The sequence below is a fragment of the Pseudomonas sp. NPDC088429 genome, assembly GCF_044753305.1.
Taxonomy (GTDB): Bacteria; Pseudomonadota; Gammaproteobacteria; order Pseudomonadales; family Pseudomonadaceae; genus Aquipseudomonas; species Aquipseudomonas rustica.
Window position 1 is genome coordinate 1 of the sequence record NZ_JBIVMX010000039.1, and the last position, 49,356, is coordinate 49,356.

A 49,356-nucleotide genomic window follows, 5' to 3' on the forward strand; every position below is an offset into this window, starting at 1 on the left:
CGCGACGCAGTTCGATCACGACGCGCATACCGTCCTTGTCGGACTCGTCGCGCAGTTCGGTGATGCCTTCCAGCTTCTTCTCTTTAACCAGCTCGGCGATCTTCTCGATCAGACGCGCCTTGTTCAACTGGTAAGGGAGTTCGGTAATAACGATCTGCTGACGGCCACCGACCTTGTCGATGTCTTCAATGATCGAGCGGGCGCGCATGTAAATACGCCCGCGACCGGTGCGGTAGGCTTCGATGATACCGGCGCGACCGTTGATGATCGCGGCGGTCGGGAAGTCCGGACCGGGGATGTATTGCATCAGTTCATCGACGGTCAGCTCAGGGTTGTCGATGAGCGCCAGGCAACCGTCGATGACTTCACCGAGGTTGTGCGGCGGGATGTTGGTCGCCATGCCCACGGCGATACCGCTGGAGCCGTTGACCAGCAGGTTGGGGATACGGGTCGGCATGACCGCCGGGATCATTTCGGTGCCGTCGTAGTTCGGCACCCAGTCCACGGTTTCTTTGTGCAGGTCAGCCAGCAGCTCGTGCGCCAGCTTGGTCATGCGCACTTCGGTGTATCGCATCGCCGCAGCGTTGTCGCCGTCGACCGAACCGAAGTTGCCCTGACCGTCTACCAGCAGGTAGCGCAGGGAGAAAGGCTGGGCCATACGAACGATGGTGTAGTACACCGCAGTATCACCGTGCGGGTGATACTTACCGATCACGTCGCCGACAACACGGGCAGATTTCTTGTACGGCTTGTTGTAGTCGTTACCCAGCTCGCTCATCGCGAACAGTACGCGACGGTGCACGGGCTTGAGGCCATCGCGCGCATCCGGCAGTGCACGGCCGACGATTACGCTCATCGCGTAGTCGAGGTAGGACTGCTTCAGCTCGTCTTCGATATTGACCGGGAGGATTTCTTTGGCCAGTTCGCCCATGAGAAGCCTGATTCCTTTTTCTGGTGAAACTTCGTCATATCCATATGGGACCAACGAAGCTCGTCGGGGCCGGCCGAGTGCCATGCGCCGACTTACGACAAATCAACATTGGAGCGTGGATTTGCGCAGTAAAGACAGCTTCGTGAAGCTGCCTCGGAAAACGCCGGATGTTATCACAAAGGCCGCCACGCACCTATCCCCCAGATGCGCATGGAGCATAGTTAGTTGACCGGTGACAGGCTTAACGGGGACGAGAGAGGCTTAGAGCTTCTTTGAATGCAGAAATGGGGCTCGGTTTAACGATGTTTATTGACTTTTTGGGGTGCGCACACCTGTAGGAGCTGCCGAAGGCTGCGATCTTTTGACTTTGTCTTCTAAAAACAAAGTCAAAAGATCGCAGCCTTCGGCAGCTCCTACATTGAGTGTCACCGCATCAATGCAGGCGTTTGCGGCACATCAACTGGGCCATTTTCGCGGTATCCGGGCGCTCGACGATGCCTTTCTCGGTGACGATCGCGTCGATCAGATCCGCCGGCGTCACGTCAAACACCGGGTTGAACGCTTCAACGTCGGCACCGACGCGCTTGCCGCCGACTTCCAGCAACTCGGCGCCATCGCGCTCTTCGATCGGGATGTCGTCGCCGCTGGCAAGGTTCATGTCGATGGTCGAACTCGGCGCCACCACCATGAAACGCACGCCGTGGTGCATGGCGTTGACCGCCAGTTGATAGGTGCCGATCTTGTTCGCCACGTCACCATTGGCAGTGATGCGGTCGGCGCCCACGATCACCCAGGTCACACCTTTGGTTTTCATGATGTGTGCAGCAGCGGAGTCGGCGTTCAGGGTCACCGGAATGCCTTCGTTGGCCAGTTCCCACGCGGTCAAACGCGAGCCTTGCAGCCACGGACGGGTTTCGTCGGCGTAAACGCGCTCGACCATGCCTTCAATAAAGGCTGCGCGAATCACACCCAGCGCGGTACCGAAACCGCCTGTGGCCAGCGCGCCAGTGTTGCAATGGGTCAGAATCGCCTGAGCATTGCCCTGATGCTTGCGGATCAGGTCGACGCCGAGCTGCGCCATCGTCAGGTTGGCTTCACGGTCGCTTTCATGAATAGCGATCGCCTCGGCTTCCAGCGCCGCCAACGGATCGGCGTTTTCTCTCACGCGATCCAGGCGATCGTGCATACGGCCGAGCGCCCAGAACAAATTGACCGCAGTCGGACGGGAATCAGCCAGCAAGGCGAAATCCTCTTCCAGCGCCGCGTACCAGTCGCCACCTTCAGCGATCCGCGCACGCGCGGCGAGCACGATGCCATAGGCCGCACTGATGCCGATGGCCGGCGCGCCACGCACCACCATCGAGCGAATCGCCTCGGCCACGCCGGCGGCGCTGGTGTAGGCAATCCACGTTTCTTCAAACGGCAAAATACGCTGATCCAGCAGGTGCAGCGCGCCGTCTCGCCAATCGATGGCCTTCACTTTCTCCGCAGCCAACAGTCGATCGCGCATCCCACACCCCGCACTCATGAACAAAAGCCGCCGATTATAGCGATCCCCCCGCGAAGACGCTCGGGTATACTTCGCCATCCTTTACAAAAGCACTGGAACCGACCCTCGATGCCGAAACCTGCCATTGCGCTCGACTTATTATTGCTGCCGACCTGGCTGGTACCCGTCGAACCCGCAGGCGTTGTGCTCAAGGAGCATGGCCTGGGCATCCGCGACGGTCGCATCGTGTTTATCGGCCCGCGCGCCGAAGCATTGAAGTGTAACGCCAGCGAAGTCCGCGAATTGCCGGATGTACTGCTCGCCCCCGGCCTGATCAATGCGCACGGCCACGCGGCGATGACGTTGTTCCGCGGCCTGGCCGATGATCTGCCGCTGATGACCTGGCTGGAAAACCACATCTGGCCGGCCGAAGCGAAATGGGTCGATGAAGATTTCGTCCGCGACGGCACCGATCTGGCCATCGCCGAGCAGATCAAGGGTGGCATCACTTGCTTCTCGGACATGTACTTCTTCCCGAAAGTCGCCAGCGAGCGCGTGCACAACAGCGGCATTCGCGCGCAAATCGCCATTCCAATCCTCGATTTCCCGATCCCGGGCGCGAGCAGTGCCGATGAAGCCATTCGTCAGGGCGTCGAATTGTTCGGCGACTTGAAGCATCACGAACGCATCAAGATCACCTTCGGCCCTCATGCACCGTACACCGTCGGCGACGAGAATCTGGAAAAAATCCGCGTGATTGCCGAGGAGCTCGATGCATCGATTCATATGCATGTGCACGAAACCGCGTTCGAAGTTCAGCAGTCATTGGAGAAGCTCGGCGAACGCCCGCTCGCCCGCCTCGGCCGCCTAGGCTTGCTCGGCCCGCGTTTCCAGGCCGTGCACATGACCCAGATCAGCGATGACGACCTGGCGTTGCTGGTAGAAAGCAACACCAGCGTGATCCATTGCCCGGAATCCAACCTCAAACTGGCCAGCGGCTTCTGCCCGGTCGAGCGTTTGTGGCAGGCTGGGGTGAACGTTGCGGTCGGCACCGATGGCGCAGCGAGCAACAATGATCTCGATTTGCTCGGTGAAACCCGCACTGCTGCGCTGTTGGCGAAAGCCGTCGCCGGTTCGGCCACCGCGCTCGACGCCCATCGTGCGCTGCGCATGGCCACGCTGAATGGCGCGCGGGCACTGGGGATCGAAGCGCAAGTGGGTTCGCTGGAAATCGGCAAAGCCGCCGACATCGTCGCTTTCGATCTGTCCGGCCTGGCCCAGCAACCGGTGTATGACCCGGTGTCGCAGCTTATATACGCCACCGGCCGCGACTGCGTGAAACATCTGTGGGTCGCCGGCAAACAACTGCTCGACGACCGCCGCCTGACGCGACTGGACGAAGCACAACTGGGCGCCACCGCCCGGGCCTGGGGCCAGCGCATCAGCGGCCACAAAGAATCGTAAAAACCCCGGAACACAAACCGGGGCTACAACCTTTTTCAAGTTTTAGAGGATTTAACATGAGCAACGTCGACCACGCCGAAATCGCCAAATTCGAAGCCCTGGCCCATCGCTGGTGGGATCGTGAAAGCGAATTCAAACCGCTGCACGACATTAACCCGCTGCGCGTCAACTGGATCGACGAGCGGGTCAATCTGGCCGGCAAGAAAGTCCTCGACGTCGGTTGCGGCGGCGGCATCCTCAGCGAAGCCATGGCCCAACGTGGCGCCACCGTGATGGGCATCGACATGGGCGAAGCGCCGCTAGCGGTCGCGCAACTGCATCAGCTGGAATCCGGCGTCAACGTCGAATACCGCCAGATCACTGCCGAAGACCTCGCTGAAGAAATGCCTGAGCAGTTCGACGTAGTGACCTGCCTTGAAATGCTCGAGCACGTGCCGGATCCATCCTCGGTGATCCGTGCCTGCTTCCGCATGGTCAAACCGGGCGGCCAGGTGTTCTTCTCGACCATCAACCGTAATCCGAAGGCGTACTTGTTCGCCATCGTCGGCGCTGAATACATCATGAAGTTGCTGCCGCGCGGCACCCACGACTTCAAGAAATTCATCCGCCCGTCCGAGCTCGGCGCCTGGAGCCGCATGGCCGGCCTGACCGTGAAGGACATCATCGGACTGACCTACAACCCGCTGACCAAACACTACAAACTGGCCAGCGACGTTGACGTCAACTACATGATCCAGACCCTGCGCGAGGAGTAAGCCGATGGCCATCAGAGCGGTTCTCTTCGACATGGACGGCACCCTGCTCGACACGGCGCCGGACTTCATCGCCATCTGCCAGGCAATGCGCGCCGATCGCGGCCTGCCGCCGATCAACGACAAGCACATTCGCGACGAGATTTCCGGCGGCGCCAAAGCCATGGTCGCGGTGACGTTCTCGATGGATCCGGAATCGCCGGGCTTCGAGGAATTGCGCCTTGAGTTCCTTGAGCGCTATCTGGTCGGCTGCGCCGTACACAGCAAGCTGTTCGACGGCATGGGCGAACTGCTCGCCGACATCGAAAAGGCCAACCTGATCTGGGGCGTGGTGACCAACAAGCCGCTGCGCTTTGCTGAACCGATCATGCAGCAGTTGGGGCTGGCCGAACGTTCGGCGCTACTGATCTGCCCGGATCACGTGAAAAACAGCAAGCCGGATCCGGAGCCATTGATCCTCGCGTGCAAGATGCTTGATCTGGATCCATCGACGGTTTTGTTTGTGGGCGATGATCTGCGCGACATCGAATCGGGGCGCGACGCCGGCACGAAAACCGCGGCGGTGACGTTTGGCTACATCCACCCGGACGACAACCCGCGGCATTGGGGCGCGGACGTGGTGGTGGATCATCCGTCGGAGTTGCGCAAGGTGCTCGATAGCGCGCTCTGCAGCTGCTGATCAAGGTCAAAAGATCGCAGCCTGCGGCAGCTCCTACAGATATTTACTGCCCTGTAGGAGCTGCCGCAGGCTGCGATCTTTTAGCTATTAATGGATTGTGAGGTTTTTATGTTTGATTACTCCGCTCGTCCCGAATTGCTCAAGGATCGGGTCATTCTGGTCACCGGTGCCGGGCGTGGCATTGGCGCGGCTGCGGCGAAAACCTACGCCGCTCACGGCGCGACCGTGCTGCTGCTGGGCAAGACCGAAGCCAATCTGACGCAGATCTACGACGAGATCGAAGCGGCGGGCCATCCGCAGCCGGCAGTGATTCCGTTCAACCTCGAAACCGCCCTGCCCCATCAATACGATGAACTGGCAGCGATGATCGAAGCTGAATTCGGCCACCTCGACGGTCTGCTGCACAACGCCTCGATCATCGGCCCGCGCACGCCGATCGAGCAGTTGTCCGGCGAGAATTTCATGCGCGTCATGCAGATCAACGTCAACGCCATGTTCATGCTGACCAGCACCCTGCTGCCGCTGCTCAAGCTGTCGCAGGATGCTTCTGTTGTCTTTACCTCCAGCAGCGTCGGTCGTAAGGGCCGCGCCTATTGGGGCGCTTATGGCGTGTCGAAGTTTGCCACCGAAGGTTTGATGCAAACCCTTGCCGACGAACTCGAAACCGTGGCGCCGGTGCGCTCCAACAGCATCAACCCCGGCGCCACTCGCACCAGCATGCGTGCTCAGGCGTATCCGGGGGAAAACCCGCTGAACAACCCGACGCCAGAGGAGATCATGCCGGTCTATCTGTATCTGATGGGCCCGGACAGCACCGGCATCAACGGCCAGGCTTTCAACGCTCAGTAGTGCCATACGTCGGCTTTGTTGCCGCGGCGGATTCCCGTCGCGGCCAACATTTGCCGCTCGCGGCCGTCACAATTTAGTCAATTATCCAGCGCGAACTTTCCCCGCAAGCTCGCAAGCCATTGAATAAAAACGGTTTTAACAAATATGAACCGAATGGCACGACTTTCGCTCTAATTTTCCTCAAAGCAAGCCGCGTGAAGGCAATGGGGCGAGGCCGATTTCGATAGCTTACTAATCGTCATCAGGCAGACTAAACTTACGCCAAACGTCCTACGGGACTGATGGATCAGTATGACGCGCAGCCCATAGCCGCTCTCACCCAGCCTGTAAGACAGACTTACTGCTAAGGGTTCACGCCATATGAAATCACCCTCCCAGACCAATGCAATTGACTTCGACAGCGCCAAATTGCAACGCCTGGGCTTCGGTCAACTGCCTCCCTTGCTGGAGCGACCGACCAGTCTTGCGCAGCTGCGCCAGCAACTGAGCCTGCAACTGCAAACCAGTCTTGAACCGCAGCGTATCCTCGGGCTGTTTTTCCGTGAGGTTCAACGCCTCGTGCCGCTGGACGCCTTGAGCTACGTGCATCAGGGCAGCGACCTGCGGCTGGAGTTCGGCGCTCGCGGTCACCATTCGGTCAGCTACAGCTTGAGCCACGAAGGCGAGCACATGGGCGAACTGGTGTTCCGCCGCAATCAGCGTTTCAACGAACAGGATCAGGGCAACCTCGAATCACTGCTGTCGTCGCTGCTGTATCCGATGCGCAACGCCCTGCTCTACCGCGCCGCGACGCAAAGTGCTCTGCGAGATCCGCTGACCGGCGCCGGCAACCGCATTGCCATGGAGCAGACCCTGCAACGCGAGATCGACATGTCGCGCCGGCACGGGCAGCCACTGTCTGTGTTGATGCTGGATATCGACCACTTCAAACGCGTCAACGACAGCCATGGGCACAGCGCCGGTGATGACGTGCTCAAAGCCGTGGCGGCGTCGATCAAGGGTCAGTTGCGCAACGTCGACATGGTCTTTCGTTATGGCGGTGAAGAGTTTTTGATTCTGCTGTCGAACACCAGCCGCGAGGCGGCGGCGATGGTTGGCGAGCGACTGCGTTATGCAGCGCAGGCTGCCGAGTATTACGCGGATGGCCAGTTGATCGAGTTGACGGTGAGTCTGGGCTGCTCGACGCTGCTGCCGGGGGAATCGGCGGAGAGCCTGTTGCGCCGCGCGGACAGTGCGCTGTATGTGGCCAAGCGCGAAGGTCGTAACCGCTTGGCAATGGCGGGTTAAGCCCTCCGGACACCCCCAAATCAAATGTAGGAGCGAGCCTGCTCGCGATGCGATCTGACATTCAACAATGATGTTGACTGACAGTCCGCAATCGCGAGCAGGCTCACTCCTACATTTTTTTACGCGGTGTTAGCCGGAATCAGCTCTCGACTACCGCCCTGCGCTCACGGCTTACAAGCAATCGCTCGGACGTTTCCAGTTGCATGCACCGTTCGAGGAACAGGTACATATAGTCGTAGCTCTTGCACACCGCCTGACGCAGCTCGGTCTGCAAGGCCTTGCTCGGGTTCATCCCCGCCAGCGTGCAGATGATCTCCAGCGCTTCCCATGGATGCGCATCATCGTACTGCGCATGCATCTTCAGCCACTTCATCGCGCGCTTGCGATCCTCTTCCGGGAACGCGGCGGCGTAAACGCCCGTGGAGCACACCACCGCTGACCACTCACCCGTTGCGCCTTCAATTGCATAGTTAGTGGCGGCAATGGCCACGATCAGCGAATCGGCGGAACTGGTGTGCCAGCACCAATGACTCAAGGCATGCAATTCCGGCGGCACTTGTTGTGCTTGCAGGTCTTCGAGACTGACACCGTGCGCGCGACTCCAGTGCACCCAATAATCGGCGTGGTTGAGTTCGACGCGGATATTGCGCATCAACCAGCGCCGCGCCATGTCTTCACCCGGATGCCGGGCGAACTTGGTTTTGGTCAGGTTCTGCGCCATGTACAACGCGAACTGCTCAACTACCGGCCAGCCCCCGACAAGGTACTGACGCATGGTTTTTGCGCTGAGCTTGTTATCACGCATGCGCAGATACAACTCATGTTCGACAACCCGGCGCTTGCTCTCGCTGCAATCCTCAATGAGCTGTTGTGCCCAGGCAGGATAACTTGCAGCTTCCATGAGTGGTCCGGTTCGGTTGAATGTGTCGATCACTGTTCGGCTCCTTTTGATTTGTGATTATAAGGATCGGCAAGAGATTTCAACGGAACGTGCCAGGCGCTTTGAATAACAGCGGCTGCGGTCTGGCGGGCCGACTTTGCAAACTGTCACAGGTAAACAACTGCGGACGCTCAATAACGTAACCCTGAGCGTAATCAACTCCGATCTCAAGCAAGGCTTGTTCGATCTGGGTTGTTTCAACAAATTCGGCAATTGTCTGCTTACCCATGACATGCCCGATGTGATTGATCACTTCGACCATTGCGCGGTTAATCGGGTCGTCCAGCATATCCTTTACGAAACTCCCGTCGATCTTCAGGAAGTCTACAGGTAAATGTTTCAAGTAAGCGAATGAAGACATTCCGGCACAAAAGTCATCCAGCGAAAAGTAACAACCTAAGCCTTTGAGTTCATTAATAAAACGTATTGCACTGCCTAAATTTGAAATAGCACTGGTTTCTGTAATTTCAAAACAAATCATTTCAGGCGGGATGGCATAGTTAACAAACTGTTCCCGCAGGAAGTGCAAAAACGCGTCATCTCCTATAGTAATGCCTGACAGATTAATCGCACACATCGCCAACGGGCCTTCATGTTCTTCTGCAATACATTGAGCAATAACCTTAAATACGTTTTGCACAACCCAACGATCTAACTGACTCATCAATCCATAACGTTCAGCGGCCGGAATGAAACTGTCCGGAAGAATCATCCGGCCGGATTCATCATGCAGGCGCAGCAAAATTTCGATGTGCGCGCGGCCATCCTGAATGCCGCCCAGCGGGGCGATTTCCTGGGCGTACAGGCAGAAACGGTTTTCCTCCAGTGCCATGTGCAAGCGTTGCACCCAGGCCATCTCGCCGAAGCGCAGGGACAGCTCGGAATCGTCGGCGTGATAGACCTGCACCCGATTGCGGCCCTTTTCCTTGGCCATGTAGCAGGCCATGTCGGCGGCGCGCAGCGACGCTTCGAGGGTGGTCGGCGTCTGACCGACATGCACCAGGCCGATACTGACGGTGGTCAGAAATGGACGGCCTTTCCACACGAAATGCAGGTTCTGCACGGTCTGGCGCAGGCTGTCGGCAATCTTCTCCGCTGCTTCCAGCGCGCAGTTCTCCAGCAAGATCCCGAACTCATCACCACCCAGCCGCGCCAGGGTGTCGCCCTCGCGCAGGCCTGATTGCAGCAACGCGCAGATATGCCGCAACAACTCATCGCCCGCCGCGTGACCGCAGGTGTCGTTGACCAGTTTGAACTGGTCGAGATCGAGGAACATCAGCGCATGTCGCCCGCCCTGCCGCGAGAGATTGTGCAGGGCTTGCTCCAGGCGATATTCGAACTCGCGGCGGTTGGCCAGCCCGGTCAGCGCATCGTGGGTTGCCTGCCACGACAGATTGGCGATGTACTGCCGCTCCTGGGTCATGTCGTGCAACACCAGCACCGTGCCGCTGACTTTGCCGGCATTGCGGATTGGCGCGCCGACCAGCGTCACCGACACCGTGCTGCCGTCGAGTCGCTGAATCAGTTTGGAGTGTTCGCTGCCACCACTGAGCTGGCCGCTGAGAATGTGTTCGATCAGCGTCAGCCCTTCGGCCTGCGCGTTGTCATCGAGCAAATTGAACAAGGCCGCCAACGGCAAGCCGGCAGCCTGCTCGGCTTTCCAGTGGGTCAGGGCCTCGGCAGCCGGGTTCATATAGTCGATAGCGCCGTCGACATCCGTTGTGATCACGCCGTCGCCAATCGAATGCAGCGTGACATGCGCACGATCTTTTTCCAGTTGCAGGGCTTCGGCAAACGCGTGGCGTTGTTTGAGCAACTTGCGGGTGCGCAACAGCGCCAGCACGATCAACCCCAGCGCGGTGGCGAGGTTGGTGAACAGCAACAGCCGCAGAATCACCCGCGAGCCTTCACCCAAGGCATCACTGAACGCTTTGGCCGCCGGCGTCACGCCGTCGTTGATATCAAAAATCTGCGCTTTCCAGAGGCGAACATCAGCATCGGACGCGGTGTTCTCGGTGATGCTGTGGTGCATCTCGCGAGCCACGTTATCCAGCTCCACCAGATAGGCATCGCCCACCGTCCAGCGGTCGATCGCCCTTTCCAGATAACTGAAATGACGAAAATTGAGGTACAGCCAGATCAGGCTGGAGACGTCATCCGGATGGTTGCCACCCTTGAGAATGCCTTCACGCGCGGATTCCAGATCCGGTGGCTGACGATCCAGGGCGACGCGCAATTGATGACCGCCCTGCGGCACGGCAATGGCGTCCTGATACTTGAGGAAGATCGCCTCGTCACGGCTGTCGGCGTACAGGTTGAGGTAATAAATAGCGTCTTTCTGACCTTTCGACCACAGGCTCTCGCCCGCCACGTAACCACGCACGGCCGACAGGACATAAAGACTCACACCGCCCAATAACGCCTGAAACAACACGACGGCAATGAAAGGCCAGACGATGCCCAACAAACGTGGCGTTCCGAGCGTCCGCTTTTGCTTCATGGGATCCCTTGTATGGCACTGCCTGATCATCCCTTCCGATCAGACCACCTTCCTAGACTAGGAGGCGATCCCGGTTAGGGCAAGCGGCGGATCAGCCTCAGTGCAGTACGGCGGCGCAGGTATATATATGTACCGCCACGGCAACCTCGATACCCGATTTACTCAGCACTTCAGGTTTCCCCTTCTGTGGGAGGAACCCTTCGCAAGGAGTGCGACATGACATTAACCTCTTTAGCTGCACCCGACACGGCAGAATCGATCGCCAGACAGGCGCTGGGGCTGGATGGCGCCGTGAATATCGATGCGTTGATTGCCCGCCCGACCGCCCGCGATTACAAACGTCACAAAGCACATTTACGTGGGAGATCCGCGCTCGCGCAGTCACTGACCATCGATGCATACAACGCGCAACGGATGGATGAGCGAATCTACGACACCGTCAAAGACTTCATGAAGTCGAGTCCGCAATTGATCCGCCGTTTGGCCAGCGACGTGATGTATCGCGCATCCAGTGACGACGTACGCGCAACCCCCTCGGTGTTTCTCCAGCGAATACTCGACTCTGCCCCCTCACAGGATCTGACCGACCGCCTGCTGAAGACACTCAAGTGGTATGGCGCGCTACCGGGCGAAAAGACGGCCCCGTCGGTGCGCTATCAACTGCTCTGCAAAGCCATCTGCCTTTACCTGCACAAGCCAATGGCCGATGAGCCACAGGTGCTCGCCGGTTTCGACTGGCAAGCACCCGCCCACTGGGGCAAGAGTTACCAGACTTTGCACGATGACTTTGAACAGCACCTGCAACGCAGCCTTCGTGCGGCCGACTGCAAAGAGGCGATCATCCTGGCGCGGATCTCCCGGAACCGACTCTCCGGGGATTTTGCAGTCAGCGATGTGCCGTCCGAGTTGCGTTATAAAAGCTCGGTGGTGTGGGTCAACTTCATGCATGGCGTACTGCTTGCCGAGGCGTTGGAGCTGAATCGCGCCCACCCGCTGTCTTTTCAGACAATGGTGAATTTGCCTTTGCAACACAGTGACGGCGCTGCTCCCGAACAACTTGAACTCATCGCCAGATTACGGCTTGGCCCCGCACTGGAATGGGCGGTGTGCATGGGATTTGTTGAGTCGCGAGATGCCCAAGATTACAGCGAGGAAGACATCGAACGAGCGATGACGGCGCTGGAGGTTCACAGCGCAAGTTTGAACACGGCCGTGATGACGCTGGAAGAACCCACTCCTGAAAGGCTGAAGATGGCCAGACAGATCAAAAACGACCAGTTCGGCCCCTATGCACTGGAGTCCGTCGGCCCCAGATTTTTCCCCCTTGAGCCACCTGCGTCGTTGTCTTTCAAGGATATGCCGACGGTGAAGCTAACCAGCTACGCCTTTCTCGACCTCTACGCTGACGACCAGTTTGAAAACGAAAAGAGATGGGGCGTTACCGAGGCCGATGGCAAGACGCGCACGAGCACAACGTTTCGAATCGACAAGAACCGACGCTGCCATCTCGAGCGCAAAGATGCTGCGGGGGATTACCGACCCTATTTTTCCGGGGGGGTCATTCCCAATGGCAAGTCATTGCCGAATATCAACACAGCATTCGAATCCGCCTTCGACCGCTATCTGACGACCGCCACCAAGGCCTATCAAACCCTGATCGCCAGCCTGCTGACTTCCCTGCCCCTCGTTGAACGCATAGCCATTTCACAGGGCGATGTCGAGGTGTTGCGTCTACGAATACCGATCAAACAGGATGGACAATCCACAGACACAAAGGCCAGAAAGGGCTTCCTGCTCAAGGTAAGCAAGGACGACGAGATCAGTTACTACGAAGTCATTCCCAGCGCAGGCCTTATTTGTTTACGACCCGGTTTGAGATTTTCCACCGTCGCGGGCGTCCGCACCGAATTTCCTTTGCACGCGATCATCCCCAACCAAACCTATTCGCCCGAACACAACCTCAGCACTTCGCTGTTGATCGACGACAAAGCGCATTTCCATGGATCGACACCTGCGCAACGCGCTTATTGCATCGGGTATTTCGATCGCGTAGCGCATCTACCGTCAGCGGACGCAGTCCCATCAGGCAGTCAACCGGCAGCGCTGATGGCGCGCCTGAATGAAGTCGCCAATTACATCGCTTCGAAGTTTCTCTACGTCGATGAACAGCAGATGCGCATCGATGCCCGGGGCATGAGCGCTTTCGACATCCTCAGGGCCGAAGGCGAGAGCCGCCGGGAAACACTAGTAGCAGTGGTCAAAGGATTCGTGCCTTTCTGGGGCAGCCTTGATGATCTGCTGGCAGACAATGCTGACAGCAAGGTACTGGGCGGCGTCGGGCTGCTATTGGATCTGGCCTCGTTTCTTTGCCCTATCGGCAAGTTCATGTCAGGGTCAATTCGTTTGATCAAGGCTGCATCTGGCACGGCGCGCATGACCGTCAAAGCCAGCCTGCCGGCCTTTTCGACGCTGACTCGCAAGCTGTTGCTGTCTTCGGTGAAAAACCTCAACCCGCTGGATGGCATTCCGTCGCTACTCAAAGGTGTCGGAAAAGGCCTGCTCGTCGCCGGTCACGCGGGCGTAGCGGGCATCAGAACGCTGAGCGACGTTGCGAACTTCCGACTGTTTCGCAACCTGCCGCAAGCAATCGATGCCGGCCAATGGAAAGCGCTGAACCCAAACGACCAATTGGCCACGATCAATGGCATTGACGACGTGCTCGTGCGCCATACCCGGTCAACGGATTCAAAACGACTGCATCTGGTCGACCCTGCAACGTCATTGCCCTACGGCCCACGCTTGCATAACAACCGACAGCTCATCCTCGGCAGATCGACTTTCAAGGCGTTGCCGCCGACCGAAAACCACGCGCTGGCAGTCTTACCGGAGCACGCCCGCGTCCGGGAAATATTCGAGACTGATGGGCGCACCACGCTGTTGGTCGATGACATCCCATACCGTCTCGACGGCGACCAACTGCGCCGCGCCGATTTGATTGATGACCAACCGATGTACAAAGCGTTGCCTTGCCGGGTCAAGCGCGCCGGGGACGAATTCTGCAAAACGCGTTATGTCACCCGTGAACCGGCACCCACCCCGGCCGTTGGCAGTTTTGACCTGAGCAAGGGCTGGGCACCGTGGTTTGGGGACAGCATTTACACGCCAGCGATTGCCGCGCAATCACTGCGACTGAAGCCCCTGAAAGTAAATACTCAGCACCCGGCGACACTGGTATTTCAAAAAGGCATTTACGCAAGAATCAATGTAGAGATCCCCTTTGGAGCGCGGAATCGGATTGATACCTACGAAACCGGGGCAATCGTCGTGCCTGCCATCGACGGTTCAAAGCATTACGTATTCACTCGACTGGGCGCCGGAAATTTCTTTTTCGCCGATCTCCCTTCCGGGCAAAGTCTTTCCACTCCACTGACCTTGCGCAACGCTGACGCCTTGCCAATGGATCTCAGAGACGAACTGACGACGGTCTACACCGGCTCGCTGAATGCCAACAACATGGCACGGATCTACGGCATCGCAGCCGTGGAGCGGGCATTGAACGCGATGGAAGAAATCGCCATTCCAATTGGCGGTCTCACCCACCCGCCCGATTCGTTGCGACTGATCAAAGTCGACACCAGCCCGGGGGAAGCGGTTCTTTTCGACCATTCCACACGAATGATTGTCAGGCATTCCAGCGACGGTGCCGCGACCTGGTCACTGTCCCGAGCAGCATCGGACTATATTCGACAGACCACGGCACGGGTGTTCAATGCATTGTTCGAGAAATCCGTGATCACCGTTGATTCAACCCCGGGCGGAGCGAAAGCGCTGAAGATCGACAACACCATGCAGCAACTGCAACACCTGATCAGCCAGCGCAACGGGAAAAAATTGCACAGCCCGCGGAACATCGCGTTCGCTGAAATCAGCACGCAAAACGGCACCCGGGAAGTGTATGTCAGCGTTTCCGGGCAACAAGGCGACACAGCCTTTCTGCCTCTGTTTGCGCGCCATCAAAACTCCGCTCAAGTAACGCTTGGTGACACGACATACATCAACATTGATCATGCGAGCAGGTTCTCTGCGACCTCGCTCAGCGTCTCTGACTCCGGAAAGATCCGCGCGATTCCGCACACTATCGACAACATTGAGACCTATTCGCCCGCCCTGACCGCGCGGCCGACCTCACTGGATACCGAGAGCAAGCTCATCCGCGTGATCCGCAGCAAATACCCCGATCCGCAAACGCTGGACTCAATAACGATCGCCACGACAATGGCACCGTGCGATTCCTGCGCGGTGGTGATGAAGCAGTTTGGTTATGAAGGCGGGCCGGAGGCGATGAACGTGCTCTGGAAGTAAGCACTCAGTGGCGCTGCAAATGCCCATAGAGCTTGGCGTACAAACCACCATCGGCGATCAATTGTTGATGGTCGCCGTCTTCAGCCACTTGCCCGCCGTCGAACACCAGCACGCGATCGGCCTGCTTCACCGCTGACAAACGGTGGGCAATGATCAGCGTGGTGCGACCGTTGAGAAAGCGCGCCATGGCCTGATGCAGGTTGTATTCGGTGGCGGCATCGAGGGCCGAGGTGGCTTCGTCGAGGATCACCACTTTTGGCTCGGCGAGGATCATCCGCGCAATCGCCAAACGTTGGCGCTGACCACCGGAGAGGCGCACGCCGGAGCGGCCGACGATGCTGTCGAGGCCATCCGGCAAGGCGCGGATGGTTGCTTCGAGCTGGGCGATTTCCAGCGCCTGCCAACAGGCTTCGTCGTCGCGCGTGCGGCCCATGGTCAGGTTGGCGCGCACGGTGTCGTTGAACAGCGCCGGGTGTTGCAACACGACCGCGACGTTCTCGCGAACGGTGTCGAGGCCGATTTCCTGCTGGGTCGAACCGCCGAAACGGATGGTGCCGGACAGCGGCGTGTACAGCCCCAGCAGCAATTGCACGAGAGTACTTTTGCCGCCGCCACTGGCACCGACAATCGCGACCTTCTCACCGGGGGCAATCGACAGATCGAGCTGATCGAGCACCAGTTCATCGCCGTAACCGAAGCTCAACCCTTGCACCTGAATACCGACGGTGTCGCGACCCTTGAACGGATCGACGCCGCCGGGATACTGCGGTTCATCGGCGCGCGCCAGCAACTCGTTGATCCGCGTCAGCGCACCGCCCGCCGCATAGTAGGCGTACTGCAGGTTGAGCAGCTGTTCGACCGGGCCGATCATGAACCACAGGTAACTGAACACCGCGAGCATCTGGCCGATCGACAGGTCGGAAAACAGCACGGTGAGCATCGCCGCCGCACGGAAAATATCGATACCGAACTGAAACAACAAACCACTGGCGCGGTTGGAGGCGTCGGTTTTCCATTGCGAGTTGACCGCGTAATTGCGCACTTCCTGCGCGCGCAGGCCGAGCCTGCCGAGGAAGAATCCCTGCCGGTTGCCGGCGCGAATTTCCTGAATCGCATCGAGGGTTTCACTCAGCGCCTGAGTGAAGCGCGCGGTGCTGTCGTTCTCGAGTTTCTTCAGGTGTTTGACGCGTTTGCCCAACTGCACCGTGGCGTAAATCACCAGCGGGTTGAACAGCAAAATCAGCAGCGCCAGCTTCCAGTGCATCCACATGAGGATGCTCGCGGTGCCGACCAGGGTCAGCATCGCCACGAGGAAACGACTGAGGGTTTCGCCGACGAATTTGTCGAGGGTATCGAGATCGGTGACCAGGTGCGTGGTCACCGTGCCGCTGCCCAGACTTTCGTATTCGCCGAGGGAAATCCGCTTGAGCCGCTCGATCAGGCGCACGCGGATGCGGTAAACGATGTCCTTGGCCAGTCGCGCAAACAGCCGCGACTGCAACACGCCAAAACACAGCGAGCTGCAACGCAGAGTCAGCGTCACCACCAGCATCAGGCCGATGTAGCCTGCCGCTTGCTGCCACATGCTGGGCAACACGTGGTTCATGACTTTCAGTGCCGCATCGCCGTGGCCGAGCAAGACTTCATCGACCAGCAACGGCAGCAGCAGCGGAATCGGCACGCTGCACAGCGTCGCCAGAACAGCCACGCCGTTAGCGATCCACAGGGATTTTTTGTGTGTGAGAGCCAATCGCCGGACTTCTGCCCAGCTCAGCCGGTCGACACGCTTTACGGCTGGCGTGTCATCGGCCGGATCATGCACAGGCAGCGCGCTCCAGCCAGCGGCCGAGCAACGGCGACAGTTCGCTGAGCGGTTGATAGCCATTGGTCAGTAGCGCCAGTTGACCGTTACGCTCGGCGAGCAAGGTCGGGAACCCGGCGATGCCGAGATCCTGCACCCAATTGAAATCGGCCAAAGTGGCTTCGTGCTGATCGGCACGGTCGAAGAGCGCAGCAAATTCGATACGCGGCACGCCGGCCTGCTCGGCCAGTTCCACCAGCACGCTGGCTTGGGTGACATCACGACCTTCAGCGTAAAACGCGTGCTGGATCAGTCCGACCAGTGTCCACGCGCAATCCGGGGCCAGGCTGCGCGCGGTGACGATCGCGCGACAGGCCGGCTCTGTGTCGTAGACAAAACCGTCGGGCAACGCGCCGTCGAACCTGAACGGCTGGCCAGTAGCTTCGGTGACCGCTTGCCAGTGCTCAAGAATGTAGCGCCGCGTGGTCGGCTCCAACGCCGAGCCGCTGCCGGTGCGCAAACCGCCGACCACCAGATGCAGCTCGACCCCGGCTGCCTGCGCCTGCTCCACCAATGCCTTGGCCACTGGAGCAAAACCCCAGCACCACGAACACATCGGGTCCATCACATAGAGCAGGCGTGCAGACATGATTAAGCCTCGGTGGATGCTTGCTTATAGTTGTAGCCGATCGGGTGCGGCTGGTTGCGCGCCTTGGCCAGTTCGATCTGCTTCTGCCGGTCGATGGCGCTGCGGCGGGTCTTCTCGCTCAGCTTGTCCCAGCAATGCGGGCAACTGATGCCGGCGACGTAATGCTCGCTGGCGCGATCTTCAACGCTGACCGGTGTGCGGCAGGCATGACATTGATCGTAGTCGCCTTCGCTGAGGTCGTGGCGCACGGTCACGCGGTTGTCGAACACGAAGCAGTCACCCTGCCACTTGGTTTCTTCCTGCGGCACCTCTTCGAGGTACTTCAGAATGCCACCCTTGAGGTGGTAAACCTCTTCGTAGCCCTCGCTGAGCATGTAGCTCGAGGCTTTCTCGCAGCGAATGCCGCCGGTGCAGAACATCGCGACTTTCTTGTGCACGGCCGGGTTGAAGTGTTCTTTGATGTAGTCAGGGAATTCGCGAAAACTGGTGGTTTTCGGATCAATGGCGCCTTTGAAGGTGCCGATCGACACTTCGTAATCGTTGCGCGTATCGATCAACAGCACTTCCGGGTCGCTGATCAACGCGTTCCAGTCTTGCGGATCAACGTAGGTGCCGACCTTTTTGTTCGGGTCGACGCCTTCGACACCGAGGGTGACGATCTCTTTCTTCAGTTTGACTTTGGTGCGATAGAACGGCTGCTCGTCGCAGTACGACTCTTTGTGATCGATGTCGATCATGCGTGGGTCGTTCTTGAGCCAGGCGAGCAGGCCGTCGATGCCTTCGCGAGTGCCGGACACCGTGCCGTTGATGCCTTCTTCGGCGATCAGCAGGGTGCCTTTGATCTGGTTGTCGACCATCGCTTGCAGCAGGGGCTCGCGCAGGTTGACGTAATCTTCGAGGGTGACGAACTTATACAGTGCCGCCACGACAATCGGTTGTGTCATGGGTATTTCTCCAGGTGGCTACCCTCGCAAAGGGTGAACCGGATTCAAAAAAAAACGCGCCGGGTGAGCGGCGCGTTGCGGATTCTAGCAAAAAAGCAGCTTCAAGCGGCGAGCTTCAAGCGGCAAGCCAAAAGCGATTTGCTTCAACTTGCCGCTTGAGGCTCAAAGCTCGCAGCTGCTTCTAGTGCTTTCCTCCGGCACAGGTCGGCGATGCCGGAGCGGCGCCGGTCTCTGCCCATTCTTGCGGGGTGTAGGTGTGCAGCGCCAACGCATGGAACTCGCCCATCAGCTCGCCGAGCGTGCCGTAGACTTTCTGGTGGCGCTTGACCCGATTCAGGCCTTCGAACTGCGCGCTGACCACCACTGCCTTGAAGTGGGTCTGCAACCCGCGACTGTGCATGTGGCTTTCATCCAGCACTTGCAGATGCTCAGGCTGTAACAGGCCCAGCGTAGATTCGATGCGTTGTTGCATGCTCATCACGAACTCCGCTTACGGCTTTTTCTTGGCCGGAGCAGCGCCTTTCGGGGCCAGCTCGTTGGTCATGTCTTCCAGCAGCTTGTTGACTACCGGTACCGCGCTTTCCAGTTTGGCCTGGGTCATCTGGGCCGATTGCTGAGTCAGCTGCGGCATTTTTTCCAGGACTTTTTTACCCAGTGGCGACTGGTAGAACGCGACCAGGTCTTTCAGCTCGGATTCGCTGAAGTTGGTGGTGTACAGCTTGACCATGTCCGGCTTCAGCTTGTTCCAGCCAATGGCCTGATCCAGCGCGGCGTTGGCCTTGGCCTGATAGGTTTCCAGCACGGCTTTTTTAGCTTCAGGGGCTTTGGTCTGCTCAAAGCGCTGAGCGAACATTTGCTGCACTTGCATGTACACCGGAGTGCCCAGTTTGTCAGCGTGTGCCAGGGTCAGGAAAGCTTCGGCACTGGCGTTGTGGCTGGCGGTATCGGCAAGCACCTGGCCGCTGGCGCAAACCAGTGCAACCGCGGTACAGATGGCACGAAGACGAGTCATCGAGTTTCCTTTTAAGCAAAGCGAGGTAAAACCCCAAGGGCGACCATTCTGCGCCTAAAAATCGCTGCGGCTCAACCCCCCAAGCCTTGCCGCGCTTGATTGGCGGGGTTTTACCGGTCAACAATCGATTCGATGGAACCACCCGGGCCGAACCCGGCCTAAACTGCGCAAACAGACCAACAGGAGTGTGCACGATGAGCCGTATCGAAACCGACAGCCTGGGCCAGATCGACGTCCCGGACGATGCTTACTGGGGGGCTCAGACGCAACGCTCGCTGATCAACTTCGCCATCGGTCAGGAACGCATGCCGCTGCCGGTACTGCACGCCCTGGCCCTGATCAAGAAAGCCGCGGCACGGGTCAACGACCGCAACGGCGACCTGCCCGCCGACATCGCCCGCCTGATCGAACAGGCCGCCGACGAAGTCCTCGACGGCCAGCATGACGACCAGTTCCCGCTCGTCGTTTGGCAGACCGGCAGCGGCACCCAGAGCAACATGAACGTCAACGAGGTGATCGCCGGTCGCGCCAACGAACTGGCCGGCAATCCGCGCGGCGGCAAGACGCCGGTGCACCCGAACGATCACGTCAACCGCTCGCAAAGCTCCAACGACTGTTTCCCCACCGCCATGAGCATCGCCACCGCGCAAGCCGTGCAGGAACAACTGCTGCCGGCGATTGCCGAGCTGTCCGGAGGCCTCGCCGAACTCGCCGCGCGGCACATGAAACTGGTGAAAACCGGGCGCACGCACATGATGGACGCGACACCGATCACCTTCGGTCAGGAATTGTCCGGTTTTATCGCGCAGCTGGATTACGCCGAACGGGCGATCCGCGCCGCGCTGCCAGCGGTGTGTGAACTGGCACAGGGCGGCACAGCCGTCGGCACCGGGCTGAACTCGCCGCACGGTTTCGGTGAAGCGATTGCTGCCGAACTGGCAGCGCTGTCGGGCCTACCCTTCGTCACCGCGCCAAACAAGTTTGCCGCCCTCGCCGGCCACGAACCGCTGACCAGCCTCTCCGGCGCGCTGAAAACCCTCGCCGTGGCGCTGATGAAAATCGCCAACGACCTGCGCCTGCTCGGCTCCGGCCCACGCGCCGGTTTTGCCGAAGTGCGTCTACCCGCGAACGAACCGGGCAGCTCGATCATGCCGGGCAAGGTCAACCCGACGCAGTGCGAGGCACTGTCGATGCTGGCCTGTCAGGTGCTGGGCAACGACGTGACGATCGGCATCGCCGCCAGTCAGGGTCACTTGCAGTTGAACGTGTACAAACCGGTGATCATCCACAATCTGCTGCAATCGATTCGCCTGCTCGGCGACGGCTGCAGCAACTTCCAGCAGCACTGCATTGCCGGGCTGGAGCCGGATGCGGAAGTCATGGCACGGCATCTGGAGCGTGGGTTGATGCTGGTGACGGCGCTTAACCCGCACATTGGTTATGACAAGTCGGCGGAAATCGCCAAGAAGGCTTACAGCGAGGGGCTGACGTTGCGCGAGGCGGCGTTGGCGTTGGGCTATCTGACCGATGAAGAGTTTGATGCGTGGGTGCGGCCGGAGAATATGATTGAGGCTGGGGCCAAGGGCTAAAAACAAAAGATCGCAGCCTGCGGCAGCTCCTACATTGGAATGCGTTCTCTGTAGGAGCTGCCGCAGGCTGCGATCTTTTGATCTTCAGGCCATACGCATCCGCCGCGCCCTGAGCCCGGCAATCAACGATGGCCCCAACGCCACCAGCGCCGACCCCAACACCACCAACACCGCCCCGCCATAACCAAGCCCATTGATCTGCTCGGCATGCACGTACTCCGGCCAGATCCCCGCCGCAATCGCCACCGCGCCAAACGTTACCAACGGCGTAATCGCCAGCGTTGCACTGACCCGCGACGCCTCCCAGTGCGCCAGCGCTTCGGCAAACGCGCCATAGGCAATCAACGTATTCATGCAGCACGCCAGCAGCAACCAACCCTGCAACGGACTCAACTCCAGCGCTTCGAGCGGGTGCACCCACGGCGTCAGCAACAACGCGCAGAACAGGTAGATCACCATCATCACCTGCAACGAATTCCACACTGTCAGCAATTGCTTCTGGCCCAGCGCGTAAAACGTCCAGACCGTCGACGCCAACAACACCAACAACACGCCGGCGGTGTAATCCGACAGCGAGGTCAGCAACTCAGCCAGACGCTGATTAAAGAACAGCACAAAACCGACCAGCAGCACCAACAATCCAATGCCCTGGCCAATGCTGAAACGCTCCTTGAACACAAACAGACTGGCGATCAGCAACATGATCGGCCCCATCTGCACCACCAGTTGCGCGGTGCCGGGGCTGAGCAGGTTGAGGCCCATCAGATACAGCACGTAGTTGCCGACCAGGCCAAGTACCGCCATCAGCACCAGCCAGCCACCCTTGGGCCCCAGCACTTTGCGGCTCGGCAGGCGTTTGACCGCGGCCAGATAAATGAACAGGCAACTGCCGGACACCATCAAGCGAAACCAGGTCACCGTGACGGGATCCATCACCAGCAACACCTGTTTGAGTTTGATCGGCAGGATGCCCCACAGAAACGCGGTCAGCAGCGCCAGGAACAAGCCGTAAACCCAGCGACCGGATGAAATGTGCATGCGAACCCCAAAAGCCTGCTGACGAGTGCGCTCATTCTAGGCGTGCCGCCGGGCGCGACACAGGGACAGTTGGGGCCAGGACGTGAATGAAACTGTGCAGGTCGCAGCATTAAATTGACGCGCTGCCGTTGATCGGCTGACCGCGCGGGTTAAGTGCTTCAGGCATAAGCTGATTGGATCCCGTCCAGCGCCTCAGCCAAGGAGACCGATCATGTTAGGCATGCGCGCCCAAGACAACGCCCCCGCCACGCACTTTCGCAGCGACCGCGTGTGCCGGGTCAATGGCGAACTGTATTTCAGCACTCGGGAAAACACCCTTGAAGGGCCGTTTGAGAGTGCTGAGCAGATTGAGAAGGAAATTCAGGCTTATATTGCGCGGATGCAGGGGCTGGATTCCAACCGGATATCCGGCTGATGCCATCGCGAGCAGGCTCACTCCTACAGGGGAATGCATTCCAATTGTAGGAGTGAGCCTGCTCGCGATAGCGGTCGATCAATCAACAAATCTTTCAGGGTTCAGCGCACCGCCTCAAACAACCCCGTAGCGCCCATCCCGCCGCCCACGCACATCGTCACAATCCCGTAACGCAAATTACGCCGCTGCAACTCCCGCACCAGATGCCCGACCTGCCGCGACCCGGTCATGCCGAACGGGTGGCCAATCGAAATCGAGCCACCGTTGACGTTGTACTTGTCGTTATCGATCTCCAGCCGATCACGGCTGTACAGGCACTGCGAAGCGAACGCCTCATTGAGTTCCCACAGATCAATGTCCGCCACCTGCAAACCTTTCGCCTTGAGCAGTTTCGGCACCGAGAACACCGGGCCGATGCCCATCTCGTCCGGCTCGCAACCGGCCACGGTAAACCCACGGAAAAACGCTTTCGGCTTCAGCCCCAATTCCAGGGCTTTTTCCAGACTCATCACCAGAGTCATCGACGCGCCATCCGACAATTGCGACGAGTTGCCCGCCGTCACCGAACCGTCTTCAGCGAACACCGGTTTCAACCCGGCGAGGCTTTCATAAGTGGTGTCCGGGCGGTTGCAGTCATCGCGATCAACCACGCCGTCGAGAATTTGCACTTCGCCAGTGTTCTTGTCTTCAACGCGATATTTCACCGACATCGGCACGATTTCATCGTTGAACAGTCCGGCCGCCTGCGCCTGAGCGGTGCGGATCTGGCTCTGCAACGAATAGCGATCCTGCGCTTCACGGCTGACGCCATAACGTCGCGCAACCACTTCGGCAGTCTGGCCCATCGTGTAATAGATGCCCGGCGACTGTTGCTTGAGCAGCGGGTTGATCAGGTGATCGGTGTTGACGCTTTTCATCGTCAGGCTGATCGACTCGACACCGCCGGCGACGATGATGTCGCTGCAACCCGAGGCGATCTGGTTGGCGGCAATCGCAATCGCTTGCAAGCCCGACGAGCAGAAACGGTTGAGGGTCATGCCGGCGGTGCCGGTGCCCAGACGCGAAAGCACCGCGACGTTGCGGCCGATGTTGTAGCCCTGCGCGCCTTCGTTGGAGCCGGCGCCGACGATGCAATCCTCGACGCTGGCCGGGTCGATGTCATTGCGCGTCAGCAGCGCGTTGACGCAGTGCGCCGCCATGTCATCGGGGCGGGTCTGGTTGAACTTGCCGCGAAAGGATTTGGCCAGGCCAGTCCGCACGCTGTCGACGATCACCACTTCACGCATGGCATACCTCATTGTTGTTGTCGGTTGAGAGTGAACCGAGCATAAGTCCACCCCATTGCCGACCGCGACAATCATTCACCCCGCGTATGCGTGTCCATCGGTTCAGTCCTTGTGCTTTTTCGCGTGCTTGTCGGATTTCTCGAACGCGTCTTCGAGTGCGCGGTTGATCGTGCGCAGCACTTTCACTCGCGCCCAGCGCTTGTCGTTGGCCTCGACCAGCGTCCACGGCGCGATTTCGGAACTGGTGCGATCGACCATATCGCCGACGGCGGCGCGGTAGTCGTCCCACTTGTCGCGGTTGCGCCAGTCGTCCTCGGTGATCTTGAAGCGCTTGAACGGGATCTCTTCGCGCTCCTGGAAGCGCTCCATCTGCGTGTCTTTGTCGATGGCCAGCCAGAACTTGACGACGATCACCCCGGCGTCGGCCAGCTGCTCCTCGAAGTCATTGATCTCGCCATACGCACGCAGCCAGTCCGCCGGTGTGCAGAAACCTTCAATGCGCTCCACCAGCACTCGGCCGTACCACGAACGGTCGAACACGGTGAATTTGCCGCGCGCCGGAATATGTCGCCAGAAACGCCAGAGGTACGGTTGCGCACGCTCCTCTTCGGTCGGCGCGGCAATCGGCACGATGTTATATTGGCGCGGATCCAGCGCCGCCGCGACCCGACGGATCGCCCCGCCCTTGCCCGCCGCATCGTTGCCTTCGAACACCGCGACCAGTGCATGGCGACGCATGCGTTTGTCGCGCATCAGCCCGGACAGGCGCGCCTGTTCGGTGATCAGTTGCTCTTCGTAATCTTTCTTGTCCAGACGCTGGGTCAGGTCGAGGCTGTCGAGCAGGTTCAGATGATCAACGGGTGTGCCCAGCGGCGCGGCGCTGACATCGTGGGGATGCACGTCCGGGCGTTTCAGCGCACTTTGCAAACCTTCAAGGAGAATCTTGCCGACGGCCAGACTGCGGTAGTTCGCATCCATGCCTTCGATCACATGCCACGGCGCGTAATCGCGACTGGTGCGGCGCAGCACGCGCTCGCCGTATTTGACGAATTTGTCGTAGGTCTCCGATTGCTGCCAGTCGAGCGGGCTGATGCGCCAGCTGTGCAACGGATCGTCGGCCAACGCTTTGAGTCGCGCTTTCATCTGCTTCTTCGACAGGTGAAACCAGAATTTGAAGATCAGCGCGCCTTCATCGCAGAGCATCTTTTCCAGACGCTCGGCGCCAGCGATCGCTTGATCCAGACGTGGATCCTTGAACAAACCGTGGACTCGCCCCTGGAGCATCTGGCTGTACCAGTTGCCAAAGAAAATCCCCATCCGCCCCTTGGCCGGGAGCATCCGCCAGTAACGCCAGGCCGGTGGCCGCGAGAGTTCTTCGTCGCTCTGTTGGTCGAAAGTGCGCACCTCGATCAGGCGCGGATCCATCCACTCGTTGAGCAACTTGACTGTCTCGCCCTTGCCCGCGCCTTCGATGCCGTTGATCAAAATGATCACCGGGAAACGCTTTTGTTGCTGCAACTCGAACTGGGCTTCCAGCAGCGCTTCACGCAATGCCGGGACGGCGGCCTCGTAGGTGTCTTTGTCGATGGCGTGACCGATTTCAGCGGATTCAAACATTGGATGGCTCCTTCCAGGGTTCAGCAAGACTAGCGGATGATGACAACCTCTGAACAGATCGCAGCCTGCGGCAGCTCCTACACTGGAATGCAATCCACCCTGTAGGAGCTGCCGCAGGCTGCGATCTTTTGACATTTTCCATGGCCCCCTGGATCAGACCTTGCCATGGATCAAGCACCCCTCGCCCGATCGGCTAGAATGGCCGCCTTGACGTTGCCGAGCCTGCCATGAAACCCGTATTGCCCCACGCCCAACTCGATTGGGATGAACAGGGACGCCCGCGTTCGCGAGTGTTTGATGACGTGTATTTTTCCGACAAGTCCGGTCTGGATGAAACCCGTTATGTGTTCCTCGAACAAAACCGCCTGGCCGAGCGTTTTGCTGCGCTGCCGGCAAGCGGTCGCCTGGTTATCGGCGAAACCGGTTTTGGCACCGGGCTGAATTTTCTCTGCGCCTGGCAGTTGTTCGCACAACACGCCGTGGCCGGGGCGCGGTTGCATTTTGTCAGCGTCGAAAAATACCCGTTGAGCCCGGCCGATCTGCAACGGGCATTGGCCTTGTGGCCAGAACTCAAACCGTTGGCCGATCAATTACTCAAGCATTACGTAGCCATCCATCAAGGCTTTCAGCGCATCACTCTGGCCGACGGTCGCGTGACGCTGACCCTGTTGATCGGCGATGCACTGGAGCAATTGCCGCAACTCGATGCGCAGATCGATGCATGGTTTCTCGACGGCTTCGCTCCGGCGAAAAACCCCGACATGTGGACCGCCGAACTGTTCGTCGAACTGGCGCGACTGGCGGCACCCGGCTCGACCATCAGCACCTTCACCAGTACCGGTTGGGTGCGCCGTTTGCTCAACGCCGCCGGCTTCAAAATGAAACGCACGCCGGGCATTGGCCATAAGTGGGAAATTCTGCGTGGCGAGTTCCTCGGTTGGCCGTCAGACGTTGCGCCACCCGCCCCGGAAAAACCGTGGTTCGCCCGCCCTGCCCCAGTGACAGGCGAACGTCGTGCACTGGTAATCGGCGCCGGTCTCGCTGGATGCGCCACGGCTTCAAGCCTCGCCGCACGCGGTTGGCAAGTCAGTCTGCTGGAGCGCCACGATGGCGTGGCGCAAGAAGCCTCGGGCAATCCGCAGGGCGTGCTGTATCTGAAGCTCTCCGCCCACGGCACCGCGTTATCGCAATTGATCGTCAGCGGTTTCGGCTACACCCGTCGCTTGCTGGAAACCCTGCAACGCGGCACCGATTGGGACGATTGCGGCGTGCTGCAACTGGCGTTCAATGCCAAGGAAGCCGAGCGCCACGCACAATTGGCCGCAGCCTTCCCCGAAGATTTACTGCAATGGCTCGATCAACCCGAAGCGCAACACCGCGCCGGCATCGATCTGGATCACGGCGGTTTGTACTATCCCGAGGGCGGCTGGGTGCATCCACCGGCGCTGTGTCAGGCGCAAGCCGCGCAGCCGAACATCGAACTGCTCAGCCATCGTGACGTACTGGAACTGCGCAAAGTCGACGATCAGTGGCAAGCCTTCGACGGTGACCGCTTACTGGCCAGCGCACCGGTCGTGGTGCTGGCCGGCGCCGCCGAGATCAAACGTTTTGCGCAAAGTGCCGAGCTGCCGCTCAAACGCATTCGCGGGCAAATCACTCGCCTTGCCGAGACCGCAGAAAGCCAGGCCCTGACTACCGTGGTTTGCGCCGAAGGCTACGTCGCCCCGGCACGTTTGGGCGAACATACCCTCGGTGCGAGCTTCGATTTCAACAGCGACGACCTGACCCCGACCATCGCCGAACACGAAGGCAATCTGGCGATGCTCGAAGAAATCTCCAGCAACCTCGTGTCGCGTCTGCACATCAGCGAACAGCCTGTCGAAAACCTCCAGGGCCGCGCTGCCTTCCGCTGCACCAGCCCCGACTATTTGCCGATCGTCGGCCCCCTCGCCGACCGCGAAGCGTTCGATCAGGCATACGCCACGTTAGCCAAAGATGCCCGCCAGGTTCCGGACGTGGCCTGCCCGTGGCTTGACGGGCTCTACGTCAACAGCGGCCACGGTTCTCGCGGCCTGATCACCGCACCGCTGTCGGGTGAATTGCTCGCCGCCTGGCTCGACAATGAACCGTTGCCACTGCCGCGAAGTGTCGCTGAGGCGTGCCATCCCAATCGCTTTGCGCTGCGCCGTCTGATTCGCGGCAAGTAGCTATTACCCTTGGGGCAAGGCGCAGATCCCCAGATTAACCAAACGTATCGCATCGTCGCTCAGGCGTGTCAGCACAGCTTCCTCAGCCAGCTCGCGCTGGAACCTGATCGCATCCATCTGACTGAGATAATCGGCGGAACTGAGTGTGCTCGCCTGTTCAAATACGGCATCCAGCTGCGGTGAAAACGTCTCGTCAATGTTGGAGAACTGGCGACTGAACGTGCGTTTGAGGTAATCGCACCAGAATGACTGGCGTTGCAGGAACGTCACCCACTGCGCTGAAGCTTCAGCCGTAATGATCCTGTTCTTCGCAATGTCCAGATCAGCACGGGTCACACCGCCCAGTAATGCATAACGCATGAACCGCGGCTGCCCCGGCAGATCCAGGTCATCGGCGAGACCGGTGCGATACGCGAGGTTGACCTCCAAAGGATCGGCGCTCGGATTCTTGTCGGCATGTTCTTGAGCGATCTGGTTCAACTGATCCAAACGGAACAGACCACGGCCGAGTTTGATCAGGGGTTTGGCACCATTTACCCGACCTTCAGCAGGGCTGATCACCCTGTCGACTTCAACGGCGATTTCCAGATGACTGAAGTTTATCGCTGCACTGTCCGTACAGTTGATCGGATTGGCCGCCAGATCGAGGATCTGTTCGTACAACGGCGCTCGCTGCTCCGCCGCTTCGAGTACTGCCCAGACCCGCCGATGCATGTCCTTGGTCGCTTTCTCGGAATCGGCGGTATGACTGAGTTCCGCCAGCAGATGGAATAATCCTTCGGCCCTCGGATCATCCTTGAATGCAGTCCAGATTCGGTTACGACGATTCCAGTCCTCCCCCGCGCCGTCAGTGAACCAGAGCGATCGCGCCTGGTTTTCGTCGAGGCGGGCATTATCGTTATCCAGATAGCCCATACCGACGCCGATGTTTTCCCGGTAATTCGACAGGTACGTGCTGCTGACGTCGGACAATGGATTGAATCGCAGGTTAAGTGCCTCACTGAAACGGCGCGGGGTTGTGAAGAGCCAATCCGGCAATACCTTTATTTCGTTGTTGCGCAAATCCACCCAGTCCGGATCCGGCAAGCGTGCCAGACCTTTGGGCAATTCCGTAGCACCGGTCTCGCGCAGTGCCAGAGAGCGCAATTTCAACATATGACTGACATCCGGGGTTGCCCCCAGCGGATTGCCGCTCAGATTCAAACTGTGAAGCGTGCGTAACTGGCTCAGCTTCAACAGCGTCTGCTCGGTCAGCCTGATCTGGTTACCCGCCAGGCTCAACCGACCCAGATCAGGCATGAACGACAGAATTTCCGGCAGCCGAGTGAGCTTATTGCGATCAAGCTCCAGCGTTTCAACTTGCTTGAACGAGCGAAGGAAATACGCGATATCGTCGCCTTGCTCCATGTTCCTCAACGACAATCGTTTGATGTGGTCGAACTTCAGACCAGGTGGCAGGGTGGGCAGTTTGCCGACTCGCATGCCGTCCAGATTCAAGGTACAAACGGGTTGGCCATTGGCGTCTCTGACCCATAAGAGTCGCCGAAAACTGTCCTCAATCAGTTCAGCGGTGGCTTTGCGACTATGACGCACCTCTTGCCCATCCCCGCCGAGCGCCCTTATCGCGGGCTCATCCTCGCTCCAGAGTTCCAGTACATCGCGCAGGCTGCGCAGATCCTCACGCAACGCTTTAACACCGGTTGCCCGGGTCAGCGGGTCGTTGCCCAACTGATCGATCAATTGGCTGGCCTGGGCTTCGGTGTAGCTGGGGAAAAGCCTCAAGACTTTGCGCAGCAATGCTCGCGGATGAGTCGTCGTCATCACTTGATCGGCCTGCACACAAGCCGGCTCGAAAACAACAGGCTCAGACTTGCCGGAGATCAACATCCGCGCAGTCACCTCGCGCTCGTCCAGTGCAGCTTCAAGCAGCTTGTTGCGTAGTCGAGCCCCATCAGCAGGCACCGGATCGGGGAAACCGGCGGCGGCACGTTGCGCAGGAGTCAGCGCCTTGAGAATGGCTTGATAGCGATCGTCAGCCCCCGCTTCAACCCGTCCCAGCGATTTGCTGTCGCCATCAAACACCTCATACCCGCCATTGGATTTAACCAAAGTGCGGGTGTTCAAGGGCGTCGCCGGCTCGACACCAATCGCTTCCAGCAAAGGCCCTTTCAGGGTTTTTTCTCGTACCTCAAGCCGCAGTTGTGCATCCCAGCCGCTCAGGCGTGGCAGTAACTGTATGGCCAGCTTTTCAGTGTCCGGATTGGCCAATACCGGCAAATGAAGCCCGATCAGCGCACGATCAACACGTACCTGATGGGTCGCGGCCCTGACCTTCTGCGCCAGACCGACAGGCACTCGACCGGTAGAGCGTAGGTGCAGACGCTCGACACTCGGCGCTTGATCGATAAGACGCTGCGCATGGCGCGCCGGCAGCTCGACAAACGTATTGCGCAGCTTCTGCACATCGTCAGCCTCGATCCGGTCATAGCGTTCATACATTCGCTGGAACACCGCCGGATGATCAGCCTTGAGCCGTGAGCCGAGTTTTTTAGCGAGAATCTCGCGCTCGTTCTGACGACCGGGATTGCCCCCCAGCAAGGCATCGACTTCCTTCTGATGCAAACCATTGATCACCGTTTGCAGCAATTGACCTTCGGCCAATTGATCTTCAGTAATCACCACACTGAGACGATCATCGCGCACCGTGGTGAGGGGGTAGGTTGCGGTGACTTCGCCCGCGGCATCGGTGACCGCGATGTAACGGTCTGTAGGCCAGCCGGGCAGCTTCGACAACGCACGCAGCTGTTCATGCACAGGTTGCGCTGAGTGGGTTTCGCCCCGCTCAAGCTCGGCGATGAGCACGCGTAACCGTCGCTCCGTACGCAGTCGCTCCACGCTGTCGCGCAGCCGGGATGACAGCGGCAGATTGTCGTGCAAGGCACGCTGCAACGCTTCGTAGCGGTCGCCGCTGATCCTGCGCATCATGTCCAGTTCGGCATCGGTAAAATCACACAGCTGTGGATCGATGCGTTTGAGGGTATACGCCGCGCTGCGCCACTGTTCTGTGTCTTCGGCCGGAGTGCGCCAGCCACCTTCGACGTGACGTTCAAGTACAGGGGAGAACGCTTCAGGGCGTCCAGGGTGTTGCAGGCGCCAGGTACGCGATGTCGAATCGAAAGTGCCCGCAAGGATCCGGTGCCCGACGCGGCCGTACTCCGTGCTGCCGATCTGATGCAGTTCTTCGGTTCCTTCAGCCAGCGTGAATCCGCGCGGAAGGTCATGCTCGTAAGGGCTTAAATCAGGTTTCCACAGGCGTGGTTTGCCGGCCTGATTGTAAATCGCGGTGAACTGGCCGAAGAACGCCGGATGTGAACGCACCAGATGGCGTCCGAGCGTGCCAACGACTTTCTGGCCACCCGCGAACACGCCCATCAGTGCAATATTTTCCGCCACGCTGAGCAGGTGTGACAGCGCTTCCTGCTGGTCGCCCCGCTGCCAGTCCTCGATGCCTTCATACACCTCGCCAAGCAATTGCCCTACCGCAACGCCCATCATCAGTTGGCCGAGTACCGGTACAAAAAATCCTGCTACGGAGGCAACGGTGACACCGAGCTGGAGAAAATCCAGCAGACGTTTGCGGCGTGCATCGTCATCAATGTCGGCGGTCGGCACCGCCAGTTTGCGTGCATCAACCTGCATTTTGCCTACGTGACTTTGCATCATGAACTCGAACAGCGGCACCGTGATCGGCAACGACTTGATGGATCCCAGCTCAGCGGAATCGGCGACAGCCTTGAAAAAATCTGCCTTGTCATCTTCATCAATGCTGTTGGCGAAGTAATCCTTGTAGCGCCGATCCTTCAACTTTTGCGTCAGGTACTGTTTGAACGCATTGAAGCTCGGGTACTCGTACAACGCGCGCTCGGGCTCTCCCGCCATATACACCAGGCACGGTTCCTGAGGATGCGATTCGAACGAATGGGCGCAAAACACCACGACACCCCAGACGCAGCTGTCGAACATCTCCAGGCCTTGCATCGTCAGTGTCTGTTTTTTGTAGAGCAGCGTTGCCGCCGACACCACACCCTCGGCGTCAATAAGCCGTTGCACAGTCTGCAAACCGGCAGGGGTGATGTGATTTTTGATGGCGGCGAGTTGGGTGTCCAATTGCAACGACAGATTTTTCATGTTCGCTATGTCGTGAACCATGGCGTTGCGCACCACGGCCTTGTCGTCACCCCCCAAAGGCCCGAAGACCTGCTGAAAATGCGCCTGGTAGCGTTTACCAAGATCCAGCTCTCGGCATAGTCCGGCAAAGGCCGCCACAGTCAAACCGCTTACGCCGCCCGGAGTGCTTTGTACGACGACCTGACTGCCGATGGGAAAATCGCCGGCTGCTTCCTCTTCGGTGAAATTCTGCATGGCGGCCTGTAGCAACGTCTGCGTGGCCGCCGGAAAGGTTTTTACGCCGTTTTCATCTGTCGATATCGGCTCGCAGCCGCAATCGGCACCGGGCAAGCTCAGAAAATCCTTTTCTACGTCGAAATCCACCGGCCATTTCTGGCGCAGCGCAACGTTCAGTTCATCGATACAAAAGGAGTGCAACGGCTTGAGCGTGGCCAGTTCCTTTTCGACTGTCAGTTGAACGGCATGCAACTCTCGAGTGGTTCGATCAATCGCCGCGAGTTGGGTGGCTGAACATTTCAGCAAAAAAGCGGGCAGGTTTTTTTGCAAGGCTTCGGCGCTGTCCAGATCGCCAGTGGCGTCGAGCAACGTGTTCAAAGTCAGATCTTGAGACTGCGTTTTTATTTCCGTGGTCGGCATCTGCAATAGTCCTTTATTGCGGGTTCGAACGACGACCATATCAATACCGAGGAAAAATAAAAAACCTAAAAAAACGGCTGAAACCCCGGTAATCCAACAGTTTTTTGCACCGATAAAATATCTATATACCGCCATTTGAATTCGATCATTTGGTAAGTGGTGCGGCGCTCGCTTTGTCATTACGCGTTGTCGGATACACGCGCTTATAACTCATCGTTCTAAAACTCCCACAACCGCACCGGGTCAGTTTCTGAGTACCGGCCATGTCGGCCGCTGAAGAAATACCCTCCCCAACGGAAAAACCGGTAAGGACTTTATGTGCGGATTAGCTGGCGAGTTACGTTTTGATCAACAACCTGCAGACCTTGCAGCCATCGAGCGAATCACCCATCACCTGGCGCCTCGCGGCCCTGACGCGTGGGGCTTTCATGCTCAAGGGCCGATTGCCCTTGGCCATCGTCGCCTGAAAATCATGGACTTGTCGGACGGTTCGGCGCAGCCGATGGTCGACAGTCAACTCGGCCTGTCGCTGGCCTTCAACGGCGCGATCTACAACTTCCCGGAATTGCGCGCTGAGCTCGAAGCGCTGGGCTATGCCTTCTATTCCGGTGGCGACACCGAAGTGCTGCTCAAGGGCTACCACGCCTGGGGCGAAGCGCTGCTGCCGAAACTCAATGGCATGTTCGCCTTTGCCATTTGGGAGCGCGATGCCAAGCGTCTGTTTATCGCCCGTGACCGTCTCGGCGTGAAGCCGCTGTACCTATCGCGCACCGGTCAGCGTTTGCGTTTTGCCTCGGCCCTGCCGGCGCTGCTCAAGGGCGGCGACATCAACCCGATCCTCGATCCGGTGGCGCTCAATCACTACCTGAATTTCCACGCCGTGGTGCCTGCGCCGCGCACCTTGCTGGCCGGTATCGAAAAACTGCCGCCAGCGAGCTGGATGCGCGTTGAAGCCGATGGCACCACCGAGCAGAAAACCTGGTGGACACTGCCTTACGGCCCACACGACGACGAGAAAAATCTGACGCTGGAAGACTGGGTCGACCGCGTGCTGGACAGCACTCGCGAAGCGGTGGCGATTCGTCAACGTGCCGCCGTCGATGTGGGCGTGCTGCTGTCCGGCGGTGTCGATTCGAGCATGTTGGTCGGTCTGTTGCGTGAAGTCGGCGTGGAGAATCTGTCGACCTTTTCCATCGGTTTTCAGGATGCCGGCGGCGAGCGCGGTGACGAGTTCCAGTATTCGGATCTGATCGCCAAACACTACGGCACTCAGCACCATCAGCTGCGCATCGACGAAAAAGAAATCATCGAGCAACTGCCCGCCGCGTTCCGCGCGATGAGCGAGCCGATGGTCAGCCATGACTGCATCGCCTTTTATCTGCTGTCGCGTGAAGTGGCCAAGCACTGCAAGGTGGTGCAGAGCGGCCAGGGCGCGGATGAGCTGTTCGCCGGTTATCACTGGTACCCGCAAGTCGACGGCGCGGCCGACCCGTACGCGGCGTATCGCAACGCGTTTTTCGACCGCAGTTATGACGACTACGCCGCCACCGTACAACCGAAATGGCTGACCGCGAATGACGCTGCCGGCGACTTCGTAAAGGAACATTTCGCACAGCCCGGCGCAGATGCCGCTGTGGACAAAGCGCTGCGTCTGGACAGCACGGTGATGCTGGTCGATGACCCGGTCAAACGTGTCGACAACATGACCATGGCCTGGGGCCTGGAAGCGCGTACGCCGTTTCTCGACTACCGACTGGTTGAACTGTCGGCCCGTGTGCCGGGCAAATTCAAGCTGCCCGATGGCGGCAAACAGGTGCTGAAAGAAGCCGCGCGCCGGGTCATTCCGAGTGAAGTGATCGACCGTAAAAAAGGCTATTTCCCGGTGCCTGGCCTCAAGCATTTGCAAGGCGACACGCTGAACTGGGTGCGCGAACTGCTGCTCGATCCGAGTCAGGATCGCGGCCTGTTCAACCCGGCCATGCTCGACAAACTGCTGACTGATCCGCAAGGCCAATTGACGCCGTTGCGCGGTTCGAAACTGTGGCAACTGGCGGCCCTGAACCTGTGGCTCAGTGAACAAGGAATCTGATCGATGAAACCCCATGCCACGGCCATCAATCAGCGCCTGATTCGCGGTCAGACTCCGTCCTATGAACGCTTGCAGGCACGGTTGGCCGAAGATGGCAGCACCCTCGCCGCCGACCCGATCGCAGTACATTGCGGTTGGGGCCGGTTGCTGATCGGCCACACCTTTCCTGACCCGGCGTCGTTGGCGCAGGAACTGCTCAACGAGCAGCCCGGCGAACGCGATATCGCGCTGTATGTGGCTGCGCCGCAGCAGATTCTCGGGCTGGAACCGACGCAGCTGTTTCTCGATCCGTCCGACACGTTGCGTTTGTGGTTCAGTGATTATCGTCAGGCTACTCGCGTGTTTCGCGGCTTCCGCATTCGCCGCGCGCAGAACGAGGCGGATTGGCAGGCGATCAATCTGTTGTATCAGGCGCGCGGCATGTTGCCGATCGACTCCACCCTGCTCACCCCGCACCATCAGGGCGGCCCGGTGTATTGGCTGGCCGAGGATGAGGACAGCGGCGCGGTGATCGGCAGCGTCATGGGCCTGAATCATCACAAGGCGTTCAACGATCCGGAAAACGGCAGCAGCCTGTGGTGCCTGGCGGTTGATCCGCAGTGCTCGCGGCCGGGTGTCGGCGAAGTGCTGGTGCGTCATCTGGTCGAGCATTTTATGAGTCGCGGTCTGAGCTATCTCGATCTGTCGGTGTTGCACGACAACCGTCAGGCGAAAAACCTCTATGCCAAGCTTGGTTTTCGCAACCTGTCGACCTTCGCCATCAAACGCAAAAACGGCATCAATCAGCCGCTGTTTCTTGGCCCTGGGCCGGAGGCGCAGTTCAATCCGTATGCGCGGATCATCGTTGAAGAAGCGCATCGGCGCGGCATTGACGTGCAGGTCGACGACGCCGACGCCGGGTTGTTTACGCTCAGCCATGGCGGCCGTCGCGTGCGTTGCCGTGAATCGCTGAGCGACCTGACCAGCGCGATCAGCATGAGCCTGTGTCAAGACAAAAGCCTGACGCACAAAGTACTGAAAGCGGCCGGCCTGAACCTGCCCTCGCAGCAACTGGCGGGCAATGCCGACGACAATCTGGCCTTTCTCGATGAGCATCAACGGGTGGTGGTCAAGCCGCTCGACGGTGAACAGGGTCAGGGCGTCGCGGTGGATCTGCAGAACATCGAAGAGCTGCAGCAGGCTATCGAAGCGGCCAAGCAGTTCGACAGCCGAGTGCTGCTCGAGAGCTTTCATGAAGGCCTTGATCTGCGAATTCTGGTGATCGGTTTTGAAGTGGTCGCAGCAGCGATTCGTAAGCCGGCGGAAGTGGTTGGCGATGGTCAGCATTCGATCGGCGCGTTGATCGAGGCGCAAAGTCGACGTCGGCAAGCGGCCACCAGTGGCGAGAGCAAGATTCCACTGGATCACGAAACCCAGCGCACCTTGCATGCGGCCGGGTATGACTACAGCAGCATTCTGCCGGCGGGTGAGCATTTGTTTGTGCGCCGTACCGCGAATCTGCACACCGGTGGCACGCTGGAGGATGTGACGGCGATTCTGCATCCGACGCTGGTCGACGCGGCGGTGCGTGCGGCGCGGGCGCTGGACATTCCCATGGTTGGCCTCGATTTGATGGTGCCGGCGGCGGATCAGCCGGAGTACGTGTTTATCGAGGCCAACGAGCGCGCCGGGTTGGCCAATCATGAACCGCAGCCGACGGCTGAGCGGTTTGTTGATTTGTTGTTTCCGCATAGTCAGCCGGCCATTTAACCCCTTCCTGATCGTTCCCACGCTCTGCGTGGGAACGCCTCACCGGACGCTCCGCGTCCATTTGGGACGCAGAGCGTCCCGGGCTGCATTCCCACGCAGAGCGTGGGAACGATCAGTGCTCAACCCATCAGGAGTTTCCATGACCCCACAAATCCCCGAACCGGATCTCAACTACCTGCAAAAAGTCCTCCTGGAAATGCTCGCCATTCCCAGCCCGACCGGCTTCACCGACACCATCGTACGTTACGTCGCCGAGCGTCTCGAAGAACTCGGCATCCCGTTCGAAATGACCCGGCGCGGCACCATCCGCGCCACGCTCAAGGGCAAGAAAAACAGCCCTGACCGCGCAGTCTCCGCACACCTCGACACCATCGGCGCCGCCGTCCGCGCGGTGAAAGACAACGGTCGCCTGACCCTCGCCCCCGTCGGTTGCTGGTCGAGCCGTTTCGCCGAGGGCAGCCGTGTCAGCCTGTTCACCGACAACGGTGTGATTCGCGGCAGTGTGTTGCCGTTGATGGCGTCCGGGCATGCGTTCAACACCGCGGTGGATGAAATGCCGATCAGCTGGGATCACGTCGAATTGCGTCTGGACGCCTACTGCGCGACCAAGGCCGATTGCGATTCGCTGGGCATCAGTGTTGGCGATGTGGTGGCGTTTGACCCGCTGCCGGAGTTTACCGAAAGTGGCCACATCAGCGCCCGTCACCTCGATGACAAGGCTGGCGTTGCTGCGCTTCTGGCTTCGCTGAAAGCCATCGTCGACAGCGGTCAGGAACTGATGATCGATTGCCATCCGCTGTTCACCATCACCGAAGAAACCGGCAGTGGCGCGGCGGCGGCATTGCCGTGGGACGTCAGTGAATTTGTCGGCATCGACATTGCGCCGGTCGCGCCGGGACAGCACTCCAGCGAACACGCGGTGAGCGTGGCGATGCAGGATTCCGGCGGGCCGTATGATTATCATCTGTCGCGACACTTGTTGCGGCTGGCCAGTGAAAATGAGTTGCCGGTAAGGCGCGATTTGTTCCGCTATTATTTCAGCGATGCGCATTCGGCGGTCACCGCCGGGCACGATATTCGTACCGCGCTGCTGGCGTTTGGTTGCGATGCGACCCATGGTTATGAGCGTACGCACATCGACAGTCTGGCCGCGCTGAGCCGATTGTTGGGCGCGTACATCTTGAGCCCGCCGGTGTTTGCCAGTGATGCGGCGCCGGCGAATGCTTCGCTGGATCGCTTCAGTCATCAGATTGAACATGACACGCAGATGGAGAGCGAAACGCGGGTGCCGCCGGTGGATAGTCTGGTGGGGCAGCGTTCCGATAATTAATGTGACCATTAGGCCGCCTTCGCGAGCAAGCTCGGCTCCTACAGTTGACCGCGTTTCCTGTAGGAGCTGAGCTTGCTCGCGATGAGGCCGGTACTGACTACACAAAACTGGCAGCCAACCGGCAATCGCCGTAGCATCCCGACATTGATTCAGCCGAGGTGCCCATGCTCATCCCTTACGACGCTCTTGAAGTCGACACCCTCACCCGCCTTATCGAAGATTTCGTCACCCGTGACGGCACCGACAATGGCGATGACACGCCGCTGGAAACCCGCGTGCTGCGCGTACGTCAGGCGCTGACCAAAGGCCAGGCGTTGATCGTCTTCGACCCGGAAAGCGAGCAGTGCCAGTTGATGCTCAAGCACGACGTGCCCAAGCATCTATTCGACTGAGATCCTCAGCGGGCCCCTTCGCGGGCCTGTTTGCGCTGGATTCGTTCATAGACTTCGGCGCGGTGCACATTGACCTTCTTCGGCGCTTCGACGCCAAAGCGCACGCTGGAGCCGTTGACGGACAGCACGCGCAGGGAAATGTCGTCGCCGATGGAAATCAACTCACCGACAACACGGCTGAGTACAAGCATGAGGTTCGTCCTTCAGGGGGTGGCAAACCCTGAAGATGCGCGGCTTGCCGGCGCGCCACAATGTGTGGCCGGCAATTCAGTCTTGCCCTACAGCTTGGCAAGCCCTTGGCTGTCAGACGCTTCCGACAAATCGATAATTCAGGCAGCGGAAAACCGCGGCCCGAACAGAATCACGCTGGCGCCGATCACGCACAGCGCCACGCCGATCCAGTCCGAACCCAACGGACGCACGCGCTCGACCACCATCAGCCAGCCAATCGACGCGACGATGTAGATCCCGCCATAAGCGGCGTAGGCGCGACCGGCATAGTTGGCTTCAACACGGGTCAACAACAACGCGAACAACGTCAGGCTGAGCAACGCCGGGATCACCCACAACGCACTTTTGCCCTGACGCAGCCACATGAAGAAAGCGTAACAACCGGCGATTTCAAACAGCGCCGCGAGGAAGAACCACAAGTAATTGAGCATTGACGCGTCTCGACAGGGTGACCATTGCGGCCACCCTAACGACGCAATCCGCTGCGGGCAAGGTCAGCCGTTGTTCTGTTTGGCCTTGGCGCGCATTTTCTCCGCCATCGAGGTCATTTCGTTGTAGAGCAGTTGCGGGTTTTTCTGCTTGATCGCCCACGCCATGCGCCCTTGTTCGTGAGGCAGGATCATGAACTCGCCGGCAGCGACTTGCTGGTAGATGTAGTCGGCGATGTCCGCTGCGGTAATCGGCGAACTCTCTAGCAACTTGCCGACCGCCGCCTTCATTGCCGGGGTCGGGCCACGGAAAGAATCAAGCAAGTTGGTCTGAAAGAACGATGGACAGACCACATGCACGCCGACTTCCTGTTGCGCCAGTTCAATCAACAGACTTTCCGAAAGCGCCACGACACCAGCCTTGGCGACGTTGTAGTTGCTCATTGCCGGGCCCTGCATCAGCGCGGCCATCGAGGCGATGTTGATGATCTTGCCTTTGCTTTGTTCGAGCAGCGGCAGGAACGCTTTGCAGCCCTTGACCACACCCATCAGGTTGATCGCGATCTGCCAGTCCCAGTCTTCCAGCGACAGTTCGCTGAAGAAACCGCCTGACGCGACGCCGGCGTTATTAACGATGATGTCGATGCCGCCAAGTTTTTCTTCGCAAGCCTGTGCGAAGGCTGTGAGTTGGCTGTAATCACGCACATCGCAGCGCTGGATGAAGCCGTCGCCGCCCGCCTCGCGCACCATTTTCAGGGTTTCCTGCAGGCCGGGTTCGCTGACGTCGGACAAGGCCAGTTGCCAGCCTTCACGCGCCCAGCGCAGCGCGATTTCGCGACCCAGGCCTGAGCCCGCGCCAGTGATCATCATGCGATTTTGCATAGCAGACAGCCTTGTTGTTCTGGGGAAGATGCGCGGAGTGTAGCGAAGGTTGTGTGTGCGCCCACGCTCCATCAAGTTGCTGAATGGAGGATCAAAAGATCGCGCCGTACACGAATTCCTGTAGGAGCTGCCGAAGGCTGCGATCTTTTGATCTTTCGCTTTAAAGGAAATAACCGACTAATCCAAATACATTAAAAAAACATTGAATTTTCTTTCATTCGCACCAGTCGGATTTTGTAAGCCGTCTGGAATTACTTAGTCTCCAGTCGCCCCTTGAACACCAAGACTTCTCGAACTCTCTCAACAAGGAAATCGACATGGGCACAATTCTTATCATTATCCTGATCCTGTTGCTGATCGGTGGTCTGCCGGTCTTCCCGCACTCCAGAAGTTGGGGTTATGGTCCGTCGGGCATCATCGGTGTGGTGCTGGTCGTGCTGTTGGTGCTGTTGCTACTGGGTCGGATATGACCCTCTAGCCGGCAAAAAAAAAGAGGCCCTTTTCAGGGCCTCTTTTTTATTGCGCGGACTTTTACTTTACAGCGCTTAGTCCGGCTTGCCGTTAATCACACCGGCGGTGTTGTCCATCAGGCTCTTGGTCGCCGTTTGCAGGAACGCTTCGAGTTTGTGTTTCAACTCGGCAGCGCGTGGTGCATCCGGAATAACCTCGGCACTTGGGGTGGCGCCCAGTTGGTACTGATAGACCTTCGCCGACATGTCCTTGTCTTTCGGCAGTACCAGAATCTGGTCTGCGGTGACGATGGCAGTGGTCTGCTCGCTGCCCGACGGCTTGATCACACCGAAACCGGTGTCGCCTTCGGGCAGGTTGAGCAGGTCACGGCCCCAGCACTGGTGACGCACTTCGCCACCGAGGCGACCCATGATGGTCGGTACGATGTCGATCTGCGTGCCCACGGTGTGGTCACGGGTGCCGAACTTCTCCTGGATGCCCGGCGCGATCATCAGCATCGGCACGTTGAAGCGGCCCAGATCCATTTCGGTGATCTGACGCTCATTGCCGAAACCGTGGTCACCGACGATGACGAACAGGGTTTCCTTGAAGTACGGCTCTTTGCGCGCCTTCTCGAAGAACTGACCCAATGCCCAGTCGGAGTAACGCATGGCGGTCAAGTGTTCGTTGAGGCTGCCACGATCGGTGACGCGCTCGACCGGCAATGGCGACGGCAAGGCGTATGGCGTGTGGTTGGACAGGGTTTGCAGCAACGCATAGAACGGCTTGCCGTTTTCACGCGCCTTCAACTCGACCAGACCGCGATCGAACATGTCCTGGTCGGACACGCCCCACGTTGGATCGGAGAACACCGGATCGACGAAATCGTTACGGCCAACGAAGTTGGTCATGCCCTGGTTGCTGAAGAAACCCGACTGGTTGTCCCAGGCGAAGTCACCGTTGTAGACATAGACGTCGTCGTAGTCACGGTGGCTAAGCAACTGCGGCAGGCCGGACAGTTTGTGGCTGCCTTCCGGGGTCTGCATCAGGTATTCGAAACCCGGCAGGTTCGGGAAGCAGGCCATGGTCGCGAACATACCCTGGTGGGTGTGCGTGCCGTTGGAGAAGAAACGGTCGAACAGCAGGCCTTCCTTCGACAGTTTGTCGAGGTACGGCGTGATGTTGCCCGGCGCGCCCAATGCACCGACCGAGTGACCGGCCATGCTTTCCATCAGGATCACGACAACGTTCTTGATCGGCAGGGTCTTGTCGGCCGGCGGTGTGTAATCACGGCGCACGGCGGCAATATCAGCGTCGACCAATTTGTCATCCGGCATCACCAGCATCTCGCGCACCACTTTCTGCGCTTCTTCTTGCGGCAGTGTGGCTTTCCAGATGTTGTCGCGGTCTTCGCCCATGCGGTCTTTCGCAGCGGCGATCAGCGACAGCGTACCGTTGAGGCCGAGCTGGTTGGCGAAGTTGGAATCGGTGGTGTACACGTCACCCCAACGCATTGGCGGGCCCTGACGCAGGGTGCCACGCGCGGCAACCACGCAGATCAACAGGCACACCACGAACACCGCAGCGCGGGTGTACCACGGCGCCACCTGACGGCTGCTGACGGTACCGCCGCTGAACGGCCCGCGCGGACGCGTTGCACGATCAGCGCCTTTGAACGCCAGGGTCAGAATCACCGTGCCGACGACCCACGCCAGCAGATAACGCACCACCGGGAAACCGTACCAGAGCATGCTCATCACGGTTTTCGGGTCTTCTTTCACGTACTGGAACACCAGACCGTTAAGGCGCTGGTGGAACTCACGGTAGAAGTCCATCTCCATCAGGCCGAGGAACAGCGCGATGCTCGAAGCGATGGTAAGCCACAGACGGAAGAAACCGCGTGCTGCCATGGCCCGTGCGCTGAACAGCGCCAGTACCAGCGGAATGCACAGGTAAACCACCAGGCGCAGGTCGAAACGCAGGCCGTTGGCGAAAGCTTCGAGGAACGTCGAAGCGGGGGTATCGAGGATCATCTCGCGGTTGTAGACCAGCAGCGCGAGGCGCAGCACGGAAAACATCACCATCATGACCAGCGCACAAAGCAGCGTGTAGGCCAGATGCGATTTGACGGTCGGTTGCAGCAGGCGAGCAGAAGATCGCTGCTGATTCAGGGCGTCCGGGTTTGCCATGTCGTTTTAGGACCCATTAGTTGAAGTTGCAAAAATACAGCGGCGCCCTGCCCTCTATTGGCCATTCCAGGCCCCGGGGCGTGCGCGGTGCGCAAATGTTGCACGATCGTTCGCACCATTGCCATTGATTACTGCCCCGCCGCCAGACAGTTTCATTTCAAGCGGCAGCAGACAGCGGCAACGTGCAAACAGCGCGGGCGAATTGTCTGGAACACTTTGTGAAAATTTCGTGCAACGCATATCTGGAAACACAATATAGATACAAAACAAAACGCCCCGAATCGGTCGGGGCGTTTTGTGTAGAGCGGGCTGATTACTTCTCGGCGCGTTCTTTCAGAGCTTTGAGGGTGTTGAACGGTGCGTCGACCACGAACTTGTTGGCAACCATCGCCGGCACGCTGCCGCCTGGCTCGGTGTGCACTTGATAGGTCACTTCAACCTGATCACCTTTTGGTACGAACTTCCAGAAGCCTTTGACCTGTTCAACACGAACGAAGCCTTTTTCTTCCGGAATGTACTTCGGCAGGCCTTCCAGGTTGCGGGTCAGGCTGCCGTCGGCGCCTTCAACGGTGGTGACTTTCAGCACCGAGTCACGCGGGGTGACTGGCCAAGGCGTGTTGAACTGGGTGTAAGTCCAGCTCTGATCGCCTTCGTGTTTGAGCAATTTCTGGGTCTTGCACTCGTGAATCCAGGCGCAGGCACCGGAGACGTCTTCCTGCAGCGCGCGCAGTTTGGCGACGGTGGTCTTCATCAGCGCGACGCCCTGATAGGACTTGTAGTCCGAACCCGGCACTTCACTCAGCGAAACCTTGATGCCGTCTTCGTTCTTGGCGACCTTCCAGTCTTCCGCCTGGGCAACCGAGGTGGCCAGCACAGCGGTCAAACCACACAACACAGCGATACGATGCAGCGAACCCATAGTCTTATTCCTTATTGTTGAAGTTCCGTTCGTTTGACACATCACGCCGCCGTCATTTGTTCCCACCAGCCGATCAGCCTGATCGCTTCTTCCGAGCTGCTGCCGCAGACTTCAATGTCGGCCGAGAAGCCGGAACAGACTGCCGGGCGCTCGGGGCGGCCGAAAATATTGCACAGGTTTTCGACCGAGAGTTGCACGCAACGTTCGCCGGCAGGTTTGCCATCAGGCATGCCGGGAATCGGCGAACTGATGGAGGGGGCGATGCAGCAAGCGCCACAGCCTTCACGGCATTTCATGACGAACATTTCCTCGCGACGGGCGATGTGTAAAAGGGACGCGGAACAGAGTAACCGCTAAAACGGCTGTTTTAAATTGCCTGAACCGGGGTTTTTAGCGATTACTGAATGTGACTGACCAGTCTCCGACAAAGCGTCTGGTCTGCGGGTCACAGCAACGTGCTGTTTATTGCTTGAATTCGAAATCGAGCGCCGCGCCTTCCACTTCCCGACGCTCTTCGTTGCGCAGCTGCAACTGCATTTCGTTGCTGAGCAGACGGCCATTGAGCTGGAACCCAGTGTTTTTCTCGCCGAACATCTGCGGCAGGATCGGCTCGCGCTTGGGCATCTCGACGGAGCCCTTAGGCTTCAACTCTTGAACCATGTCTTTGGGCAGGCTCAGATCGAGTTTGGTCGACGGCAGCGGGGTTTTCGCCACTTCACGGGCGGACTTCGATTTGGAAGCCACCGGTGGGCGTTTCTTCACGATTTTCTGCTGGGCTGGTTTCGCAGCTGCGGCCTTCTTCACTGCCGGCGCTTTTTTCGCCGGCGTGGTCGCTGCCGGTTTTTCCGGGCCAGACGCCATGACATCGGGCACATGGCCGATCAGCAGCAGGCAAAGCACAACCCAGGCGGCAGGAAAAATCGCTTTCATGAACTCCAACGACATTAACGGCAGAGGGCCATATGCTGGCCTGTTGCACGTCACATGACAAGCATGACGCGCCGTTCGTTCAGAAACCGCCCGCCGTTTCCTGACACAGTTGCGTTGCCAGCAAGCCCAGCGTCATCAATGCCCGCTCCGCCTCGCGGTTCCACGGAATCCCGCAATTCAGGCGGATACAGTGGTTGAACTGCTCGGTATTACTGAAGATCAGCCCCGGCGCGATACTGATGCCCTGCTGCAAGGCACGCACGTGCAAGTCCTGCGTATTCACCCTCCCCGGCAAGCTCACCCAGAGAATGAAACCGCCGGTGGGCCGGGTCATTTGCGTGCCTTCGGGGAAATACTGCTGCACCGCCAACTGGAAAGCGCTGAGATTCTTGCGGTACTCCTGACGGATGTAGCGCAAATGCCGGTCATAGCCGCCGTTTTCCAGATACGCAGCAATCGCCATCTGCGTGACGCTGCACGCTGAATGGGTGCTGAAGGTCTGCAGACGCTGGATTTCTTGCTGATACTTGCCGGGAATCATCCAGCCGATACGCACGCCGGGCGACAAGGTCTTGGAAAAACTCGAACAGTAAATAACCCGATCCAGTCGATCGTAAGCCTTGAGCGCTTTGGTCTTGCCCTGCTCGAACATCAATTCGCCATAGATGTCGTCTTCGACGATCTGGATATCGAAATCCGAGGCCAGTCGCAGCAACTGTTTCTGGCGCTCTTCGGGCATGGTGCCGCCCAACGGATTGCTTAGGCGCGTGGTCAGCACCAGCGCTTTGATCGACCATTGGTTGGCCGCCAGTTGCAGAGCTTCGAGGCTCATGCCGGTGGCTGGATCACTCGGGATTTCGATGACTTTCAAGCCAAGCAGATCAGCCAGTTGCAGCAAGCCGTAATAAGTCGGCGACTCGGCGGCGATCAGATCACCCGGACGGGTCAGCACGCGCAGCGACATCTGCAAGGCATCGACACAACCGTGGGTGATCACCACTTCTGACGGATCGACGACGACACCGGCGTCGCGCATGCGAATTGCCACTTGCCGGCGCAACGGTTCGAAACCGGGGCTGAACATGTAACTGAACGCGCGCGGGCTGTGGAATCGGGTGACTTTGGCCAGTTGCTGATGCAGTGCGCGCACCGGCAAATAATCGACGCTCGGTACGGCGGCACCCAACGGGAACACACCTTCGCGGCGCGACTCGACCAGTACCTGTTGAATGATGCTGCTGCGCGTCACCAGACCCGGACGTTCAACTCGGGCAATGTCTGGCGTTGGCGCGGTCAGTGCGGGGGTCTGGTGGACGTAATAACCGGACTGCGGGCGGGCGCGAATCAGCCCCTGATCTTCAAGATTGGCGTACGCCTGCAACACCGTGGCATGGCTGACGTTGAGCTGCGAACTCATCTTGCGCACCGAAGGCACGCGCTCCCCCGGTTGATAGACACCACGGCGGATGTCTTCGGCCAGTTGTTGAGCAATACGTTGGTAGAGCAAGAGATTGGTCATGACGCAGCACTCGATTTCACGGGCATTTTATTCTTGTGTGAAACAATACCGGAACAGTTTAGAAGTGTACTGGGACAGTTGCCACAATACTCGACCATACAGTGCAGTGTCTGCCCCCGACTGTACCGATTTGCGAGCCAATCGACAGACGTAAAAAAGCCCGGCGCTGCATGACAGGCCGGGCTTTGTAGGAGCTGTGTAGGAGCTGTGCAGGAGCTGTGTAGGAGCTGCCGAAGGCTGCGATCTTTTGATCTTCAAAAAGAAAAGTCAAAGATCGCAGCCTTCGGCAGCTCCTACAGGGCTTTGCGTTGCTTAGCGGGCGGCGCCGAGCTGGCCTTTTTCGTCGGAGAAGACAATTTCCACGCGACGGTTCTGTGCGCGCCCACGCTCGGAAGCGTTGACGTCCACCGGGTATTCGTCGCCGTAGCCTTCGACCTGAATGCGTTTGTCCTCGATACCGAGGTCCATCAATACATCGGCCACTGCTTGCGCGCGGTCGCGGGACAGCTTGAGGTTTTCCTGCTTGCCGCCAGTGCTGTCGGTGTAACCCTCGATGCGCACTACGCGTTTCGGGTTCAGTTGCAGGAACTGGACGATTTTCAGTACGACACGGTTGGCCGAGTTTTTTAGTTCCGCTTCGCCCGTGTCGAACAGCACGTCGCCGAGGGTCATCACCAGACCACGGTCGGTCTGCGTAGTGGCCAATGCGACGATCTGCTCTTCGAGCCATTTGCCTTGCTGCTGCACGCTGAGCAGTTTCGATTCGCGCAGGGCCAGTTGCAGGCGCTGACGTTCGAGTTCGAGCTTGGCGATGCGTTCTTCGTTGAGCACCTGATTGGTGTGCTCGCGGGCGATTTCGCTGTAGCGCTGGCTCAGGTAGGCGTAATGCACCACATCCGAACCGCTACCCCAATAGGTCGACAGGCGATCGGCGCGGGCCAGGGATTCCCCGGCGCGGATCACGTCTTTCGGCGCGATGCGCAGCACGTTCGAGTCTTCTTTGACTTTCTGGAAGTCAGCGCCCGCTTCTTGCAGCGCGGATTCGCTGTGTTGGCCGGCGCAACCGAAAAGGCTAGCACAACCGGCGAGGATCAGACCGCCAAGGACTTTCGACTTGAGGCTCATTGAGCATCTCCCAGTTGCTTGCGCAGACGGACGATGCGGGTGTTGAGCACATTCACCTGTTCTTCACTTTTTTGCGTCAGCACCTTGGCTTCGGCCAGACGCGCATCCAGTTCGGCCTGTTCGGCACGCATCCGCGCATTGCGGTAGGACTCGTCGGCCATGTTGCCCTTGGCTCGATCGTATTTGGTTTCGGCCAGTTTCATTTCCGGCACATCATCAGCGGTGGCACCGACAGCCTTGGCCTGGGTGATGGCCTGCTCGGTGAGGCGCATTTGTTCGTTGGGTGCCGGATCGCTGGCGCAACCGGCCAGAGCCAGAACGGCCATCGCCGCGAAAAGAGGTCGAATACTCACTAAGAATCCCTACTGTTTTGGGGCACTGACAGGTTGTTGCGGCTGTTGCTGCTGCGCCTTCCAGCGCTCGATATTGCGTTGCAGCACGGCTTCCGTCAGTCCGGACGCGGGCAATTCTGTCATCTTTTTGGCTAGCTGTCCGCGCAACCACGGATCGTTGCAGGCCGAGTTATGCGAAACCGCGAGGAACAGGCCCGGGCGGTCGATGGGTTGCTCGAACGCCAGCAGATCATTGGCCATGCCCAATGCCTGCGCGGCGGCCATGCCCGAGTAGCGGCCGGCGAGTACATATTCCACTTCGCCAAGGAGCAATTTCTGCAGGGCCTGGGTGAGGTTGGCCGTCTTGGTCAGGGTCAGATTCTGCTCGGCGAAAGTACCGAATCCCTGCGTCATTCGAGACTTTTCCGACAGCGCGCCCGCGTGACCCTGCAGGTCTTTGGCTTCGCTGTAGACCAGTGTCGAGCCTTTGCGCGTCCACACCAGGTAGTCATTTTCTAGCAGCGGCGGATAGATGTAGTCGAGGTTTTCCAGCTCATTGAAGGTCAGCGGCGCGTCGGCGAGCATGTCCATGCGCCCGCTGCGCACTTCGTCGAGGGCTTGCGAGCGTTTACCGGCGTAGAGCAACTCGACTTTGATGCCGAGATCCTTGGCCACTTGTTGAAGCAGGTCGGCACTGGCGCCAATCAGTTGCTTGGGATTTTGCGGATCCTGCCACAGGTACGGCGGCGCATCCGGGCTGCCGGTGACGACGAGGCGCTCGCACTTGCCAGCGGCCACGGCCAAACCGGGCAACAGGGCCAAACCCAACAACCATCCGCAGCGCAGATCCATGGCGAAACGCTCCCACTCAAATCCAAGACAAAAAAAAGCCCGACCAACAGGCCGGGCTCTTTATAAGTGAAGCCGCCGGTTTAAACCAGCTTCTCCAGCTCAGGTACTGCTTCGAACAGATCCGCCACGAGACCGTAATCGGCCACCTGGAAGATCGGCGCTTCTTCGTCCTTGTTGATCGCAACGATCACTTTGGAGTCTTTCATGCCGGCCAGATGCTGGATCGCGCCGGTGATACCGACGGCGATGTACAGCTGTGGCGCAACGATTTTGCCGGTCTGACCGACCTGCATGTCGTTCGGTACGAAACCTGCGTCGACGGCGGCGCGCGAAGCACCCACCGCAGCGCCCAGCTTGTCGGCCAGAGCGTACAGGTGTTTGAAGTTGTCGCCGTTCTGCATGCCACGGCCGCCGGAAACGACGATCTTGGCAGCGGTCAGTTCTGGACGATCGGACTTGGCCAGTTCTTCGCCAACGAAGCTCGAAGTGCCCGCGTCGTGTGCAGCGCCGACGGCTTCAACAGCCGCCGAACCACCTTCAGCAGCAACCGGGTCGAAACCGGTAGCACGCACGGTGATCACTTTGATCGCAGCGGTCGATTGCACGGTAGCGATGGCGTTACCGGCATAGATCGGGCGCTTGAAAGTGTCAGCGCTTTCGACCGAGATGATCTCGGAGATCTGGTCAACGTCCAACTGAGCAGCAACGCGCGGCAGGATGTTTTTGCCGTTGGAAGTGGCGGCAGCCAGGATGTGGCTGTAACCAGCGCCCAGCTCAGCGACCAGCGGAGCAACGTTTTCCGGCAGCTGATGCGCGTAAGCCGCGTTATCAGCGTTCAGGACTTTGCTCACGCCAGCGATTTTCGCTGCGGCTTCAGCCACGGCGCCAGCGCCTTGGCCTGCAACCAGAACGTGGATGTCGCCGCCGATTTTGGCAGCAGCAGCCACGGTGTTCAGTGTGGCCGGGGCCAGCACTTTGTTGTCGTGTTCAGCGATTACCAAGATAGTCATGATTAGATTACCTTCGCTTCGTTTTTCAGTTTCTCGACCAGTTCAGCCACCGACTTGACCTTGATGCCTGCGCTGCGTGCAGCCGGCGCTTCGACTTTCAGGGTCTGGTTGGTGGAGGCGGTGGAAACGCCCAAAGCGTCCGGAGTCAGCACTTCGAGAGGCTTCTTCTTGGCTTTCATGATGTTTGGCAGGGACGCATAACGCGGCTCGTTCAAACGCAGGTCGGTGGTGACGATCGCCGGCAGTTTCAGGGAAACCGTCTGCGCGCCGCCGTCGATTTCGCGAGTCACGGCA

Annotated in this window: 40 protein-coding genes; 14 read left to right on the plus strand and 26 right to left on the minus strand. The window is 59.0% G+C overall.

The features are described from left to right. Together ACIP66_RS18610 and mtnA are read right to left on the minus strand one after the other, a co-directional pair. Positions 1 to 931 (minus strand): DNA gyrase subunit A (locus ACIP66_RS18610; RefSeq protein ID WP_400649817.1); only part of this gene is annotated, 931 nt, incomplete at its 3' end. Positions 932 to 1,364: 433 nt separating this feature from the next. Further along, positions 1,365 to 2,441 carry an S-methyl-5-thioribose-1-phosphate isomerase gene (gene mtnA / locus ACIP66_RS18615; protein ID WP_212549005.1) on the minus strand — a complete coding sequence of 359 codons (1,077 nt, stop codon included), beginning with the start codon at positions 2,439 to 2,441 and terminating at the stop codon, positions 1,365 to 1,367. 108 nt (positions 2,442 to 2,549) lie between these two features. On the opposite strand from mtnA, the gene ACIP66_RS18620 reads away from it, so the two are divergent. The 5 genes from ACIP66_RS18620 to ACIP66_RS18640 all read left to right on the plus strand — a co-directional run bounded on the left by ACIP66_RS18620 (position 2,550) and on the right by ACIP66_RS18640 (position 7,451). Then, a complete protein-coding gene (locus ACIP66_RS18620; RefSeq protein WP_159811534.1) occupies positions 2,550 to 3,884 on the plus strand; it encodes a TRZ/ATZ family hydrolase in 1,335 nt (444 codons plus the stop codon). A 56-nt stretch (positions 3,885 to 3,940) separates the two neighbouring features. Further along, positions 3,941 to 4,639 (plus strand): bifunctional 2-polyprenyl-6-hydroxyphenol methylase/3-demethylubiquinol 3-O-methyltransferase UbiG, encoded by a 699-nt coding sequence (gene ubiG, locus ACIP66_RS18625; RefSeq protein ID WP_008079776.1) that lies wholly within the window; start codon positions 3,941 to 3,943, stop codon positions 4,637 to 4,639. Between the two features lie 4 nt (positions 4,640 to 4,643). Beyond that, positions 4,644 to 5,315, plus strand: coding sequence for an N-acetylmuramic acid 6-phosphate phosphatase MupP (gene mupP / locus ACIP66_RS18630; RefSeq protein ID WP_038364376.1), 672 nt, complete (start codon positions 4,644 to 4,646; stop codon positions 5,313 to 5,315). Between the two features lie 108 nt (positions 5,316 to 5,423). Further along, positions 5,424 to 6,164 carry a YciK family oxidoreductase gene (locus tag ACIP66_RS18635; RefSeq protein WP_400649823.1) on the plus strand — a complete coding sequence of 247 codons (741 nt, stop codon included), beginning with the start codon at positions 5,424 to 5,426 and terminating at the stop codon, positions 6,162 to 6,164. A gap of 360 nt (positions 6,165 to 6,524) precedes the next feature. Continuing rightward, entirely contained in the window at positions 6,525 to 7,451 is a 927-nt protein-coding gene (locus ACIP66_RS18640) for a GGDEF domain-containing protein (protein WP_053122473.1), read from the plus strand. Positions 7,452 to 7,590: 139 nt separating this feature from the next. Here the strand turns inward: ACIP66_RS18640 and ACIP66_RS18645 are convergent, their stop codons facing one another. Beyond that, the gene (locus ACIP66_RS18645) at positions 7,591 to 8,352 is read right to left on the minus strand and encodes a TenA family transcriptional regulator (protein WP_371925881.1); all 762 of its coding nucleotides are present in this window, start codon (positions 8,350 to 8,352) and stop codon (positions 7,591 to 7,593) included. A 79-nt stretch (positions 8,353 to 8,431) separates the two neighbouring features. Further along, a complete protein-coding gene (locus ACIP66_RS18650) occupies positions 8,432 to 10,891 on the minus strand; it encodes an EAL domain-containing protein (protein WP_212543754.1) in 2,460 nt (819 codons plus the stop codon). A 216-nt stretch (positions 10,892 to 11,107) separates the two neighbouring features. On the opposite strand from ACIP66_RS18650, the gene ACIP66_RS18655 reads away from it, so the two are divergent. After that, positions 11,108 to 15,253 carry a deaminase domain-containing protein gene (locus ACIP66_RS18655; RefSeq protein WP_400649826.1) on the plus strand — a complete coding sequence of 1,382 codons (4,146 nt, stop codon included), beginning with the start codon at positions 11,108 to 11,110 and terminating at the stop codon, positions 15,251 to 15,253. A gap of 4 nt (positions 15,254 to 15,257) precedes the next feature. Here ACIP66_RS18655 and ACIP66_RS18660 read toward each other — a convergent pair whose 3' ends face one another. The 5 genes from ACIP66_RS18660 to ACIP66_RS18680 form a co-directional block, all read right to left on the minus strand. Continuing rightward, a complete protein-coding gene (locus ACIP66_RS18660; protein WP_400649829.1) occupies positions 15,258 to 17,075 on the minus strand; it encodes an ABC transporter ATP-binding protein in 1,818 nt (605 codons plus the stop codon). Further along, positions 17,068 to 17,670, minus strand: a complete 603-nt coding sequence (locus ACIP66_RS18665) for a DsbA family protein (protein WP_400649870.1) — start codon at positions 17,668 to 17,670, stop codon at positions 17,068 to 17,070. Before ACIP66_RS18665 ends, ACIP66_RS18660 begins: the two co-directional genes overlap by 8 nt. A gap of 35 nt (positions 17,671 to 17,705) precedes the next feature. Beyond that, on the minus strand, positions 17,706 to 18,647 hold the full coding sequence (locus ACIP66_RS18670) for a rhodanese-related sulfurtransferase (RefSeq protein WP_400649832.1): 942 nt from the start codon (positions 18,645 to 18,647) through the stop codon (positions 17,706 to 17,708). A gap of 181 nt (positions 18,648 to 18,828) precedes the next feature. Next, positions 18,829 to 19,125, minus strand: coding sequence for a BolA family protein (locus ACIP66_RS18675; protein WP_400649835.1), 297 nt, complete (start codon positions 19,123 to 19,125; stop codon positions 18,829 to 18,831). Positions 19,126 to 19,137: 12 nt separating this feature from the next. Then, positions 19,138 to 19,659: a DUF2059 domain-containing protein gene (locus ACIP66_RS18680; RefSeq protein ID WP_053122485.1), complete on the minus strand. Its 522-nt coding sequence runs from the start codon at positions 19,657 to 19,659 to the stop codon at positions 19,138 to 19,140. Positions 19,660 to 19,853: 194 nt separating this feature from the next. Here ACIP66_RS18680 and ACIP66_RS18685 point away from each other — a divergent pair, with 194 nt between their 5' ends. Next, positions 19,854 to 21,248: a class II fumarate hydratase gene (locus ACIP66_RS18685; RefSeq protein ID WP_053122487.1), complete on the plus strand. Its 1,395-nt coding sequence runs from the start codon at positions 19,854 to 19,856 to the stop codon at positions 21,246 to 21,248. A gap of 84 nt (positions 21,249 to 21,332) precedes the next feature. On the opposite strand, the gene ACIP66_RS18690 is transcribed toward ACIP66_RS18685, so the two are convergent. Further along, on the minus strand, positions 21,333 to 22,286 hold the full coding sequence (locus ACIP66_RS18690) for a DMT family transporter (RefSeq protein WP_400649840.1): 954 nt from the start codon (positions 22,284 to 22,286) through the stop codon (positions 21,333 to 21,335). A gap of 211 nt (positions 22,287 to 22,497) precedes the next feature. Here ACIP66_RS18690 and ACIP66_RS18695 point away from each other — a divergent pair, with 211 nt between their 5' ends. After that, positions 22,498 to 22,701, plus strand: a complete 204-nt coding sequence (locus ACIP66_RS18695) for a DUF6316 family protein (RefSeq protein ID WP_159811529.1) — start codon at positions 22,498 to 22,500, stop codon at positions 22,699 to 22,701. 101 nt (positions 22,702 to 22,802) lie between these two features. Here the strand turns inward: ACIP66_RS18695 and ACIP66_RS18700 are convergent, their stop codons facing one another. After that, positions 22,803 to 23,987, minus strand: coding sequence for a thiolase family protein (locus ACIP66_RS18700; RefSeq protein WP_212543758.1), 1,185 nt, complete (start codon positions 23,985 to 23,987; stop codon positions 22,803 to 22,805). 102 nt (positions 23,988 to 24,089) lie between these two features. Further along, on the minus strand, positions 24,090 to 25,604 hold the full coding sequence (gene pap / locus ACIP66_RS18705) for a polyphosphate:AMP phosphotransferase (protein ID WP_159811527.1): 1,515 nt from the start codon (positions 25,602 to 25,604) through the stop codon (positions 24,090 to 24,092). A 227-nt stretch (positions 25,605 to 25,831) separates the two neighbouring features. Between pap and mnmC the strand changes: the two genes are divergently transcribed. Beyond that, on the plus strand, positions 25,832 to 27,811 hold the full coding sequence (gene mnmC / locus ACIP66_RS18710) for a bifunctional tRNA (5-methylaminomethyl-2-thiouridine)(34)-methyltransferase MnmD/FAD-dependent 5-carboxymethylaminomethyl-2-thiouridine(34) oxidoreductase MnmC (RefSeq protein ID WP_400649844.1): 1,980 nt from the start codon (positions 25,832 to 25,834) through the stop codon (positions 27,809 to 27,811). Positions 27,812 to 27,814: 3 nt separating this feature from the next. On the opposite strand, the gene ACIP66_RS18715 is transcribed toward mnmC, so the two are convergent. Continuing rightward, positions 27,815 to 32,593, minus strand: a complete 4,779-nt coding sequence (locus ACIP66_RS18715) for an NEL-type E3 ubiquitin ligase domain-containing protein (RefSeq protein WP_400649847.1) — start codon at positions 32,591 to 32,593, stop codon at positions 27,815 to 27,817. A gap of 358 nt (positions 32,594 to 32,951) precedes the next feature. On the opposite strand from ACIP66_RS18715, the gene ACIP66_RS18720 reads away from it, so the two are divergent. The 4 genes from ACIP66_RS18720 to ACIP66_RS18735 all read left to right on the plus strand — a co-directional run bounded on the left by ACIP66_RS18720 (position 32,952) and on the right by ACIP66_RS18735 (position 38,195). Beyond that, entirely contained in the window at positions 32,952 to 34,724 is a 1,773-nt protein-coding gene (locus ACIP66_RS18720; RefSeq protein WP_212548994.1) for an N-acetylglutaminylglutamine amidotransferase, read from the plus strand. Between the two features lie 3 nt (positions 34,725 to 34,727). Beyond that, positions 34,728 to 36,473 carry an N-acetylglutaminylglutamine synthetase gene (gene ngg / locus ACIP66_RS18725; RefSeq protein ID WP_400649850.1) on the plus strand — a complete coding sequence of 582 codons (1,746 nt, stop codon included), beginning with the start codon at positions 34,728 to 34,730 and terminating at the stop codon, positions 36,471 to 36,473. Positions 36,474 to 36,612: 139 nt separating this feature from the next. After that, positions 36,613 to 37,803 carry an osmoprotectant NAGGN system M42 family peptidase gene (locus ACIP66_RS18730; RefSeq protein WP_212543763.1) on the plus strand — a complete coding sequence of 397 codons (1,191 nt, stop codon included), beginning with the start codon at positions 36,613 to 36,615 and terminating at the stop codon, positions 37,801 to 37,803. A gap of 164 nt (positions 37,804 to 37,967) precedes the next feature. After that, positions 37,968 to 38,195, plus strand: a complete 228-nt coding sequence (locus tag ACIP66_RS18735; protein ID WP_003192759.1) for a YheU family protein — start codon at positions 37,968 to 37,970, stop codon at positions 38,193 to 38,195. Positions 38,196 to 38,200: 5 nt separating this feature from the next. On the opposite strand, the gene csrA is transcribed toward ACIP66_RS18735, so the two are convergent. From csrA to ACIP66_RS18750, 3 genes are all read right to left on the minus strand, one after another. Continuing rightward, complete coding sequence (csrA, locus tag ACIP66_RS18740; RefSeq protein ID WP_053122506.1) at positions 38,201 to 38,386, minus strand: carbon storage regulator CsrA; 186 nt, start codon at positions 38,384 to 38,386, stop codon at positions 38,201 to 38,203. Between the two features lie 138 nt (positions 38,387 to 38,524). Further along, complete coding sequence (locus ACIP66_RS18745; RefSeq protein WP_053122508.1) at positions 38,525 to 38,857, minus strand: YnfA family protein; 333 nt, start codon at positions 38,855 to 38,857, stop codon at positions 38,525 to 38,527. A gap of 63 nt (positions 38,858 to 38,920) precedes the next feature. Continuing rightward, positions 38,921 to 39,736, minus strand: coding sequence for an SDR family oxidoreductase (locus ACIP66_RS18750; protein ID WP_053122510.1), 816 nt, complete (start codon positions 39,734 to 39,736; stop codon positions 38,921 to 38,923). Positions 39,737 to 40,047: 311 nt separating this feature from the next. On the opposite strand from ACIP66_RS18750, the gene ACIP66_RS18755 reads away from it, so the two are divergent. Further along, positions 40,048 to 40,206, plus strand: coding sequence for a DUF3309 family protein (locus tag ACIP66_RS18755; RefSeq protein WP_169432680.1), 159 nt, complete (start codon positions 40,048 to 40,050; stop codon positions 40,204 to 40,206). Between the two features lie 75 nt (positions 40,207 to 40,281). Here ACIP66_RS18755 and ACIP66_RS18760 read toward each other — a convergent pair whose 3' ends face one another. From ACIP66_RS18760 to ACIP66_RS18805, 10 genes are all read right to left on the minus strand, one after another. After that, positions 40,282 to 42,375: an LTA synthase family protein gene (locus ACIP66_RS18760; protein WP_053122512.1), complete on the minus strand. Its 2,094-nt coding sequence runs from the start codon at positions 42,373 to 42,375 to the stop codon at positions 40,282 to 40,284. A gap of 313 nt (positions 42,376 to 42,688) precedes the next feature. Further along, positions 42,689 to 43,294 carry an START domain-containing protein gene (locus ACIP66_RS18765; RefSeq protein ID WP_053122514.1) on the minus strand — a complete coding sequence of 202 codons (606 nt, stop codon included), beginning with the start codon at positions 43,292 to 43,294 and terminating at the stop codon, positions 42,689 to 42,691. A gap of 41 nt (positions 43,295 to 43,335) precedes the next feature. Continuing rightward, on the minus strand, positions 43,336 to 43,590 hold the full coding sequence (locus ACIP66_RS18770) for a YkgJ family cysteine cluster protein (protein ID WP_053122516.1): 255 nt from the start codon (positions 43,588 to 43,590) through the stop codon (positions 43,336 to 43,338). Positions 43,591 to 43,756: 166 nt separating this feature from the next. Then, positions 43,757 to 44,224, minus strand: coding sequence for a translation initiation factor 2 (locus tag ACIP66_RS18775; RefSeq protein ID WP_400649858.1), 468 nt, complete (start codon positions 44,222 to 44,224; stop codon positions 43,757 to 43,759). A gap of 79 nt (positions 44,225 to 44,303) precedes the next feature. Next, positions 44,304 to 45,743, minus strand: a complete 1,440-nt coding sequence (locus ACIP66_RS18780; RefSeq protein ID WP_053122520.1) for a PLP-dependent aminotransferase family protein — start codon at positions 45,741 to 45,743, stop codon at positions 44,304 to 44,306. Between the two features lie 312 nt (positions 45,744 to 46,055). Further along, positions 46,056 to 46,868, minus strand: a complete 813-nt coding sequence (locus tag ACIP66_RS18785; protein ID WP_122592114.1) for an OmpA family protein — start codon at positions 46,866 to 46,868, stop codon at positions 46,056 to 46,058. Then, complete coding sequence (locus ACIP66_RS18790; protein ID WP_172680141.1) at positions 46,865 to 47,221, minus strand: DUF4398 domain-containing protein; 357 nt, start codon at positions 47,219 to 47,221, stop codon at positions 46,865 to 46,867. The genes ACIP66_RS18785 and ACIP66_RS18790 overlap by 4 nt, the downstream gene beginning before the upstream one ends. A gap of 9 nt (positions 47,222 to 47,230) precedes the next feature. Then, positions 47,231 to 48,052, minus strand: coding sequence for a substrate-binding periplasmic protein (locus ACIP66_RS18795; protein ID WP_400649863.1), 822 nt, complete (start codon positions 48,050 to 48,052; stop codon positions 47,231 to 47,233). An 80-nt stretch (positions 48,053 to 48,132) separates the two neighbouring features. Then, the gene (locus ACIP66_RS18800; protein ID WP_400649865.1) at positions 48,133 to 49,062 is read right to left on the minus strand and encodes an electron transfer flavoprotein subunit alpha/FixB family protein; all 930 of its coding nucleotides are present in this window, start codon (positions 49,060 to 49,062) and stop codon (positions 48,133 to 48,135) included. A gap of 2 nt (positions 49,063 to 49,064) precedes the next feature. Beyond that, positions 49,065 to 49,356, minus strand: a 292-nt coding sequence (locus ACIP66_RS18805) for an electron transfer flavoprotein subunit beta/FixA family protein (RefSeq protein ID WP_400649867.1), incomplete at its 5' end; no start/stop codon positions are given.

Coding starts and splice junctions, on each gene's coding strand:
- csrA (WP_053122506.1), bottom strand. CDS start 38,386: ATGCTTGTACTCAGCCGTGTTGTCGGTGAGTTGATTTCCATCGGCGAC.
- ngg (WP_400649850.1), top strand. CDS start 34,728: ATGAAACCCCATGCCACGGCCATCAATCAGCGCCTGATTCGCGGTCAG.
- ACIP66_RS18730 (WP_212543763.1), top strand. CDS start 36,613: ATGACCCCACAAATCCCCGAACCGGATCTCAACTACCTGCAAAAAGTC.
- ACIP66_RS18735 (WP_003192759.1), top strand. CDS start 37,968: ATGCTCATCCCTTACGACGCTCTTGAAGTCGACACCCTCACCCGCCTT.
- ACIP66_RS18620 (WP_159811534.1), top strand. CDS start 2,550: ATGCCGAAACCTGCCATTGCGCTCGACTTATTATTGCTGCCGACCTGG.
- ACIP66_RS18760 (WP_053122512.1), bottom strand. CDS start 42,375: ATGGCAAACCCGGACGCCCTGAATCAGCAGCGATCTTCTGCTCGCCTG.
- ACIP66_RS18795 (WP_400649863.1), bottom strand. CDS start 48,052: ATGGATCTGCGCTGCGGATGGTTGTTGGGTTTGGCCCTGTTGCCCGGT.
- ACIP66_RS18640 (WP_053122473.1), top strand. CDS start 6,525: ATGAAATCACCCTCCCAGACCAATGCAATTGACTTCGACAGCGCCAAA.
- ACIP66_RS18750 (WP_053122510.1), bottom strand. CDS start 39,736: ATGCAAAATCGCATGATGATCACTGGCGCGGGCTCAGGCCTGGGTCGC.
- mnmC (WP_400649844.1), top strand. CDS start 25,832: ATGAAACCCGTATTGCCCCACGCCCAACTCGATTGGGATGAACAGGGA.
- ubiG (WP_008079776.1), top strand. CDS start 3,941: ATGAGCAACGTCGACCACGCCGAAATCGCCAAATTCGAAGCCCTGGCC.
- ACIP66_RS18770 (WP_053122516.1), bottom strand. CDS start 43,590: ATGAAATGCCGTGAAGGCTGTGGCGCTTGCTGCATCGCCCCCTCCATC.
- ACIP66_RS18650 (WP_212543754.1), bottom strand. CDS start 10,891: ATGAAGCAAAAGCGGACGCTCGGAACGCCACGTTTGTTGGGCATCGTC.
- ACIP66_RS18695 (WP_159811529.1), top strand. CDS start 22,498: ATGTTAGGCATGCGCGCCCAAGACAACGCCCCCGCCACGCACTTTCGC.
- mtnA (WP_212549005.1), bottom strand. CDS start 2,441: ATGCGCGATCGACTGTTGGCTGCGGAGAAAGTGAAGGCCATCGATTGG.
- ACIP66_RS18780 (WP_053122520.1), bottom strand. CDS start 45,743: ATGACCAATCTCTTGCTCTACCAACGTATTGCTCAACAACTGGCCGAA.
- ACIP66_RS18745 (WP_053122508.1), bottom strand. CDS start 38,857: ATGCTCAATTACTTGTGGTTCTTCCTCGCGGCGCTGTTTGAAATCGCC.
- ACIP66_RS18685 (WP_053122487.1), top strand. CDS start 19,854: ATGAGCCGTATCGAAACCGACAGCCTGGGCCAGATCGACGTCCCGGAC.
- ACIP66_RS18645 (WP_371925881.1), bottom strand. CDS start 8,352: ATGGAAGCTGCAAGTTATCCTGCCTGGGCACAACAGCTCATTGAGGAT.
- ACIP66_RS18785 (WP_122592114.1), bottom strand. CDS start 46,868: ATGAGCCTCAAGTCGAAAGTCCTTGGCGGTCTGATCCTCGCCGGTTGT.
- ACIP66_RS18665 (WP_400649870.1), bottom strand. CDS start 17,670: ATGTGTTCGTGGTGCTGGGGTTTTGCTCCAGTGGCCAAGGCATTGGTG.
- ACIP66_RS18675 (WP_400649835.1), bottom strand. CDS start 19,125: ATGAGCATGCAACAACGCATCGAATCTACGCTGGGCCTGTTACAGCCT.
- ACIP66_RS18670 (WP_400649832.1), bottom strand. CDS start 18,647: ATGACACAACCGATTGTCGTGGCGGCACTGTATAAGTTCGTCACCCTC.
- ACIP66_RS18765 (WP_053122514.1), bottom strand. CDS start 43,294: ATGGGTTCGCTGCATCGTATCGCTGTGTTGTGTGGTTTGACCGCTGTG.
- ACIP66_RS18690 (WP_400649840.1), bottom strand. CDS start 22,286: ATGCACATTTCATCCGGTCGCTGGGTTTACGGCTTGTTCCTGGCGCTG.
- ACIP66_RS18800 (WP_400649865.1), bottom strand. CDS start 49,062: ATGACTATCTTGGTAATCGCTGAACACGACAACAAAGTGCTGGCCCCG.
- mupP (WP_038364376.1), top strand. CDS start 4,644: ATGGCCATCAGAGCGGTTCTCTTCGACATGGACGGCACCCTGCTCGAC.
- ACIP66_RS18700 (WP_212543758.1), bottom strand. CDS start 23,987: ATGCGTGAAGTGGTGATCGTCGACAGCGTGCGGACTGGCCTGGCCAAA.
- ACIP66_RS18720 (WP_212548994.1), top strand. CDS start 32,952: ATGTGCGGATTAGCTGGCGAGTTACGTTTTGATCAACAACCTGCAGAC.
- ACIP66_RS18775 (WP_400649858.1), bottom strand. CDS start 44,224: ATGAAAGCGATTTTTCCTGCCGCCTGGGTTGTGCTTTGCCTGCTGCTG.
- ACIP66_RS18655 (WP_400649826.1), top strand. CDS start 11,108: ATGACATTAACCTCTTTAGCTGCACCCGACACGGCAGAATCGATCGCC.
- ACIP66_RS18635 (WP_400649823.1), top strand. CDS start 5,424: ATGTTTGATTACTCCGCTCGTCCCGAATTGCTCAAGGATCGGGTCATT.
- pap (WP_159811527.1), bottom strand. CDS start 25,604: ATGTTTGAATCCGCTGAAATCGGTCACGCCATCGACAAAGACACCTAC.
- ACIP66_RS18680 (WP_053122485.1), bottom strand. CDS start 19,659: ATGACTCGTCTTCGTGCCATCTGTACCGCGGTTGCACTGGTTTGCGCC.